The organism is Pseudooceanicola nanhaiensis DSM 18065 (genome assembly GCF_000688295.1).
Taxonomy (GTDB): domain Bacteria; phylum Pseudomonadota; class Alphaproteobacteria; order Rhodobacterales; family Rhodobacteraceae; genus Pseudooceanicola; species Pseudooceanicola nanhaiensis.
The window spans coordinates 112,132-168,204 of sequence record NZ_JHZF01000016.1 but is presented as its reverse complement, the minus strand read 5'-3'; the positions used below and the strand labels follow the sequence as shown (position 1 = coordinate 168,204).

Here is a 56,073-nt window from a genome sequence, read left to right as displayed (position 1 = left end):
ATGGGGCTCGGCTTCGTCATCCTGGCGATCGCCTCCCTGCGCCGTCCCCTGCCGCCGCCGGTCGCGCCTGCCCCGCCGCTGCCCGGCGCGGCGCCGGTCGGATTCTCGGCCGCGGGCGTGCTCGGTGCCTTCGTGCAGGGGATCGGGGCCGGCATCGCCGCGAGCGCCGCGATCCCGCGCCGGACCCCGCCGCCGCCTCCCCCGCCTCCCCCGCCGCGGTGAGCCGGGCGGAGTGCCGCGCCCCGCGGGCTCCATCCACAAAGGCCACATCCGTAAAGGATCCCGCCGCGCCCTTGGCTGAGGGCGCGGCGCTTGCATGATCGCCTCCGACACGCCCGCGGCAATGGCTGCGGCTGAAGGGAGGATGCCATGTCACGCACGCGCCATACGCATAAGGGGGGCAGAAGATGACCGCCGTCCCCTCCGCCTTCGCGCTCGACGGCCGGACCGCCGTCGTCACCGGCGCCGGGTCCCGGGCCGACGGGATCGGCAACGGGCGCGCCGCCTCGATCCTGATGGCGCGCCACGGCGCCAGGGTCGCGCTGATCGACGAGAACACGGACTGGGCCGAGGCCACGCTCCGCATGATCGAGGACGAGGGCGGCTCGGCGCGGGTCTACACCTGCAACGTGACCGACGAGGCCGCCTGCAAGGACACGATCGCCCGCGTCACCGAGGATCTGGGCGCGCCCGGGATCCTCGTGAACAATGTCGGCATCGGCGGGCCCGAGGGCACCGCGCTCGATGTCGACATGGAGGCCTGGGACGCCGCGATGGCGGTCAACGTCTCGTCCATGGTGCTCATGTCCCGGGCCTGCCTGCCCGGCATGATCGCCGCCGGGCGCGGCTCGATCGTCAACATCGCCTCGGTCGCGGGCATCCTCGGCGGCCATCCCAAGCTGCTCTATCCCACCACGAAGGGGGCCGTGGTGCAGATGACCCGCGCGATGGCCACCCACCACGGGCGCGACGGGGTCCGGGTGAACTGCATCTGCCCCGGGATGGTCCACACGCCGATGGTCTACGCCCGCGGCATGGACGACACGTTGCGGACCTCGCGGCGGAACCGTTCGCTCCTGCAGGTCGAGGGCGAAGGCTGGGACGTGGGCAACGCCGTTGCCTTCCTCGCCTCCGATGCGGCACGCTGGATCACCGGCGTCATCCTGCCGGTCGACGCGGGCGCGACGGCGGGGCGCCACAGGGAATGAAGGAAACGATCATGACGACAATGCAGGCCACCGTGCTGGGCGACACCGGACCCGAGACCCGTGAGGTCGCGATCCCCTCGCCCGGTCCGACCGAGCTGCTGGTGCGGGTCCGGACCGCCGCGCTGAACCGCGCGGACCTTCTGATGATGATGGGCGGAAGCCACGGCTTCGGCGGCAATTCCGGCCACCCGATCGGCATGGAATGGGCGGGCGAGGTGGTCGAGGCCGGGGCGCAGGCGGGCGGCTACAAGCCCGGCGACCGGGTGATGTGCTCGGGCATGGGCGGCTTCGCGGACTACGCCGTGGCCGACCACCGGCGCTGCTTCCCCGTGCCGCAGGCGATGAGCTGGACCGAGGCGACCTGCTACCCGGTGGCCCTGCGCACGATGGTGGACGCGGTGCTGATCAACGGCGCGATGCGGCCCGGCGCCCGGGTGATGATCTTCGGCGCCTCCTCGGGGGTCGGGCTGCTCGGGATGCAGATCGCGCGGAAATGCGGGGCCGAGATGGTGATCGGCACCTCGACCACGCCCGAGCGCCGCGACCGGCTGTGCGACTTCGGAGCGGATCACGCGATCGATCCGTCGCAGGAGGGCTGGTCGGACCGGGTGATGGAGCTGACCGGCGGCAAGGGCGTGGACCTGACCGTCGACATGCTCTCGGGCCCCTATGTCAACGGGCTGCTGGCCTGCACCGCGCTCGAGGGCCGGATCGTGAACGTCGGCCGGCTGGCCGGACAGGCGGGCGAGTTCAACTTCGACCTGCACGCCCTGCGGCGGGTGGCCTATATCGGCGTCACCTTCCGCACCCGCACGCTGGACGACGTGGAGGCGATCAACGCCCGTGTCCGCTCGGACGTCTGGGAGATGCTGGAGGCGGGCGAGTTCACCCTGCCGGTGGACCGGGAGATGCCGCTCCTGCAGGCCGGGGAGGCGCTGGAGGCGATGCGATCGAACAGCCATTTCGGCAAGATCGTCCTGCGGGCGGGGAACTGACACCCCGTCCCGCGGATCAGGGCGGAACGCAGCTCAGGCATCCTGCCGCCGCTCGCGCGCCCCGCGCCAGCGCTTCGGTGAGGCGCCGGGGCCGCGCTCGGCGGAAATCCGGCCGATCCGATTGCGGCGCGCGCCGCGAGGCCCTTCAATGCGGCAGGTCGCGCGGGGCAGGAGGTGGGGACGCATGGCAGAGGCGCCGGAGAGGCAGCGGTTCAACCTGGCGGCGGTGGTCCAGTCCGGCCGGCTGCAATACGAGGCCGTCCTCCTCGCCGCCTCGCTGCGCGACATGTCACCCGGCTTCACCGGACGCCTGCTGCTGCTCGAACCGCAGCCCGGTCCGCTCTGGCCGAACGATCCGACGGTCTCGAACAAGGCGACGCGCCGGCTGCTCGAGAGCCTCGGGGCCGAGTTCGTCCCCTTCGAGAGCCGGCATTTCGGCCACGCCTATCCCTACGGCAACAAGATCGAGGCGCTCGCCGCCCTGCCCGAGGGCGAGAACTTCCTCTTCCTCGACACCGACACGCTCATCACGGGCGAGCTGACAGAGGTGCCCTTCGATTTCGACCGCCCCACGGCCTCGCTCCGGCGCGAGGGGACCTGGCCCCGGCTCGAACTCTACGGCCCCGGCTACGGGGCGATCTGGAAATCGCTCTACGACCGGTTCGGGCTGGATTACGAAAGCTCGCTGGACCGGTCCCAGCCCGACGAATACTGGCAGCGTTACCTCTATTTCAACGCGGGGTTCTTCTTCTACCGCGACCCGCAGGCGTTCGGTGAGCTGTTCCTGCGCTACGCGCTCGCGATCCGCGACACCCCGCCCCGCGCGCTCGAGCTGCAATCGCTCGATCCCTGGCTCGACCAGGTGGCCCTGCCGCTCGTGATCCATGCGCTCGGGGGCGGGCGGGACACGCTGCCGCCCGGCCTGATGGATGGCGCGGTCACCTGCCACTACCGGGTCCTGCCGCTGCTCTACGCCCGCGAAGGCGACCGCGCCGTCGAGGTGCTCGAGCGTGTGGCCGCGCCGCAGCCCGTCAAGAAGGTGCTCAAGCAATACGAGCCGATGCTGCGGATGATTTACCAGGGCCGCGGCGCCAAGGTCCGGGCTATGTTCGACCGCGACAACCTGCCCCGCAAGGAACAGGCGATCCGCAACCGTCTGAAGCGCGAAGGCTTCTGGATGCGCTGACGGCCCGTCGCGCCGGCACCCGGCCGGGGCCGCCCGAGGACCGCAACGCTCGCGGGCGGCCTCGTCGCCGCCCTCCGCGCTCCGAAGCGGTTTGACCCGGTGGCGGCCGGCAGGCAGAACGGTCGGGAACACCGGAGCACGCCCATGTCCCTGCCCCTCGCCTATGTCCTCCTCGCCATCGCCATCACCTCCGAGGTGATCGCCACCACCGCGCTTGCGCTTTCCGACGGGCTGTCGAAGCCGCTGCCGGTGGTGATCTCGGCGCTCGGATACGCGCTGGCGCTCGGCCTGCTGGCGGTGGTCATGCGGGTGATGCCCACGGGCGTCGTCTACGCGATCTGGTCCGGGCTGGGCGTGGTCCTCATCACGCTGGTGGCCTGGGCGTGGCAGGGCCAGAGGCTCGACCTTCCGGCGGTGATCGGGATGGGCCTGATCGTGGCCGGGGTCATCGTCGTCAACGTCTTCTCGGGCAGCGTCGGGCACTGACGCCCCTCAGGCCCGCGGCTCCGTCAGCTCGACCACGCCGCCCAGGCAGAAGCCCCGCCGCTTGGGGATCGGGCGCGAGTCCGGGTGGTCGCGGAACAGGTCGTTCGTGACGATCACCGCCGACATCTCGGAGGCCAGCGCGATGATCCGCCGGTCGGCGACGGTCCCCGCCGGCACGATCTCGCAGCGCACGCGGCCGAGCGCGCGGCGCATGTCGGCCTTCCTCAGGTGCCGTCCGATGGTGCGGTGGCCGATGCTCGCGTCGAAGACGACCAGCGGCTCGACCCCTTCCGCGCGCAGGAAGTCCACGACGGCCCGGACCGGCTCCAGCCCCGGCGCGTCGCTGTTGCGCTCCCAGAAGGCGACGTTCGAGCCGTCCACCACCGCCCGCCTGCCGTCCCAGGCCGCGCGGGGCCCGTCCCCGCCCGGGGGCGCCGCATGGCAGGCGACGGCGGTCCATTCCGTCCGGGTGCGCGTCTTGTAATAGGGCTTGCCGCGCGGGCCCGTCCCGGCCCGGTAGCGCTGCTGGTATTCGCGTCCGCTGAGCCGGGTGAGCACGTTGGCCTCGGGATAGGTCTCGGCCGCGCGCATCTTCAGCGTCAGTTCCGCGGCGTTGCCGCTCCGATGCTCGCAGCGCACGACGCCCAGTTCCTCGAGCCGGTAGCCCGGAAGGCTGCGCGCCTCCGTCACCGCGAAGATCGCCCCGCGCAGGGCGAGCGCACGAGTCTGGGCGCGCGCCTTCTCGAGATCGTCGAGCGGCGCCGAGGGGCGCGCCGCCCCGCGCAGGGCCCGGCGGACCGCGCGGAAGAGCAGCCACAATCCGGCAAGGGCCGCGAGGGTCACCGCGAGTTGAATCATCGCCCCGACGCCCCGGCCCTCAGCGCGCGGACAGGACGGACCGGCCGTCCGGCGCCATCACCGCTGCGCCCCATTTCGGGTCATCGGGGCAGAGTGTGCGTGGCAGGGGCGGGTCATGGCGGTCTCCGGAAACTGGCAACGCCCGCAGGCTGACCGCATCGCGGCGGTAAGGCAAGCCGTTGCCCGCCCCCGCCGCTTCGCTTACCCATGGGCACCGGGACCTGAGAGGAGAACACCAGATGACCCTAGGCTTCGATACCCTGCAAGTGCACGCGGGCAGCCGGCCCGACCCGGCCACGGGCGCGCGCCAGACCCCGATCTACCAGACCACGGCCTACGTGTTCCGGGATGCCGACCATGCCGCCGCGCTCTTCAACCTGCAGGAGGTGGGCTACATCTATTCCCGCCTCACCAACCCGACCGTGGCCGCGCTGGCCGAGCGGGTCGCGACGCTGGAAGGCGGCCAGGGGGCGGTCTGCTGCTCCTCGGGCCATGCCGCGCAGATCATGGCGCTCTTCCCGCTGATGGGACCGGGGCGCAACGTCGTCGCCTCGACCCGGCTCTACGGTGGCACGGTCACGCAATTCTCCCAGACGATCAGGCGCTTCGGCTGGTCGGCGAAGTTCGTCGATTTCGACGACGTGGAGGCCGTGAAGGCCGCGATCGACGACGACACCCGCGCGGTGTTCTGCGAATCGATCGCCAACCCGGGCGGCTACATCACCGACCTCGACGCGATCTCCGAGGTGGCGAAGGCGGCGGGCGTGCCGCTGATCGTCGACAACACCTCGGCCACGCCCTACCTCTGCCGCCCGATCGAACACGGCGCGACGCTGGTCGTGCATTCGGCGACCAAGTACCTGACCGGCAACGGCACGGTCACCGGCGGCGTGGTGGTCGACAGCGGCACCTTCGACTGGTCGGCCAGCGACAAGTTCCCCTCGCTCTCGGCGCCCGAACCCGCCTATCACGGGCTGAAGTTCCACGAGACCTTCGGACCGCTCGCCTTCACCTTCCATTCCATCGCCATCGGGCTGCGCGACCTCGGCATGACGCTGAACCCGCAGGCGGCGCATTACACGCTGCTCGGGATCGAAACGCTGTCGCTGCGGATGGAGCGGCACTGCGCCAACGCCCTGAAGATCGCCGAATGGCTCGAGGGACACGAGGCGGTGGCCGAGGTGACCTATGCCGGGCTGCCCTCCTCGCCCTATGCCGACCGGGTCCCGCGGATCTGCCCCAAGGGGGCGGGCGGGCTCTTCACCTTCCGGCTCAAGGCGGGCTACGAGGCCTGCGTGAAGCTGGTGAACGCGCTCGAGCTTTTCAGCCATGTGGCGAATCTCGGGGACACGCGGTCGTTGATCATCCACTCGGCCTCGACCACTCACAGGCAATTGACCGAGGCGCAGCAGATCGCGGCCGGGGCGGGCCCCGACGTGGTCCGCCTGTCGATCGGGATCGAGGACCCCGCGGACCTGATTGCCGATCTGGAACAAGCACTTGCGAAGGCGACCGCCTGACCGGCGGCAGCTTGCCGACAGGACCGGCGCGCGGGGGCGCGCCGGTCTTTTCCTTTTCCTCGGTCGGATGCTGCGATAAGGTTCGGCCTCGCATGATGAGCCGCCGGGACCGGTAAAGACAGCAGGAACCGACCAGCCGAATGAAACCGCATTTCGCTCTGTCCCTTTCGATGGACGGGATCGCCCTCTTCCACAGGGCCCCCGCGGGATGGGACGTGGTCGGCGAGGTCCCGCTGGACAGCGCGAACCTTCCGGCCGAGCTTGCCCGGCTGCGGGGCATGGCCGAACGGCTGCGCCCCGGCCCCGCGCTCTGCAAGATCGTCGTGCCGAACGACCAGATCCGCTACATGCACATCGCGACCGGCTGGGCCGACAACGGCGAGCGGACCGCGATGGTGGAGGCCGCGCTCGACGGGGCCACGCCCTACGAGCTGGACGAGCTCTCCTATGTCTGCGCGATCAGCGGCGAGACGACCCATGTCGCCGCCGTGGCCCGCGAGACGCTGGACGAGGCCGAGGAATTCGCGACCAGCCACGGCTTCGCCCCGGTGAGCTTCGTCGCGATGCCCGAGAAGGGCGATTTCCTGGGCGAGCCCTTCTTCGGAGAGACCGCGGCCGCCCGGATGCTGCTTGCTACCGGCGAACGGGTCGAGCCCGACTACCTCGCCATCGCCGTTGTCGGCCGCGCCCGCGTCCCCGCGGCGCCGGAGGATGGCCGTGAGACGCACATGGCCGGCACGACGGACACCGCCGCCGCGTCCGGTCAGGCCGAGACGGGGACGCAGTCCGACGGCCCGGAGGCAGTCGCCGCGGCTGCCGATGCCGCGGCCGCCGCGGATCCGGACGCTTCGGCCCAGCCCGAGCAGGCCGCCGCGTCCTCCGCACCGATCAACACCCCCGAGGCAGGGACCGAGGCGTCTTCGATCGAGCCGACGCGCGCCGAAAGCGGCCCGTCCGATACGCCTGGCGAGGACGAGGCAGACAACGCCGGCACAGCGCCCGAGCCGGCGCCGTCCGAAGCGGTGAGTGCGAAGGCCCCGGCCGCACGGCCTCCGGCCGACGTGGCCTCGAAGCCCGCTGGACCGGTGACGCCGGGGACCGGAACGCCCGAAACAGCCCGGCCGGACGCAGCACCCGAGGTACGGACCGCGACACCGGTGCACCCGGACGGCACCGCGCCGGAGGAGGCTCCGGACGCCACCGCCTCCCCCGCGACCGCAGAGCCGGTCGACATCCCCGTCGATGTCGAACCGCTGGTCGCGGAGCACACCGATCCGGCCGCATCAGCGCCCGACGAAGACCCGCGCCCCGCGCCGGCCGGCCCGCTCGAAGGCGCGCGCGACGCCTCCGCCGACGCGAGCGGTCTCCGTGCCGCCTCCCCGTCCCCGGCCGACGCTCCGCTCCGGCCCTCTCCGGAACCCGCCGGCCCCGCGCCGCACCTGCCGGAGACCGACGGCCTGCCGGACCGCGCCGCGCTTCTCGCCACGGAGGCCCAGGACGAGGACAGCGCGCCGCTGCCGCTCTTCCGCCGCCCGGCGGAGCCCCCGCAGAGCCCCGGCGCCACGCCCTCGGGCCGGCCCCGGCCCTTCGACGCGCCCGAGCTGCCCTCGGCCCGGATCACCCCACTGGCCGCGCCCGAGACACCCGCGCCCGCCTTCACGAGCGTCCGCGCCCGCCGGGATGCGCCCGAGAGCGCCGCACCGCCGCTCGCGGGCGTGACCCGGGGCGCGGCGCCCGGCCCCGATGCCGCGCCGCGCGCCTCGGAAAAGACCGAACCGCCCGTCAAATCCGCGCAGCCCGCGAAAGCGGCACCGCCGGCGCCATCGGAACCGCCCGCCACGCCCGAGCCGCCGCTCTCGCGCGAGGCGCCTTCGACCGGGGCCCTGGCGGCCGCCGCGAGCCTGTCGCGCATGGCGCTTCCCGAGGACGAGGAGCCCGAGGAGCCCGCACCCGAATTCCTGTCGCGCAAACGCCCGCCCGAGCCGGTGCAGGCGCGCGCCGCCCGCGGCGGGCTGGGCGGGATGATCGCCCGGCTGAAACGCCCGGCCCGGCAGGAGCCCACGATCGCGGCCCCCGTGGCCACCGCCCCCGCCGCGCCGGAGCCCGCCGCGCCGCGCGCCACGCCGCTCGTCGCCTCGGCTGGACGCGAAGCGCGCGAGGCGGAAGCGGCGCGGATGACCGTCTTCGGCGCCCGGCCCTCGCAGGTGGTCGCCAAGCCGCGCTACCTCGGGCTGCTGCTGACCCTGATCCTCGTCCTCTTCATGATGGGCGTGGCGGCATGGGCCTCGATCTTCATGTCGGACGAGGTGTCGGATCTGCTCCGCCCCGACGCCCGCACCCAGATCGCCGGCAACGCGCCCGAGAGCCCGCCCGCCGACGCGATCTCCGGCCTCGCCACCGAGGAGGAACGCGCCGAGGAGACCGACGGGGACGCGACCGAGCTCGCCCTGGCCGAGACCGTGGAGCCGATGCCACGGCAGGAGGCCCTGCCACAGCCGAGCCTGCGCGAACCGGTGCGGCCCCGCGCGCCCTCAGAGCAGCCCCGCAGCGCCCCGCCGGTGGCCGAGGTGCCCGATGCCGAGGACGAGGCGCGCTATGCCGCGACCGGCGTCTGGGTCAGCGCCCCCTGGGTCGCGCCCGCCCCGATCCCCGGCACGACCGAGGACCTCTACATCGCCTCGATCGACCCGGATGTCCCGAACCTCGATGCCGTGGCCCTGCCGGTCCCCGAGGCCGAGCGCGGCGACATGGCCCCCGGCACCGTCTTCGACCCCGCGCCGCCGGGAACGACCTTCCGGATCGGCGAGGACGGCTTCGTCGTCCCCACCCCCGAGGGCGCGCTGACGCCCGACGGCGTGCTGGTGCGCGCCGGCCCGCCCGAGCGCGTGCCCGGCCCCCGCCCGGCCGAAACCCGGCTCGACGCGCCCGGCCTCACCGCCGCGGACCGGGTCGACATGGCGGTGGAACTGGCGGCCCTGCAGTCCAAGCGCCCCCGCCTGCGCCCCGGCGGGCTGGTCGAAGAGAACGAACGCGGCAAGCTCGGCGGCTTCTCCCGCCAGGAGCTCGCCGCCTACCGGCCCAAGGCGCGCCCCGCCCTGCCCGACGCGCGGCAGGAGGCCGAGGACGCCGCCGAGACCGAGATCGACACCGGCACCGCGCAGGCGGTCGGAACCTCGCGCCGCCCGCGCCCGCGGCCCTCGGAATTCGCGGTGACGGTCGCGGCGGCCCAGGCCGCGGCGATCAAGCCCGTGGCGGTCGTCGCCCCGAGCCAGCCCGTCGCGGTGCAGCCGCGCATCCCCTCGAACACCTCGGTCACCAAGACGGCGACGGTGCGCAACGCGATCAACCTGAACGCCATCAACCTGATCGGGGTCTACGGCCAGCCCTCGAGCCGCCGCGCGCTGGTGAGGATGTCGGACGGGCGCTACCGCAAGGTGAAGGTCGGCGACACCCTCGACGGCGGCCGGGTCTCGGCGATCGGGGACGGACAGCTGAGCTATACCAAGGGCGGACGCAACCACACGCTGGTGATGCCCAAGGGGTGACCGGGCGGCGGGCCCGGGCCCGCCCTGCCACGGCATCCCCACGATGTCTTTCGCCCCATGCCAGGACGCGGTCAGCCGCGCGCCGCCACCGCCTCCGCCGCGGTGACGAGGTCATGGACCAGCGTCCCGGCCATCGAGCGGAAGCACATCACCCGCAGATCCTCTGCCCCGGTCCGCGCGATGGCCGCCGGCATGTGGAAGAGTTCGGTCCGGATCACGCTGCCCTCGGCGAAGGCGCGCGGCCGCAGGTCCACCGGCACCAGCCGCGCCAGCACGTCCACGCCGGCCGCGCCCTGGACGATCACGCTCACCCAGGCGTCGGACTGGTCCGTCAGGGCCGCATGCGCCGCCAGGCCGTCGCCCGGCGCCGCGCCGATCAGCAGCCAGCGGTTGCGCCCGAACCAGAGCACTTCGATCCCGGCGCCCGAGAGCATCCGCCCGGGCCCCGGCAGCGCCAGGCCATGCGCGGCCTCCAGCGCGGCGGACACCTGCGCCACCTCGCCGGCATGGGGCGAGATCCCCGTCATCGGCGCAAACGGCGCCTCGGTCAGGGTCACGGCGCCGATGCGCTTCGGCAGCGCCGCCCCGGCGGGGCTCAATGCGATCAGCTCAGCCACGGGTCCGCTCTCCCTTCGGGTCGTAGGAACACAGGGGCCGGACGACGCACCAGGTCTCGACCCCGCGCAGGTGATCGACCATGCGCAGCGTCTCGCCCAGCCGTTCCGGGCCGGATTTCAGGAAGCCGAGCGCGATCGGGTGGCCCAGCGTCGGCGAATGGCAGGCCGAGGTGACATAGCCCTCGGCGGCCTCGCGCACCGCCGGCGCGTCATGCGCGAAGAGATGCGCCCCCGGCAGCAGCCGCTTCTCGATACCGACCGGGTGCAGCGCCACGAGCCGCTCGCGCTCCGGGTCCACGAGCCCCGGCCGCGCGGCCGCCGCGCGTCCGATGTAATCCTTCCTCGACGACATCAGCCCGCTGAGCCCGAGGTCGTGGCACGTCACGCGGCCATGCATCTCGGCATGGGTCAGCAGCCCCTTCTCGAGCCGGAGCACGTTCAGCGCCTCCATCCCGTAGGCGCCGCCACCCATCCCCTCGGCCCGTGTCACCAGCGCGCGGAAGAGCGCGTCGCCGTAGCGCGCGGGCACGGCGATCTCGTAGGCATGTTCGCCCGAGAAGGAGATCCGGAAGAGCCGCCCCTGCACCCCCATCACCGACACCTCGCCGCAGGCCATGAAGGGGAAATCCCCCTCGGCCATCGGCGCATCGAGCACCCCGTTCAGAAAGTCGCGCGATCCGGGCCCCGCGACGGCGAACTGCGCCCATTGCTCGGTCACGCTCACCATCTGCACGTCGAGCTCGGGCCTGAGCACCTGCGCCACGAATTCGAGATGCCGCATCACCGGCCCTGCGGCGGCGGTGGTCGTGGTCATCAGGTAATGCCCCTCGCCCAGGCAGGCGGTGGTGCCATCGTCCATCACGTGCCCGTCCTCGCGCAGCATGATCCCGTAGCGCACCCGCCCCGGCTTCAGCGTCGAGAAGGTGCCGGTGTAGACGAAGTCGAGGAAGGCCCCCGCGTCCGGCCCCTGGATGTCGATCTTGCCCAGCGTCGAGACATCCGTCACGCCGACCGCATTGCGGACCCAGCCGACCTCGCGGTCGCAGCTCTCGCGCCAGGTCCGCTCGCCCCCCTTCGGGAAATACGACGGGCGGTACCAGAGCCCCGCCTCGATCATCGGCGCGCCCCGCTTGCGGCTCGCCTGGTCCGAGGTCGTCCTGCGCTCGGGCGCGAAGCCCTTGCCCTGCGCGCCCGCCCCCATGGCGGCGATCGCCACGGGCGTATAGGGCGGGCGGTAGGTCGTCGTCCCGGTCTGCGCGATCCCGCGACCGGTCGCATCCGCCAGCACCGCCAGAGCGGCGAGGTTCGAGGTCTTGCCCTGGTCCGGCGCCATGCCCTGCGTGGTGTAGCGCTTCATGTGCTCGACCGAGCGGAAGTTCTCCTGCGCCGCGCCGCGCACGTCCTTCACCGTCACGTCGTTCTGCAGGTCGAGCCAGGCCCGCCTCTTCCCCGGCACCGCCCAGAGGGCCCGGATGCGATAGGGGGCATCCTCCGCCTCGGGCTGCGGCAGGTCCGGCGCGGTCAGGCCCAGCCCGCCGAGCGCCTCCGCGGCGGCGCGCGCGCCGTCCGCGAGGCATCCGGCGGTCGAGAACACGCCCGCCGCGGCGCCGCAGGGGATCAGCCCCGGCACCGCGCCCGGCGCGGGCACGAAGGCGGCGATCCCGTCGTCCCAGACGGGACGGCCGTTCAGGTGGCAGGTGAGGTGCACGTTCGGGTTCCACCCGCCCGAGACGGCGAGGCAGTCGGCCATCACGCCCTGGCTCCGGCCCCCCGCCTCGAACCGCACCGATTCAAGGCCCAGCCGGCCCTCGGCCCCGGTCACCACCCCGCCCGGGTAGAAGGGCACCGAAAGCGTGCTCCTGGCATCGGGCCGTGCGTCGATCAGGGCCGTCACGTGCACGCCCGCGGCGACGAGGTCGGCCGCCGTGCGATGCGCCTCGTCGGTATTGCCGAAGACCGCGACCCGCCGGCCCGGCGCCACGCCGTAACGGTTGAGGTAGGTGCGCACCGCGCCCGCCAGCATCACGCCCGGCCGGTCGTTCCCGGCAAAGGCGACGGGTCGCTCGATCGCGCCTGCGGCCAGCACCGCGCGCTTCGCCGCGATCCGCCAGAAGCATTCCAGCGGCAGGCCGCGCGGCCGGTCGTCGAGGTGGTGGCCCACCCGTTCCAGCGCCCCGAAGGTGCCCTGGTCGTAGACGCCCGTCACCGTGGTCCGCGCCATCACGCGCACGTTCGGCATGGCCCTCAGTCGCGCCACGGCCGCCGCGGCCCAGTCCGATCCCGCGCCCCCGTCGAGCGTCGCGCGCTCGCCGTTCAGCCGCCCGCCCGGCAGCGCATCCTCGTCGGCGAGGATCACGTCGGCACCCGCCTCGGCCGCGGTCAGCGCCGCCATCAGCCCGGCAGGCCCCGCCCCGATCACCAGCAGGTCGCAGTGGGCATAGGCCTTCTCGTAGCGGTCGGGGTTGTGTGCGCCCGACAGCGCCCCCAGCCCCGCCGCCCGGCGGATCGCGGGCTCGTAGACCCATTCCCAGAATTTCCGCGGCCACATGAAGGTCTTGTAGTAGAACCCCGCGCCGATGAAGCGCGATGCCCAATCGTTGACCTCGAGCAGATCCCAGTGCAGCGACGGCCAGCAGTTCTGCGGCCGCGCCTCGAGATCGGCGCGCAGTTCCTGCATCGTGGCGCGCACGTTGGGCTCCGCGCCCGCGCCGCGGCCGATGGTCACCAGCGCGTTCGGCTCCTCGCTCCCGGCCGAGAAGACGCCCCGCGGCCGGTGATACTTGAACGACCGCCCCACGACCCTGATGTCGTTGGCCAGCAGCGCCGAGGCGAGCGTATCGCCGCGGAACCCGGTGTAGTCATGCCCGTCGAAGCGGAACCGCAGCGCCGTGCCCCTGTCGATCAGCCCGCCCGTCTTCAGCCGCATCTACCTGCCCCCCGCCGCGAGGGTCACGCCGTGGATCTCGTGCGTCACCGTGTCCCGTTCCACCACCAGCCAGGCGGTGCAGCCGCTCTCGTGATACCAGAGCTCGCGCGACCGCCCCGCCGGGTTTTCCCGCAGGTGGAGGTATGCATCCCAGGCCGCCGCACCGGCCTCCGGCGCAGGCCGCTCCAGCGCCGCGCCGCCGTAATGGAACTCGCGCCGGTCCCGCTCGCCACAGATCGGACAGCTCAGCCTCATCTCGCGACCCTCATCTTCATCTTTCCAAAAATACTCCCGCCGGAGGCGTCCGCCCCCTCCGCAGCGCTCAGTGCAGGTTGTGCTGCGCCCCGGTGCCTTCCTCGTCCATCAGGCCCGCGCCCGTCCGGAACCGGTCCAGCCGGAACTTCGCCGCCGGGGCGTGGTGCCGCCCGGTGGCGATCAGGTGGGCGAAGGAATAGCCCGAGCCCGGCACCGCCTTGAACCCGCCGTAGCACCAGCCGCAATCGAGGAAGAGCCCCTCGGTCTCCGTCTTGTCGATGATCGGCGAGCCGTCGGGCGTCATGTCCATGATCCCGCCCCAGGAGCGCAGCACCTTCGCCTTGCCGATCATCGGCATCAGCGTCATCGCGGCCTCCATCACGTGTTCGGCCATCGGCAGGTTCCCCCGCTGGGCGTAGCTCGGGTAGAAATCCAGGTCTCCGCCGAACACGAGCCCGCCCTTGTCCGACTGGCTGATGTAGAAGTGCCCCATGCCGAAGCTGACGACATGGTTGATCGCGGGCTTCAGCCCCTCGGTCACGAAGGCCTGGAGCACGTGGCTTTCGATCGGCAGCCGCATCCCCGCCATTGCCGCCACCTGTCCCGAGCGCCCGGCCACCACGATCGCCACCTTCCTGGCCCGGATCGCGCCGCGCGTCGTCTGCACGCCGGTCACGCGGCCGTTCGCGATGTCGATCCCCGTCACCTCGCAGTTCTGGATCAGGTCGACACCGCGGTCCGAGGCGCCCCGCGCATAGCCCCAGGCCACCGCATCGTGCCGCGCGGTCCCGCCGCGCCGGTGCAGGAGCCCGCCGTAGACGGGAAAGCGGATGTTGTCGAAATCGAGATACGGCAGGTGCTTGCGGACGCCGTCGCGGTCGAGGAGTTCCGCGTCGTCGCCCTGGTTCACCATGGCGTTGCCGCGCCGGGCGAAGGCGTCGCGCTGGCCGTCCGAGTGGAACAGGTTGATGAGCCCGCGCTGCGAATGCATGACGTTGTAGTTCAGCTCCTGCTCCAGCCCTTCCCAGAGCTTCAGCGAATGGGAGTAGAACTCGGAATTGCCCGGCAGGAAATAGTTCGCCCGCACGATGGTCGTGTTGCGCCCCACGTTGCCGCCGCCGAGATAGCCCTTCTCCAGCACCGCTACATTGCGGAGGCCGTGCTCCCTGGCCAGGTAATAGGCGGTCGAGAGCCCGTGGCCCCCGCCGCCGATGATGACGATGTCGTATTCGGATTTCGGCTCGGGGTCGCGCCAATGCGGGCGCCAGCCCCTGTTGCCGGTCAGGCCTTCCGACAGGATCCGCAGGGCGGAAAAGCGCATGACTTACCTCCGATGGCACGGGCACGGGCGGTACTGAACCAAGATACCGCCAGTTTGTCCATGCGCGATCCGGGACGCCCTGCCAAGCGCGACAGGGCGCGGTCGCCGCGCGACGGCGGGCTGCCGCTCAGCAGGTTCCGAGGCCGAGCGAGACCATGATCGCGATGACGAGCACCCAGCCGACGACGTGCCCGGTGGCGTCGCGGCGGGCGAGTGCGGGCGCGTGCGGGCGCCTCGCGGGCCAAGGCCGCGGGATCGTCGAGCAGGCGGAGGCCGGGAGCGGAGCCCCTACAGCCCCTTCGCCCGGTAGCTCGCCGCGACCTTGCCGATCGACACGAGGTAGGCCGCCGTGCGCAGGTCGGTGACGTCGTCCCGCCCGTGCCAGACCTCGCGCATGGACTGGTAGGCCGTGCGCATCGTGTCATCGAGCCCCGAGCGCACGAGCTCCAGCTCGTCCGCCCCGCGCAGGTACTTCGTCTTGAAGTCGGGAGAGATCGACCAGGCGTTGCCGAGATACCGGTCGAGTCGCTCCAGCTCGCGCACGATCAGCTCGTGACGGGCCTCTTCCTGGCGGCGCTGCATCCGGCCGAAGCGGATGTGGCTCAGGTTCTTGACCCATTCGAAATAGGACACCGTCACACCGCCCGCATTGGCATACATGTCGGGGATGATCACCACGCCCTTCTCGCGCAGGATGTCGTCCGCCCCGGCGGTGATCGGGCCGTTCGCGGCCTCGATGATCAGCGGCGCGCGGATGCGGGGGGCGTTCTCCATCGTGATCACCCCCTCCATCGCGGCGGGGATGAGGATGTCGCATTCCTCCTCCAGCACGGCCGAGCCTTCCGCCGTGTGGCTCGCATCCGGGAAGCCCGTCACGCCGCCATGTTTCACGATCCAGTCGCGGACGGCCTCGACCTCGATGCCCTTCGGATTGAAGAGCGCGCCGTCCCGTTCGATGATCCCGGTGATGATCGCACCGTCCTCTTCCTGCAGGAACTTGGCCGCGTGGTAGCCCACGTTGCCGAGGCCCTGCACGATCACCCGCTTGCCCTCGAGCGTGCCCTCCATGCCGGCCTGCGCCATGTCCTCCGGATGCCGGAAGAACTCGCGCAGGGCGTATTGCACGCCGCGACCCGTCGCCTCGGTCCGGCCCTGGATGCCGCCGGCGTTGATCGGCTTGCCGGTCACGCAGGCGCGGGAGTTGATGTCGGTCGTGTTCATCCGGGCGTATTGGTCGGCGATCCAGGCCATCTCGCGCTCGCCCGTGCCCATGTCCGGGGCGGGGACGTTCTGGGCGGGGTGGATCATGTCGCGCTTGATCAGCTCGTAGGCGAAGCGCCGGGTGATCTGTTCCAGCTCGTGCTCTTCCCATTCGCGCGGGTCGATGCAGAGCCCGCCCTTGGAGCCGCCGAAGGGCGCCTCCACCAGCGCGCATTTGTAGGTCATCAGCGCCGCCAGCGCCTCGACCTCGTCCTGGTTCACGCTGGTGGCGTAGCGGATGCCGCCCTTGACCGGTTCCATGTGTTCGGAATGGACCGACCGGTAGCCGGTGAAGGTGTGGATCTGGCCGCGCAGACGCACGCCGAAGCGCACCGTGTAGGTGGAGTTGCAGACCCGGATCTTCTGTTCGAGCCCGGGCGCAAGGTCCATCAGCGCCACCGCGCGGTTGAACATCAGATCGACGCTTTCGCGGAACGTCGGCTCCTTGATGATGGGCATGCAACTCTCCTTTTCCGTTGCGACCAGACTCCACCTTTAGACCACATTTTCAACCAATCAGTGACCGGATGCCGAAGGAAATATTGCCAGACCGGGGGGTCGGCGGCGCCCGGCCGCCGACCCCCCGAAACCCCTTCGGATTGTCAGGGACACAGGCCCAATCCATGCCTCGCCATCGCCATCATTTCCCGAACCGCAACGGATCCCGCTTTGCACCGCCGAAATGCCGCATTTCAGCCACCTTCGGCGGGTATTTGTTTCAACAAACAAAAGAACCTGTCCGCAGGCCCCGCCTGACTGACTGCAAGGAATGGTAGAGATGCGTCGCAAGAACCTGATGGACCGGCTCCGCCGGTCGCGCAGGGATATCGAGGATCGGCTTGTCCGCTTCGCGGGCGAGGAGCACGGGGTGATGATCCCGGTGACGATCTTCTTCCTGCTCATCCTCCTGACCGTCTGCGGCATCGGCGTCGACATCATGCGGCAGGAGATGGTGCGCGCGAAGGTGCAGACGACGCTCGACCGCGCGATCCTCGCCGCCGCCGACCTCGACCAGGAGCTGGTGCCCGAGGACGTCGTGCGCGACTATTTCGACAAGTCGGGCATCCTCGACTACCTGACCGAGGTGACGGTGGACCAGGGCAGCACGCACCGCATCGTGACGGCGAGCGCCCAGACCCAGATGAAGACCCAGTTCCTGAGCTCGATCGGCTTTCCGAGCTTCCAGATCAACGCCTATGGCCGGGCCGAGGAAAGCCTCGGCGACGCCGAGATCTCGCTCGTCGTGGACATCTCCGGCTCGATGGGCAGCAACCAAAAGATCCAGCGCCTGCGGTCGGCGGCGAAGGAATTCGTCGACACCGTCATCCTCGACGAGAGCCGCGGCGCGGTGTCGATCAACCTGATCCCCTACACCGCGCAGGTGAATGCCGGGCCGGAGATCATGAACCGGCTGAACATCCCCCGCAAGCACGGCTATTCCAGCTGCGTCCTGTTCCCCGATTCCGCCTTCCGCACCACCGCGATCGACACGCAGACGGCATACGAACAGGCCGAGCATTTCGAGCTCTACGGCAACACCAGCGGCGACGATCCGATCCTCAACCCCTCCTGCCCGCAGAAGGATTACGAAGAGATCATGTCCTTCAGCCAGGACAAGCTGGCGCTGAAGCAGCGGATCAGCCAGCTGACCGACCGGGCCAACACCTCGATCCACATCGGGATGAAATGGGCCGTCGGCATGCTGGACCCGAACTTCCAGCCGGTGGTGAACTCGATGGTCGGCGCCGGCCTGATCGACAGCGATTTCCGCGGCCGCCCCACGGCCTGGACCGGCGGCTCGCTCAAGACGATCATCCTGATGACGGACGGCGAGAACGTGGACACCTACGGCATCACCCCGCAGGCCTATGGCTCTCCGTCGCAGCGCTATCACTGGGCCACCAAGGGCCTGGTCTCCTGGGTGGAGGCGAACGTGGACCGCAGCCGCCGGAGCGAATTCTACTTCCGCCGCTCGTCGGCCCGGAATTCCGACGCCCTGCTGGAGAGCGTCTGCAACGCCGCCAAGGACGCCGGGATCCTCGTCTGGTCGGTAGGCTTCGAGGTGGGCAACCACGGTGCGAACGTGATGCGCAACTGCGCCTCCTCGCCGAACCATTTCTTCCGCGTCGAGGGCGTCGAGATCACCGAGGCCTTCCGCTCCATCGCGCGCCAGCTCAACAAGCTGAAGCTCACCCAATGACCCGCGAGCCCGCCATGTCCCACCCCCTGCGCGGATACGTCCGCCGCTTCGCCCGCGACCAGCGCGGCACCGTCGCCGTGGTCGATTTCGCGATCCTCTTCCCGATCCTGCTGACGATGTTCCTCTCGGGCGTCGAGATGGGGATGATGACCGTCCGCCAGACCCTGATGGAGCACGCGCTCGACCGCGCCGTCCGCGACCTGCGGATCGGCACCGGCGAAGAGGTGACACACGAAAGCCTGCGCCGGCGGATCTGCGGCTACGCCGGCCTGCTGCCGCATTGCGAGACCTCGCTGAAGCTCGAGATGCGGCCGACCGACATGCGGACATTCTCGACCAAGCTGGGCGGCGCTGCGGATTGCATCAACCGGGCGGAAACCGTCAATCCGATCCGCGCCTTCAGCAACGGCCAGCGGAGCGAGCTGATGCTGCTCCGGGCCTGCTATGTCTTCAACCCGATCTTCCCGAACATCGGCTTCGGCTTCCAGGCCGCCAAGAACGAAGCCGGCGACATCCAGCTGATCGCGACCTCCGCCTTCGTGAACGAGCCCACCTGACATGAAACGCCTCGCATCCCGCATCGGCGCCCGGCTTTCCCGCTTCCGGGCCGAGACCTCCGGCAACGTCGCCATCGAGGCGCTGATCCTGCTGCCGCTGCTGTTCTGGGCCTATCTCGCGATGTTCTCGTATTTCGACATGCTGCGGCAACAATCGCTGAACCAGAAGGCGTCCTTCACACTGGCCGACATGCTCTCGCGCGAGACGCTCGAGATCAACGACCAGTACGTGACCAACGCGCATGACCTGTTCAAGTCGATGATCCGTTCGGACAGCAGCACCGCGATGCGCATCTCGGTGCTGAAGTGGAACGCCCCGTCGAACCGCTTCGACGTGATGTGGTCCGAGGCCCGCGGACCCGCGACCGCGATGAATGCGGGACAGGCGAACGGCATGACCGCGAAACTGCCCCTCATGCCGTCCGGGGAAGAGGTGATCCTCGTCGAGACCTGGACGACCTACGCCATCCCCTTCAAGATCGGCATGGACGATTTCGAGATGAACACCTTCACCTTCGTCCGCCCCCGCTTCACCAGCCAGCTCAAATGGGAAAACACCGACGTCTGAGCCGCCGGCCGGGGTCGTCCCCGGGGCCCGCGCTCAGCTGTCGGCGTCCGCGGCCTCGGCCACCTTGCGCTCCACCAGCATGATCGCGATCGCGTCGGCCATCGCCTTGGCCTGCGCGGCATGGGCCACGCCGCCGACCCCGACGCGCCGCCCGATCCGCCAGTAGAGCCCCGGCCGCCAGCGCCGCGCGCCGGGCACCGTCAGGCGCAGGAGGAACCCGTTGGAGGGCTTGAAGGCAAAGGCCCCCCGGTCGACCGAGGCGATCTGCCCGATCGGCGCAATCACCTCGCCCGCGCTGTCGCAGAGGCCCTCCTCCGTCAGGATCACCGCCAGCGCCGTGGCCCGCTGCATCGCCCGCGCGGCCCAGATCACCGCCGCCCCCGCGACAAGGATCAGCACCCGCAGCAGGACCGAGCCGCCGTCCTGGAACAGGCCCAGCCAGATCAGGATGAAGCCCAGCCCGATCAGCACGCCGATCCCGAAGACCCGCCGCCCGCCCGAGGCCTCGACCCGCGCCAGTTCCCTGCCCTGCTCACCCTGCATCCCGGCTCCCCCTGCCAATCCTGGCCAATCCTGCCGCGGCCATACCGCCCTCGCCGTCCCCGCGCCAGCGCCTGCCGCCGCCCCTGCTTCATCTTTCCGGAAATACTCCCGCCGGAGGCCATGGCTCCGAAGGGCTCGATGCCCTTCGGAGGCATTCCGCTGGCGACGTCCCGCGGAGGTCGCAGGACGCCGCGCCCCGGGCGCTACTCCGCCGCCGCCGACTCGAGCGCCGGACGGATGGTCGCCTCGATCACCCGCTCCGTGACCGGTCCGGCGAAGCGCGTCACGACCTTGCCCTCCCCGTCGATCACGAAGGTCTCGGGCACGCCGTAGAGCCCCCAGTCCAGCCCCGTCCGGCCGTCCGCGTCCTGCCCCACGGCCGCGTAGGGATTGCCCAGCTCCTCTAGGAATGCCAGCGCCTGCGGCGCCTTGTCCTTGTAGTTCACTCCGTAGATCGTCACCCCCTCTGCGGCCAGCGCCTCGAGATTGGGATGCTCGACCCGGCAGGGCGCGCACCAGCTCGCCCAGAAGTTCACCAGCTTCACCTCGCCATCGGCCAGCATGGACCCGTCGAAGGCCGGCAGGTCCCCAAGCGGCGTGACCACCAGGTCCGGCGCCGTCCGCCCGGCCAGCGCCGAGGGCAGCGCGTCAGGATCGTCGCGCTGCATCCCCACGAGGAACATCGCCGCAAGCCCGAGGAAGATCACCGGCGGCACCAGCATCAGGGGTCTAATCTTGGCCATTGCGTCGCGCCTCCACCTTCTCGAGGGCCGCCTTGACCCGTTTCGCCCGCCACAGGCTCCAGAGCACCAGCACCGCCAGCAGCGCCAGCGACACCGCATAGGCGCTCAGCACCGCGCCCGCGTATTTCCCGAGATCCGGCATCACGCCATCCGCTCCCGCGCCATCAGCGCCCGCATCCGCCGCGCCCGGATCTCGGTCCGGGTCCGCAGAAGCACGAGCGCGAGGAAGAACAGCACGAAGCCCGCGATGCACAGGAGCAGCGGGAAGTAGAAGACGTCGGCCACGTTCTCCTCCTTGTCGAGCGACAGCGAGGCGCCCTGGTGCAGCCCCTGGTTCCAGAAGTTCACCGCGTAGCGGCTGAGCAGCGCGAAGACCGAGCCCACGAGGCAGAGGACCGAGGTCAGGTCCGCCGCCGTGTCCCCGTCCTCGATCGCGGCCCAGAGGGCGATATAGCCGAGGTAGAAGAGGAACAGGATCAGGAACGAGGTCAGCCGCGGGTCCCAGGCCCACCAGGTGCCCCACATCGGCTGGCCCCAGATCGCACCGGTCAGAAGCGCGATCACCGTCATCACCGCGCCCACCGGGGCCGCGGCGCGCGCGGCCAGCGCGCTCACGTGGTGGCGCCGGACCAGCCAGACGAGCGAGGCGGCGAGCATCATCAGCCAGCCGTTGATCGCCATCAGCGCGGCGGGGACGTGCAGGTAGATGATCTTCACGGTCGAGCCCTGGCGGTAATCGTCGGGCGTCAGGAAGAACCCCCAGGCGAGGCCCGCGACCAGCGCGATCGCCGACAGCCCGGCGATCCACGGCAGGACCCTGTCCGTGACGGACATGAACTTGCGCGGGTTCGCATATTCCCAGATCGAGGCCATGAGGCTCCCATAAACTTCCGGCGCGCGGCACGCCAGTCACATCACCGCAGGTTGACCCGCAATACAGCAGCCGAGGCGAAAGGCAAAAGCGCGATCGTGCCGCAGGTCACCGCCCCCAGGAGCGCCAGCGGGGTCGCGACGGAGAGCCCCTCGGCCCCGCGCCGCGCGACCTCGGCGCCGAAGATCAGCACCGGCACGTAGAGCGGCAGGACAAGCAGCGACAGGAGCAGCCCGCCCCGCTTGATCCCCACCGTCAGCGCCGCGCCGAACGTGCCGATGACCGAAAGCGCGGGCGTGCCGATCGCCAGGCTGACGACAAGCCACCCGTAGCCCTCGCCGCGCAGGTTGAGGAGCACGCCCAGCACCGGCGCGGCGATGACCAGCGGCAGGCCCGTGGTCAGCCAATGCGCCAGCGCCTTGACCGAGACCGCCGCCTCCAGCGGCAGGGGCGCGGTGGCGATGAGGTCGAGCGAACCGTCCTCCCGGTCGAGCGCGAGGATACGGTCGAGCGACAGCAGGCAGGCCAGCAGCGCGCCGATCCAGAGGATCCCCGGCGCGATCCGGGTCAGCAGCGCCGTCTCGGGGCCGACGGCGAAGGGCACCAGCACCACGACGATCAGGAAGAACGCGAGGCCCAGCCCGAAACCGCCCCCGGCCCGGACCGCCAGTTTCAGATCGCGGACGAGCAGCGCCTTCACAGGAAGTCCTCGTCACCCGTCACCACACGCCGCGGGCGGAACCGCGCCACGTCCAGCACCTCGGCTTCCAGCCCCAGCTCGATATGGGTGGCGATCACGGCGAGCCCGCCACCCGCCAGATGCGCGCGCACGGCTCGGGCGAACATCCCGACAGCCTCCGCGTCGAGCGAGACGGTCGGTTCGTCCAGCACCCAGACCCGGCGCCCGGTGACCAGCAGCCGCGCCAGCCCGAGCCGCCGCTTCTGCCCGGCCGAAAGTGCGCCCGCCGGCCGGTCGGCCAGCGGGCCGAGCGCGAAGGCCTCGAGCGCGGCCCCGACCGCGTCCACACGGTAGAGATCGGCCCAGAACCGCAGGTTCTCCTCGACCGTCAGCACCGCCTTGATCCCGTCCGCATGCGCGGCATAGACCATCGCCTCCCGGTCGAGCGAAATCCGGCCCCCGCGCGGCGGCTGCAACCCGGCCAGTGTCCGCAGCAGCGTCGTCTTCCCCGCCCCGTTCGGCCCCCGCAGCACCAGCGCATGACCGCACGCCAGCCGGAAGCAGACCCCTTCCAGCACCGCCATGCCGCCGCGTGCGACGGACAGATCCTCGACAATCAGCTCCATGACGCCGGACCTAAAGGAAAACCCCGTGCCGGGAAAGAGTGTCCGCCTGCTTCCTCTTGCCATAAATATCCCCGCCGGAGGCATCGCCCGAAGCGGGCTCGATGCCCGCTTCGGGCGACCCCCCGGGCGGCGTCCGGAGGACGGCGCAACCCGGATTTGCGCCGCCGTTCCGGCGTCGCCCGGGTGAAGCTCCGAAACGGGCATCGAGCCCGTCTCGGAGCTTGCCTCCGGCGGGGATATTTATGGCAAGAGGAAGGCGGGCCCGATCAGACCGGGATCAGGGCAGCGGCGACGCGGCGGCCTTCCGAGAGCAGCACGTTGAAGGTGCGACAGGCGCTTGGCGATGCCATCGGCTCGACGCCGATCCCGGCCTCCTCGAGCGTCGCGCGCAGCGCGGCAGGGACCGGCGCGATCTCGGCCCCGGTGCCGAGGAAGAGGACGTCCACCTGGCGGGCGAGCGCGGTCAGTGTCGCGACGTCCTCGAACCCGCCCCAGCTCTCGACGGAATCGGCGGTCACGAGAAGCGGACCCGCGTGGACCTCGCCACCCACGCGGAAGAACCCCGGGCCGTAGCCGTCGATCGGGCGGGCGCGGCCGTAGTCGATTTCGCTCATGCGCATGGCCTGTGCTCCCTTCGCGACGTCAGGCCCCGGCCGCGGCGCGCCGCGCCGGGGCCGTCCCGTCAGGCATCGATATTGGCGAACTGGTTGCCTTCGGTGTTCGAGGGCTTCGTCCAGTCGCGCTTCACGCCCAGCCAGAGGACGATGTTCTTGGCGACGTAGACCGAGGAATAGGTCCCGACCACGATGCCCCAGGTGATCGCGAAGACGAAGCCCCGGATCACGTCGCCGCCCAGGACCAGCAGGGCGATCAGCGCAAGCAGGGTCGTGCCCGAGGTCATGATCGTCCGGCTGAGCGTCTCGTTGACCGAGAGGTTCATCACCTCCATCAGCGGCATGGTCTTGAACTTCCGCAGGTTCTCCCGCAGCCGGTCGAAGATCACCACCGTGTCGTTGATCGAGTAGCCGATGATCGTCAGCAGCGCCGCGATGGTCGCGAGGTCGAACCGGATCTGGAGCGCCGAGAAGATCCCGATGGTCAGGATGACGTCATGGAACAGCGCCGCGACGGCGCCGACCGAGAACTGCCATTCGAAGCGCAGCCAGATGTAGAAGAGGATCGCCGCCATCGCCAGCCCGACCGCGATGAAGGCGGTCTGGATCAGCTCGCCCGAGACCTTCGGCCCGACCGATTCCACCGAGGTGAACCGGATCGTCGGGTCGATCTCCTGCAGCGCGGCCAGCACCGTGTCGACGGTCTCGCCCGAGACGCTCTCCTGCCCCTCCTGGGCCTGGATGCGGATCATCGCGACATGGTGGTTCGCGTCGAAGGAGGGATCGAAGACCTCCGAGATCGAGACGTCGCCCAGTTGCAGCGGCGCGATGGCCTCGCGGTAGTCGCCGACCGTCACGGCGCTCTCGGACTGGGTCCGGATCGTCGTGCCGCCGCGGAAGTCGATGCCGAAGTTCAGCCCCATCACCGCCCAGCAGACGATCGAGAGGATCATCAGCACCACGGAGGCGCCGAAGGTGACGCGGCGCGCCTTGAAGAAGTCGATGTGGGTTTCGGCGGGAACAAGTCTCAAACGCATCTCACACCTCGATCGTCTTGGGCCGCGCCCGTTCGAACCACATCACGACGAAGAGCCGCGTCACCCAGATCGCCGTGAAGACCGAGGTCACGATACCGATCCCCAGCGTCACCGAGAAGCCCCGCACCGGACCCGAGCCCATCACGAAGAGGATCACCGCGACGATGAAGGTCGTGATGTTCGCGTCCACGATGGCCGAGAGCGCGCGTTCGTAGCCCAGCTCGATGGCGCGGGCCGGGCCGCGGGCGGTCTTCAGCTCCTCCCGGATGCGCTCGAAGACCAGCACGTTGGCGTCGACCGCCATGCCGATGGTCAGCACGATCCCGGCGATCCCCGGCAGGGTCAGCGTGGCCCCGATGGCCGAGAGCAGGCCGAAGATCAGCGCCACGTTCACCAGCAGCGCCACGTTGGCGAAGAAGCCGAAGAGGCCATAGCTCAGCCACATGAAGCCCAGCACCAGCACGAAGGCCACGGCGCAGGCGATCTTGCCGGCCTGGATCGAATCCGCCCCGAGTTCGGGCCCGATGGTCCGTTCCTCGAGGAAGTCGAGCCCTGCCGGCAGCGCGCCCGCGCGCAGCAGGACGGCGAGGTTGGTGCTTTCCTCGACCGAGAAGTTCCCGGTGATGATGCCCGACCCGCCCGGGATGTGGCTCTGGATCACCGGCGCCGAGATGACCTCGTCATCCAGCACGATCGCGAAGGGCGACCCGATGTTGGCCCCGGTGTAATCGCCGAACTTGCGCGCCCCTGCGGGGTTGAAGCGGAAGGTCACCGCGGGCCGACCGTTCTGGTCGAAGCTCGGCTGCGCGTCCACCAGTTCCTCGCCGGTGACGACGGGCGCCTCCTCGAGGATGTACCAGACGCCCTCCTCGTCCAGCGACGGCAGGACTTCCTGCCCCGGCTGCACCGCCTGATCGGCGCTGTTGGCACGGCCCGCGACGGGCTGGAAGGTCAGCTGGGCGGTGGTGCCGATGATGTCCTTCAGCTCGGAGGCCGATCCCAGCCCCGGCACCTGGATCAGGATCCGGTCCGAGCCCTGGCGCTGGATGGTGGGTTCACGGGTGCCGACCTCGTCGATCCGGCGGCGGATGATCTCGAGCGACTGGCGCACGGTGCGCTCGTCGGTCGCCTGCTTTTCGGCCTCCGAGAGGGTCACGACCAGCTGGTCGCCCTCGGCGCGGACCTCGATGTCGTTGGCGCCTGCCCCGCTGAGCGACGTCACCGGACGCGCGAGCCCCTGCACGAGGCGCACCGCCTCGTCCATGGCGTCGGCATTGGCGATGCTGATGCGCAGCTCGTCCGGGGCGCCGTCCTGCAGACGGATCGCGCCGACACTGTCGCGGGCATCGCGCAGCACGTCGCGAATCTCGGGCCAGAGGCCCTTCATCCGGCCTTCGTAGACGTCCTGCACCCGGACCTCGGCCAGCAGGTGCGCGCCGCCGCGCAGGTCGAGACCGAGGTTCACGAGGTTCGAGGGCAGGTAGTCCGCCCAGCCCTCCGCGGGCTGGCCCGCGGCCACGGCGTCATTGTAGCGTTCCACCCGCGGGTAGAAGGCGTTCGGCAGCGCCATGACCAGGCCGGCAACGATGACCAGCCAGATCAGGACGCGCTTCCAGGTTTCGATGTGAAGCATGTTGCGCGTCCCGTTCCGCTCAGGACTTCGCCGGTTCGGTCTTGCTCCGGACATGGGCGAGGGTCGACTTGATGACCCGGACCTTCACGCCCTCGGCGATCTCGATCTCGAGCTCCTCGTCCTCGCGCACCTTCACGACCTTGCCGACGATCCCGCCCTGGGTGACCACCTCGTCGCCGCGGCGAACGTTGTTCACCATCTGCTGGTGCTGCTTGAGCTTCTTCTGCTGCGGGCGAATGAGAAGGAAATACATGATCACGAAGATCAGGATAAGCGGCACGAATTGCGCGATGGCGTTCCCGTCCATGGGGCCTCCTTGAGGTTCGGCGGGGACCCCCCGCGAAAGTTTGGCGGAACCTATGTGTGGAAGGGGTGGAATGCAAGGCGGGAAGGGGCCTGCCGCGGGGAGAGGCAGGCGTGGCGGAGTGTCGCCTTCCGGGGGCGCGGACGGGCGGCCTCCCGGGTCTCCGGAGAGCTGCCCGCATGAGATCCCCGGGGCGGGCCCGAGGATGACGGCCCCCAGCCCGCACCCTCATGGTCCGGCCCGAGAGCACGACCGCCCGCCGCGCGCCGCTCGGCCCGGGCCCCGGGCTTTCCGCCCGCACCGTTTACCCCCTCCCCCTTTCCATGCATAACCGCCGCACGAATCCGACCCACGAGGGAGACAGAAGATGCACGACATTCGCCAGATCCGCGACAACCCGGCTGCCTTCGACGCCGCGCTTGCCCGCCGTGGAGCCTCGGCCCTGTCGTCGGACATCCTCGCCCTCGACGAGGCGCGCCGCGCGAAGATCCACGCGGCCGAGACCGCACAGGCCGCGCAGAACGCCGCCTCCAGGCAGGTCGGCGCCGCCAAGGCGAAGGGCGACGAGGCCGAGTTCGAACGGCTCCGCGCGCTGGTCGCCGACACCAAGGCGCAGGTCGCCGCGCTGAACGACGAGGCCAAGGCGCTCGACGCGCAGCTCACCGATCTTCTGATGGGCATTCCGAACCTGCCGCTGGACGACGTGCCGGACGGCGCGGACGAGGCCGACAACGTCGAGATCCACCGCCACGGCACGCCCCCCGCGCTCGAGTTCGCGCCGAAGGAGCATTACCAGCTGCCCGGCGTGATCCCCGGCATGGATTTCGAGGCCGCGGCCAAGCTCTCGGGCGCCCGCTTCGTGGTGCTGAAGGGCGCGGTGGCCCGCATCCACCGGGCGCTGGCGCAGTTCATGCTCGACACCCATGTCGACGAGAACGGCCTGACCGAGACCTGGACCCCCGTGCTGGTGCGCGAGGAGATGATGGTCGGCACCGGCCAGCTGCCGAAGTTCGGCGAGGACAGCTACCGGACCGAGGACGGCTGGTGGCTGGTCCCGACCGCCGAGGTGACGCTGACCAATCTCGTCAACGACGAGATCGTGGACGAGGCCTCCCTGCCCCGCCGGCATGTCGCGCACACCCAGTGCTTCCGCTCCGAAGCGGGCTCGGCGGGCCGCGACACGGCGGGCATGCTGCGCCAGCACCAGTTCGAGAAGGTCGAGATGGTCTCGATCACCCATCCCGACCAGTCGCTGGCCGAGCTCGACCGGATGACGGCCTGCGCGCAGGGCATCCTCGAGAAGCTGGGCCTCGCCTACCGCACCGTGGTGCTCTGCACCGGCGACATGGGCTTCGGCGCGCGCCGCACCCACGACATCGAGGTCTGGCTGCCCGGTCAGGACACCTACCGCGAGATCTCCTCGGTCTCGCTCTGCGGCGACTTCCAGGCGCGGCGGATGAACGCCCGCTTCCGTCCCGCGGGCGGCGGCAAGCCCGACTACGTCCACACGCTGAACGGCTCGGGCCTCGCCGTGGGGCGCTGCCTGATCGCGGTGCTCGAGAACGGCCAGCGCGCGGATGGCTCGGTCGTCCTGCCCGAGGTGCTGGGCCCCTATCTCGGCGGCAAGCTGACCCTGACGGCGGACGGCACGCTCGCTTGATCCGGACAGGCGTTCCGTGCGTTAACAAAGCATGGAACGCATGAAAGCCATCTTGGTCCTGACCGCCGCGATCGCGTTTGCCGTCGCGCCGCTCATCTCGCCGCCCTTCGCGGGCTACCGTCCCGACCAGTTCCCGGTCCCGCAGCCGGACCCGCTGATCCAGCCGCCCGGCTGGACCTTCTCGGTCTGGCTGGTGATCTACGCCTGGCTGATCGTCAGCGCCGTCTACGGGCTGACGCAGCGCGCCGAGGATGCGGGCTGGGACCGGACGCGCTGGCCGCTCTTCCTCAGCCTCTGCTTCGGCACCGCATGGCTGCCGGTGGCCACCGTGTCGCCCTTCTGGGCCACGGTGCTGATCTGGGCAATGCTGGCCTGCGCCCTGGCCGCCCTGCTCCGCGCGCCGCGCGATGAGAACATCTGGCTCGCCGCGCCGCTCGGGCTCTTCGCGGGCTGGCTGACGGCAGCCGCCTGCGTGTCGCTGGCGATCACGCTGACGGGCTTCGGCGCGGGCAGCCAGCCGCTCCTGCACCCGATCCTGCTGGGCGTCGCCATCGTGATCGGCGCCGTGACGCTGCTGCGCCGGGCCGAGCCATTCTACGCCCTCGGCCTCGGCTGGGCGCTGATCGGCGTCTTCGCGGCCAATATCGCGCCGCCGCAATGGGTGATGATGGGCCTCGCCACCCTCGGCCTCGTCCTGCTCGCCATCCTCACCTTCCCCGGCCGCCGCACCACCTGAGGCGGGCACACCGGAACAGGCGTCCCGAGGGGGCAGAGCCCTCCCTCGGGCGCCTCTCGGCGAAGATCGCGCGATCCCGGCCGCAACCACGCCCGAGGGGCGCGTCGCCTCACCGCTGGCAGATCAAGGCATGCGCGGCAGCGCGCAATTGGATCAGGCCCGTTCCCGGAGCAGGTCGGCCGCCTGCAGCGCGAGCGGCTTCAGCCCCGCGCCCCCGGCATCCACATGCGCGAGCAATGCCACCCGCATCCGCGGCTCCCAGAAATCCTTCAGATGCGCCGCCACGCGCTCCGCGCCGTCGTTGCCCGGCTGGGTCTCGAAGAAGGTGGCGATCTGGTTCGCCATCCGCACCAGTTTCTCAGGCGACATCGTCCCCTCCTGCAATCCGCTCCGCCCCGGACCAGAGCTCGAAGCCGCCGTCCCGCGCCACCGCCGCCAGCGTGAGGCCCGCGCCCGCCGCCACCTCGACCGCCAGCGTCGTCGGCGCCGAGACGGCCACGATCGCCGGGATCCCCGCCATCGCGCATTTCTGCACCATCTCGACCGAGACCCGGCTGGTCAGCACCGCCGCCCCCGCGCCCGGGTCCGCACCCTCCCGCGCCAGCGCCCCGATCAGCTTGTCGAGCGCATTGTGCCGCCCGACGTCCTCGCGCGCCGCGACGATCCCCCGCCCCGGCACGAGGAACCCCGCCGCATGGACCGCCCGGGCACGGTCGTGCATCGGCTGGAGCGCGCGCATCGCCTCGGGCGCGCCCGCGATCTCGTCCGCCGCAAAGACCGGCCCCGGCCCGACCGCAGGCACCGCCCGCAGCGCCTGATCGAGACTGTCGATCCCGCACATGCCGCAGCCCACGGGCCCCGCCATGAAGCGCCGCCGCGCCGCCAGCGCCTCGGCCCGGTCGGGGGCGAGCCAGAGCCGCAGCTCGGTCCCGCGATCCTGCTCCGCGATCTCCAGGCTCTCGATCTGGCCTAGGTCCGTGACGATCCCCTCCGTCAGGCAGAACCCGACCGCGAAATCCTCGAGGTCCGCCGGCGAGCACATCATCACCGCCACCGACGATTGCTGGGCCACGATGGCGACGGGCCGTTCCTCCGGCAGCACCCGCGTCGCGCCGAGCACCCGCCCGCCGCGCCACGCTTTCATCGAGGACGAAGCGACCCCCTTCATTCCGCCGCCGGGAGGATCCGCCGGGCCATCTCGGCCTGCGCGGCGTAATCCTCCTGCCATTCCGAAGGCCCGTTCGATTGCGAGACCTGCACCGCCGTCACCTTGTATTCCGGGCAGTTCGTCGCCCAGTCCGAGTAATCGGTGGTGATCACGTTGGCCTGCGTGTCCGGGTGGTGGAAGGTGGTGTAGACCACGCCCGGCGACACACGGTCCGTCACCAGAGCGCGGAGCGTCGTCTCGCCCGAGCGCGAGGCGATCTTCACCCAATCGCCGGTCTTCAGACCCCGGTTCTCGGCATCGTGCGGATGGATCTCCAGCTCGTCCTGGCCGTGCCAGACCACGTTCGCCGTCCGCCGGGTCTGGGCGCCGACGTTGTACTGCGACAGGATCCGCCCCGTCGTCAGCAGGAGCGGGAAGCGCGGCCCGGTCTTCTCGTCCGTCGCCACGTATTCGGTGACGATGAACCGCCCCTTGCCCCGGACGAAGCCGTCCACGTGCATCAGCGGGGTGCCCTCGGGATGCGCCGCGTTGCAGGGCCACTGGACCGAGCCCTTCTCCTCCAGCAGCGCGTAATCGACACCGGCGAAGGAGGGCGTCGTCTCCGCGATCTCCTCCATGATCTGCGCCGGGTGGGTATAGTGCCACTCCGCGCCCATGGCATTGGCCAGCGCCTGCGTCACCTCCCAGTCCTCGTAGCCGTTCCGGGGGGCCATCACCTTGCGCACCCGGTTGATCCGGCGCTCGGCATTGGTGAAGGTCCCGTCCTTTTCCAGGAAGCTCGAGCCCGGCAGGAAGACATGCGCGTAATTGGCCGTCTCGTTCAGGAAGAGGTCATGCACGATGACGCAATCCATCGCCGCGAGTCCGGCGGCGACATGTTTCGTGTCCGGGTCCGACTGCAGGATATCCTCGCCCTGGCAATAGAGCCCGCGGAAGGTCCCGTCGACGGCCGCGTCCAGCATGTTGGGGATGCGCAGCCCCGGCTCGGGGTCGATCTCCACGCCCCACAGGCTCTCGAAGATCTCGCGCACGTCGGCGTTCTTCACATGGCGATAGCCCGGCAGCTCGTGCGGGAAGCTGCCCATGTCGCAGGAGCCCTGCACGTTGTTCTGCCCGCGGAGCGGGTTCACCCCGACCCCCGGCCGGCCGATGTTGCCGGTCAGCATCGCGAGGTTGGCGATCCCCATCACGGTGGTGGAGCCCTGCGAATGTTCGGTGACGCCCAGCCCGTAGTAGATCGCCCCGTTTCCGCCCGTCGCGAAGGTCCGGGCGGCGGCGCGCAGCTCGGCCGAGGGGACGCCCGTGAGCATCTCGTTCGCCTCGGGCGCATGGCGCGGGTCCTTCACGAATTCCGCATAGGCGAGGAATTCGTCCCAGTCGCAGCGCTCGCGGATGAAGGCCTCGTCGAAGAGCCCCTCGGTCACGATCACATGCGCCAGCGCCGTCACCACGGCCACGTTGGTCCCGGGCCGCAGCGGCAGGTGATGCGCCGCCTGCACATGCGGGGATTTCACGAGGTCGATCCGCCGCGGGTCGATGACGATCAGCTTCGCCCCCTGCCGCAGCCGCTTCTTCAGCCGCGAGGCGAAGACCGGATGCCCGTCCGTCGGGTTGGCGCCGATGACGATGACCACGTCGGTGTGCTCGACCGAGTCGAAATCCTGTGTCCCGGCGGACGTGCCGAAGGTCTGGCCGAGGCCATAGCCGGTCGGGCTGTGACAGACCCGGGCGCAGGTGTCGGTGTTGTTGTTGCCGAAGACCGCGCGGGCGAGCTTCTGGACGAGGAAGGTCTCCTCGTTGGTGCAGCGCGACGAGGTGATGACCCCGATCGACTTCTTGCCATGGGCGTCCTGGATCCCGCGCATCTTCGTCGCGGCGAAAGAGAGCGCCTCCTCCCAGGAAACCTCCCGCCAGGGATCCTCGATCCGCTCCCGGATCATCGGGTTCAGGATGCGGTCCTTGTGCGCGGCGTAGCCATAGGCGAACCGGCCCTTCACGCAGGAATGGCCCCGGTTGGCCTTGCCGTGACGATAGGGGGTCATGCGCACCAGCTCGTCGCCGTTCAGCTCGGCCTTGAAGGAGCAGCCCACCCCGCAATAGGCGCAGGTGGTGATGACGGAGCGGTCGGGCGTGCCGAGCTCGGCCACCGATTTCTCCTGCAACGTCGCCGTCGGGCAGGCCTGCACGCAGGCCCCGCAGGAGACGCAGTCCGAGGTCAGGAAATCGTCCCCGGCGGCGCCGGCCGAGACCCGGCTCTCGAAGCCGCGGCCTTCGATCGTCAGGGCGAAGGTGCCCTGAACCTCCTCGCAGGCGCGGACGCAGCGGGAGCAGACGATGCATTTCGACGGGTCGTAGGTGAAATAGGGGTTGCTGTCGTCCTTCGGGATGTAGCGCGGGTTCGCCTCGCCCTCGGGCGCGCGCGCCCGGCGGTCGCCCTGCGCGAGGGTCCCGGAGGTGCGGGCGTAATGGTTCTCTCCCGCCGCGTAGCGCACGTCGCGCAGGCCCACCATGCCGGCCATGTCCTGCAGCTCGCAATCCCCGTTGGCCGAGCAGGTCAGGCAGTCGAGCGGATGGTCGGAGACGTAGAGCTCCATGACGCCGCGGCGGATCTTCTTCACCCGGGAGGACTGGGTGTGCACCACCATCCCCTCGGCCACCGGCGTGGTGCAGGAGGCGGGCGTGCCCCGCCGGCCCTCGATCTCCACCACGCAGAGACGGCAGGAGCCGAAGGCCTCGATATTGTCGCTGGCGCAGAGCTTCGGGATCCGCAGACCCATCTCGGCCGCGGCCCGCATGACCGAGGTGCCCTCGGGGACGGTGACCGCGAAACCGTCGATGGTGAGGCTGACGGGCGCGCCGGTCTTCAGCGGCGTGCCCATGTCCCAGTCCTTGGGCGGGAGGATGAAGTCTTTCATGGGTGGGCCTCCGGAAGGGTGGCGGGCGTGTACGGGGGTTCTGCCCCCGTCGCGATGCGCGACAGATCAAGGGTGTACGGGGGCTCTGCCCCCGTCGCGATGCGCGACAGATCTAGGGTGTACGGGGGCTCTGCCCCCGTCGCGGCAGAGCCGCGACTCCCCCGGGATACATGGACCAGAGGAAGGTGGGGACGCGGCGCGACAGGGCGGCGGTGGCGCATCACCCGTTCTTCCGCCGGGCGAGTTCGTGGGCGACAAGCGCATTCGCGTGGCCATGGCCGAGGCCGTGGTCCGACTTGAGCCAGGCGACGATCTCCATGTGGCGCTGGTCGTCCGCGCGTTCGCGGATCAGGGCGAGCCAGTGCTCGACCGGCTGGCCGTATTTCTTCTCGATCGAGGGGAAGTAGGAGGCGGGACCTTTGACCTTGTCGTTCATGACAGCATTCCGGGCCGGGAAACGGGATGGCGGGCGGGGCGATGTCCCCGCAGGGGACGAGCGGCGCGCGTCATTCCGCGGCCTCCCGTTCGGGGGCGAAATCCTCGGGCGCGAGGCGGAGGGCGGAGAGCACCGGGTAGGGGGTGAACCCGCCGAGCGCGCAGAGCGAGCCGTCGCGCATCGTCTCGCAGAGGTCCTCGAGCAGCGGGATCGCCGCGGCGTCGCCCGCGCGGATGCGGTCGATGGTCTCGACGCCGCGCACCGCGCCGATCCGGCAGGGGGTGCATTTGCCGCAGCTTTCCACCGCGCAGAACTCCATCGCGAAGCGGGCCAACTGTCCCATGTCCGCGCTGTCGTCGAAGACGACGAGGCCCGCGTGGCCGATCAGCCCGCCCTGCCCGTCGAATTCCTCGTAGCCGAAGGGGGTGTCGAACCGGTCCGGCCCGAAATAGGCGCCGAGCGGGCCGCCGACCTGCACCGCCTTGACCGGGCGCCCGGACCGCGTGCCGCCGCCGATCTCTTCGACGATCTCGCCGAGCGGCATGCCGAAGGCGGTTTCGAAGAGGCCGCCGCGGGCGACGTTGCCCGCGATCTGGAGCGGGATCGTCCCCCGCGACCGGCCAAGGCCGAAATCGCGGTAATGCGCGGCGCCGCGTTCGAAGATCACCGGGACGGTTGCCAGCGAGATGACGTTGTTCACCACGGTGGGCCTGCCGAAGGCGCCTTCGAGCGCGGGCAGCGGCGGCTTGGCGCGGACCACGCCGCGCCTGCCTTCGAGCGAGTTCAGCAGCGAGGTCTCCTCGCCGCAGACATAGGCACCGGCGCCCACCCGGATCTCCATGTCGAAGGCGCGGCCGGAGCCGAGGACGTCGCCGCCCAGGATCCCCGCGCCGCGGGCGATCTCCACCGCGCGGGTCATCACGGCGATGGCGTCGGGATATTCCGAGCGGAGGTAGACGAAGCCCGTCTCCGCCCCGGTCCCGAGCCCGGCGATCGCCATGCCCTCGATCAGCGAGAAGGGATCGCCCTCCATCAGCATCCGGTCGGCGAAGGTGCCGCTGTCGCCCTCGTCGGCGTTGCAGACGATGTACTTGCGGGGGCCTCCGGCCTTGCGGACCGTGTCCCACTTGATGCCGGTCGGGAAGCCCGCGCCGCCACGGCCGCGCAGCCCGCTTTCCGTCACCTCGGCGACGATCTCCTCGCCGGTCATCCCGAGCGCGCGGCGGAGGCCGGCAAGGCCGCCATCGGCGCCGTATTCCACGAGCGAGAGCGGATCGATCCGGCCGCAGCGGGCGAAGGTCAGGCGGGTCTGTTTGGCGAACCAGGGGATCTCCTCGACAAGGCCGAGGGCCTTCGGATGGTCCCCGAACCCGACGTCGAAAAGGGCCGCAACCTCGCCCGGCAGCAGCGGGCCGAAGCCCTTGCGGCCCTCGGGCGTCTCGACCTCCAGGAGCGGCTCCAGCCAGATCATGCCGCGGGTGCCGGTGCGGGTCAGCTCGACCTCGATCCCGCGGGCGGCGGCCTCGCGCAGCACGGCCGCGGCGACGGCCTCGGCGCCGAGCGCCTTCGCGGCAGCGTCGGCGGGGAGCCTGAGCCGGAGCCTCATGCCGCGCCCTCCGCCAGGAGCGCGTCGAGCCGGGCGGCGTCCACCCGACCGTGCAGCGTGCCGTCGAGCTGGACCGCGGGCCCGCAGGCACAGAGACCGAGGCAATAGACCGGCTCGAGCGTCACCCTGCCGTCGCCCGAGGTCTCGCCCCAGCCGAGACCGGTGAGCCGCTGCGCCGCCGCCTCGAGCGCGGCCCCGCCCTGCGCCTGGCAGGCTTCGGCGCGGCAGATGCGCAGGGTGCGGGCGCCCGCGGGGGCCTTGCGGAAATCGTGGTAGAAGGAGATCACGCCATGCACCTCGGCCCGGCCGAGGTTCAGCGCCTCGGCGATCCGGGTGACGGAGGCTTCGGGAATGTGGCCGAACGCCGCCTGCAGGGCATGCAGGATGGGCAGCATCGGCCCTTCGAGATGGACATGCGCGGCGATGATGCGGTCGATCTCGGCGGTGTCGGGGGAATGTACTGGCATGGCGGCCTCGGACGAGGTGGCTGGTTCGCCCCCCTTCTGCGCCGCATCACGCGGTGAATCAATATCGCAATTCCGTCAGTTGATAGATAATATCTATCAAACCGCCAGCCGCCCGCCCGCCTCGATCAGCGCCTCGAGCACCGGCGTATGGGGTTCGCGCCACGGCGCGATCAGCCCCACGGCATGCGCCCCCCTGCCCCGGATCGGCACCGAGGTCACCCGGCGCCCGGCGGCCAGGAACTCCGCCATCTCGCGCGGCAGGATGGTGGACCAGCCGCCGGTCGCCACGTGGCTCATCAGCACGACGGTGGAGTTCGATTCCACCCGGACCTCGGGCACGACACCCGCCTCGAAGAGCCGCTGGTTCACGATCCGGCGGTTCTGCATGTCCGGGGTCAGCAGGCAGAGGGGCAGGCCCGCCAGATCGCCCCACTCCACCGCGGCGCGCCCGGCCAGCGGCGCATCCGACGGGCAGACGAGGTGATATTCCTCGCGGTAGAGCGGCACGCTGACCATCCGCCCGAGGGGTTCGTTGTCGAGATAGGTCACACCGGCATCCGCCTCGAGGTTCTCGATCATCGACACGATCTCGACCGAGGAGCGCGACAGGATCGAGACATGCACCCCCGGATGCGCCGCACAGAAGCTCGAGGTCAGCCGGGCCGCGACGGTGAGCGCGGTCGGCACGACGGCGATCCGCAGCGTGCCGGCCAGCCCCTCGTGGACCGCGCGCATCTCTTCGCGGAGCGTGCGGGCGTCGCCGACGATGCGGCGCGCCCAGTCGAGCGCGCGGGCGCCTTCGGGTGTGAGCCCGCCGTAGCGCGAGCCGCGCCAGACGAGCTGGACGCCGAGCTGGGATTCGAGCTGCTTGATGCCGGCCGAGAGCGTGGGCTGGGTGATGCCGAGGCTTTCGGCCGCGCGCCCGAAATGCTGCTCGCGCGCGAGGGCGATGAGCATTTCGAGCTTGTCGATCATGGGTGCGCGCCGGGGTGGAGAGGTGGCAGGGGGGCCAGCCCCCCGCCGGCCTGCGGCCGACTCCCCCCGGGATATTTCCGGCAAGAGGAAGCGGGCGACCGGCGGGTCATCTCAGCCGCGGGACCCGTGCGCCGGCTTGCCGAGGTGCTTGCGCAGGCGCGAGGGGGTCGATTTCTTCCTGCCCTTGTAGGGGTTGGCGGCGCCCTGCCCGCGCAGCGTCAGGCGGATCGGCGTGCCGGGCATGTCGAACGTGTCGCGCAGGCCGTTCACCAGGTAGCGTGTGTAGCTGGCGGGCATCTTGTCGGGATGCGAGCACATCACCACGAAGCCCGGCGGCCGGGTCTTGGCCTGGGTCATGTAGCGAAGCTTGATGCGGCGGCCCTGCGGCGCGGGCGGCGGGTGCTGTTCCAGCATCCCCGTCAGCCAGCGGTTGAGCTGCCCGGTGGTGACCCGGCGGTTCCAGGTCTCGTGCGCCTTGACGATGGCCTTGTGCAGCCGGTCGAGGCCGCGCCCGGTCTTGGCGGAGACGGTGACGAGGGGCGCGCCGCGCAGCTGCGGGAGCAGGCGGTCGAACGCCTCCTTCAGGCCGGCGAGCTTGGCCTGGCGATCCTCCTCGAGGTCCCATTTGTTCACGGCCACCACCACGGCGCGGCCCTCGCGTTCGGCGAGGTCGGCGATGCGGAGGTCCTGCTGTTCGAAGGGGATGGCGGCGTCGAGCAGGACGACGACCACCTCGGCGAATTTCACCGCGCGGAGGCCGTCGGAGACCGAGAGCTTCTCGAGCTTCTCCTGCACCTTGGCCTTCTTGCGCATGCCCGCGGTGTCGAAGATCCGCATCGGCACGCCCTCCCAGTCGATCGGGAGCGAGATGGAATCGCGGGTGATCCCGGCCTCGGGACCGGTCAGCAGGCGGTCCTCGCCGATGATCCGGTTGATCAGCGTCGACTTGCCCGCGTTCGGACGGCCCACCACGGCGACCTGCAGGGGGCGCCGCGCGGAGGGGCGCCAGGCTTCCTCCGCCTCGCGGGCCGCCTCGGCGGAGAGCTCTTCGGCCTCGTCCTCCTCGACGGTGATGTCGGTGCGGGGGGCCTCTTCCTCGGCCGCGGCGGCTTTCTCGGCGAAGCCGTCGGCGATCGGCATCAGCGCGGCGTAGAGATCGGCCATGCCCTCGCCATGTTCGGCCGACAGGCGCACCGGCTCGCCGAGACCCAGACCGTAGGCCTCGAGCACGCCCGCATCGGCCGCGGACCCCTCGCCCTTGTTGGCCCCGAGCACCACGCGGGGGGCGCGCTTGCGGAGGATCTCGGCGAAGACCTCGTCCGTGGGGGTCACCCCGGCACGGGCGTCGATCAGGAAGAGGCAGACGTCGGCCATGTCCACCGCCCGCTCGGTCAGCTTGCGCATCCGGCCCTGCAGGCTCTCGTCCGTGGCCTCCTCGAGCCCCGCGGTGTCGATCACGGTGAACTTCAGGTCACCCAGCCGGGCCTCGCCCTCGCGCAGGTCGCGGGTCACGCCGGGCTGGTCGTCGACCAGCGCCAGCTTCTTCCCGACCAGCCGGTTGAAGAGCGTCGATTTGCCGACGTTGGGACGGCCAACGATGGCGAGGGTGAAGGACATGGCTCAGACTCCGCTTCTGCCGAAGCGCCCCGATACACCATTCGCCCGGCCGCGGAAAGCGCTCAGCGATAGGCCAGCAGCTTGCCGTCGGCCGATACCACATAGAGCGTGCCGCCCGCGACCACCGGATCGGAGGTCGCGCCGCCGGGGATCTCGATGCTGCGGACCAGCGCGCCGTTGGTCGGATCGAAGAACCGCAGCTGGCCGTCGTTCGAGGCGACGATCACCCGTCCGCCCGCGACGACCGGCCCGTAGTGACCGAAGATCTCGGCCTGCTTGCGGGGCCGCGCGCGGGTGAAGAAGGGCAGTTCCGTGCCCCAGATCCGCTCGCCGGTCGCGGCGTCGAGGCGCACGAGCTCGTTGCGGTCCGAGATCAGGAAGACCGAGCCGCCGATCACGGTCACCGGCGAGAGCGGGCCCTCTCCGGCGGTCCATGCGGGTTCGCCGTTGCCGAGCCCGATCGCGGCGAGCCGCCCCGACAGGGTGCCCGCGTAGACCGTGTCGCCGACCACGACCGGATCGCCCGAGACGGCGTTGACGTTGGCGCGGGCGACGCCGGGGCGGCGGCCCGCGACGACGTTGTCCCAGCGGCGCAGGCCGCCCTCGCGGAAGGCCGCGGTGATCTCGCCCGAGGCATAGGGGAAGATGACGAAGGTGTCGGTGACCGCCGGGGCCGAACCGCCGACCAGCGCGTTGATCGTGGGCGCCGAGGCAAGCTGCCAGCGGATGCGGCCGTTGCCCGCGTCCACCGCCCAGCCGGTGCCGTCCCCGCCGACGAGGTAGACCACGCCGTTCATGTAGGTCGGCGCGCCGTTGCCGACCGAGTCGAGCTTCTGCTGCCAGAGGATCGCGCCGGTCGCGGCATCCATCGCGGTCAGTTCACCGAAGCCCGAGGTCGCGAAGAGCTTGCCGCCGCCGAGCGCCAGCCCGCCGCCGACCGCGTCGGTCGCCCCGTCGCGCGCCGGCACGAGGCTGCGGGACCAGAGCGTCTGGCCCCCGGTCGAGGTCGCGGTGACCTGGCTTTCGGAATCCATCGCGTAGATGCGGCCGCCCGAGACCACCGGATCGGCGGTGATGCGCTGGCGGCGCCCGTCACCGGCCCCGATCGGCGCGGACCAGATCAGCTGCGGTGCGGCCGAGAGCGCGGGGTGCGTGTTGCGCGTCGCGGGCGTGCCCGGCCCCTGCAGCCACGCGGCGTTCACGGAGGGTGCCGGCAGGCGGATCGGGACGGCACGGTTCGGCGCCTGCGCCTCGTCCGGGCCCTCGGTCTGCAGGACGGCGCGGGGATCTTCCCGCTTGCCGGGCAGCAGAACCTCGTTCTCGCCGCAGCCGGCGAGCAGGATCAGCGAGCCCACGAGCCCCGCCCTGAGCCCGAACCGCAGGTGCGCGCCAAGCGGCGCGCGCGAAAGTACCCCTGCCTCAGCCATGTATCGCGGCCCCTCTTTAGTCATTGACCGGTTCGGCCGTATCCTCGGCCGCCGGGTCCTCGCCGAGCGCCACCATCAACTGAGACACGCGCTGACGCAAGCCCGAGGTCACCTCGGCGTCGCTGCGCACGGACTCGAGCACCTCGACCGCCTGTTCCGTGTCGCCTTCCGCCACGTAGGTCAGCGCAACCTGCTCCAGCGCGAGCAGCCGCAGGGGCGCGCCGGGGGCGGCGAGCGCCTCGTAGCCGGCGCGAAGCTCGGCGGGCTCCATCGCGGCGGCGTTCATGCCGAGCGCCTTGAACCGGGCGAGGTCGCGGTAGATGCGCGGCAGGTCCTCGCGCTCTGCGACCGCCATCAGACGGTCGGACGCCTTGGCGGGATCGCCCGCGCTGGCCGCTTCCGAAGCCTCCAGCAGCGCCACGACGGCCTCCTGCCCGGCGCTGTCGGTCTCGACCGCGTTCAGCGCCGCGACGCGTTCCTCGGCGCTGTCCTGATCCAGAGCGTTGAGCAGCGCATCGCCGAGCGCCTCGGCCGAGGCGCGCTCCTGCGACTTGCGGTATTCGTTGTAGGCCGCACCACCGACGATGAGCAGCACGAGGACGATGGCGATCCAGCCGAACCGCTTCATGGTCGCGAACAGGCGGTCGCGGCGGACTTCCTCGGTGACTTCCTCGATGAAGCTGTCAGACTGGCTCACGCGGCGTTCTCCCCTGATTTCGGGCCTCTCTTAACCTGTTGACCCGGCCCTGCCAATACCTGCCCAGAGGGCGCCCGCCCGATGCGCACGGCCTTGCGCGGCGTTGCAGAAATGTCTAATCTGAACAGAATGGTTTAGAAATGCCCCGGCCCGGCCTTGCGCCGCGTCATCCACCTCATATTTCGGGCCGTAATACGTCCTGGCTCCTCGATAACTCCGGATTAGCACATGCGCCTGCTCCCTGTCCTTACGGCCATCGTGGTCGCAGCGGCCCTTGCGGTTGCAATCCTCTACCGCGACGCGCTGGTGGCCTTCGCAAACGGGGCGAGCTTCGAGGAAGCGGTCGAGATCGCCGAGGGCAGCACGCCGCCGCCCGCGGAAACCGAACAGCCCGCCACGCAGGACGCCGCCGCGGCGCCCGCGGAAACCGAGACCCCGGAGGCGGCCGCGGAGACGCAGAAGCCCGTGGGCGTGGTGGCGATCCGCTCTGCCGCACGCGAGATCGACGGCGCCGTCGTGCTGCGCGGCCAGACCGAGGCCGCACGCCAGGTCGAGGTCCGGGCCGAGACCTCCGGCCGGGTGGTCTCGGACCCGCGCCGCAAGGGCTCCGAGGTCGCCGCGGGCGACGTGCTCTGCGAGCTCGACCCCGGCACCCGTGAGGCCTCTCTCTCCGAGGCGCAGGCGCGGCTGTCCGAGGCGCGCGCCTCGGTTCCGACCTCGAAGGCCCGCGTCGAAGAGGCGAAGGCCGGGCTGGATGAAGCGCGCATCAACCTGAACGCCGCGCAGAAGCTGTCCGAGGGCGGCTATGCCTCCGAGACCCGCGTCGCCTCGGCCACCGCGGCGGTGCGCTCTGCAGAGGCCGGACTGGCCTCGGCCGAATCCGGGCTTTCGACCGTGACCTCCGCGATCCAGGCCGCCGAGGCCGGCGTGGCATCGGCCGAGCGCGAGATCGACCGGCTGACGATGGAGGCGCCCTTCGGGGGGCTCCTGGAATCGGATACCGCCGAGATCGGCTCGCTGCTGCAGACCGGCGGCCTCTGCGCCACGGTCATCCAGCTCGATCCGATCAAGCTCGTGGGCTACATCCCCGAGACCGAGGTCGACCGCGTGACGCCCGGCGCCCGCGCCGGCGCGCGGCTTGCGGCGGGCGGCCGCGAGGTCATCGGCGAGGTCACCTTCCTCTCCCGTTCGGCCGATCCGCAGACCCGCACCTTCCGGGTCGAGATCACGGTCCCGAACGGCGACCTCTCGATCCGCGACGGCCAGACGGTCGAGATCGGGATCGAGGCCGCGGGCGCCAAGGCGCACCTGCTGCCGCAATCGGCCCTGACGCTCGACGACGACGGCACGCTCGGCGTGCGCATCGTGGGCGCGGAGAACATGGCGGAATTCGTTCCCGTCGACGTGATGCGCGACACCGCGCAGGGCATCTGGCTGACCGGCCTGCCCGACCAGGCCGACGTCATCATCATCGGACAGGAATACGTGGTCACCGGCGTCCCCGTGGCACCGACCTATCAGGAGCCGACCCAATGACCGGAATCGTCGACTGGGCCGCTTCGCGCGCCCGCATGATCCTGGCCTTCATCGTGCTCTCGCTCGCCGCGGGAGCCTATTCGTATGTGAACCTGCCCAAGGAGGGCGAGCCCGACATCGAGATCCCGGCGCTCTTCATCTCGGTCCCCTTCCCCGGCATCTCGGCCGAGGATGCCGAGACGCTGCTGGTCAAGCCGATGGAGACCGAGCTCGCCGATCTCGACGGGCTCGACAAGATGACCTCCACCGCCGCCGAGGGCTATGCCGGGGTCGCGCTGGAATTCGAGTTCGGCTGGGACAAGACCAAGACCATGGCCGACGTGCGCGACGCCATGTCGACGGCGGAGTCGAAGTTCCCGGCCGGCTTCGACAAGTACTCGGTCAACGAGATCAACTTCTCCGAATTCCCGATCATCATCGTGAACCTGACCGGCAAGGTGCCGGAACGCACGATGACGAACGTCGCCAAGGCGCTGCAGGAAAAGGTCGAGGCGCTCGACGCGGTGCTCGAGGCCGGGATCGCCGGCAACCGCGAGGAGATGGTCGAGGTCATCATCGACCCGCTGCGGCTGGAATCCTACAACGTCACCGCGGACGAGCTGATCTCGGTCGTGACCAACAACAACCAGCTCATCGCCGCGGGCGAGATCGAGAGCGAGGGCGGCACCTTCTCGGTCAAGATCCCCGGAAGCTTCGACGAACCCCGCGACATCTATGCGCTGCCGGTGAAGCGCAACGGCGACCGCACCGTCACTCTGGGCGAGCTGGCCGACATCCGCCTGACCTTCGAGGACCGCAAGGGCACCGCCCGGTTCGACGGGGAACCGACGGTCGCGCTGCAGGTCGTCAAGCGCAAGGGCTACAACCTGATCGATACCGTGAACGAGGTGAAGCAGGTCGTCCGCGACGCCTCCGCCGACTGGCCCGAGGAGCTGCGATCCGCCGTCAACGTCGGCACGTCCAACGACCAGAGCCGGGTGGTGGGCTCCATGGTCCAGCAGCTCGAAGGCTCGGTCCTGACCGCCATCGCGCTGGTGATGATCGTCGTGCTGGCCGCCCTCGGGCCGCGCCCCGCCCTGCTTGTCGGCTTCGCGATCCCGACCTCCTTCCTGCTCTGCTTCGTCCTGCTCGGGATCATGGGCATCACGATCTCGAACATCGTCATGTTCGGCCTGATCCTCGCCGTCGGCATGCTGGTCGACGGCGCGATCGTCGTCACCGAATACGCCGACACCCGCATCGCCGCGGGCACCGGCCCGATGCACGCCTATGTCGAGGCCGCCAAGCGGATGTTCTGGCCGGTGATCTCGTCCACCGCGACCACGCTCTGCGCCTTCCTGCCGATGCTCTTCTGGCCCGGCGTCGTGGGCGAGTTCATGGGGATGCTCCCCGTGACGCTGATCTTCGTGCTCTGCGCCTCGCTGATCGTCGTGATGATCTACCTGCCGGTCGTCGGCGGCGTCTCGGGCCGGATCTCGCGCGCCTTCGGCCGGGCCTCGGCCTGGATGCAGCGCCGCCTGCCCTGGCTCGTCCGCGCCGCGCTCGTGCCGGTGGCGATCTACGCGATGTTCCTCGGCGCGATGCTCTCGATCAACCCGGGCTACCTGACCGGCACCGACGAGATCTCGCAGGGCCCGCTCGCGCACCTGCCCGGCCTCGTGCTCTTCCTCGCCGCCTGCGCCTTCGCCTCGATCACGCTCGGGTCGGCCAAGCTCCACTGGCGCCGGTCCCGGATCCGTGCGGGCCACCGCCGGACCCCCTTCGGCTGGTTCATCAAGGCGCTCACCGCCAACCCGGTGATGCCGCTGGTGACCATCGCGGCCGTCGTCGCCTTCGTGGTGATGACCTTCACCACCTACGGGGCCAACAGCAAGGGCGTCGAATTCTTCACCGAGAGCGAGCCCGAACAGGCCATCGTCTATGTCCGCGCCCGCGGCAACCTCTCGCTCGCCCAGAAGGACGCGCTGGTGCAGCAGGCCGAGGCGATGGTGCTCGACCATCCCGGCGTCCTTTCGGCCTTCGCCTTTGCCGGCGAGGGCGGGCTCGACACCAACACCGGCGGCGCGCAACCGCCGCTCGACACCGTGGGCCAGATCCAGCTCGAGATCGTGCCGTGGGAGGACCGCAAGGACCGCTCCGAGCTCGACGGCGACGTCGTCCTGGCCGAGCTCACCGAGCGTCTCGAGACGATCCCCGGCATCAAGGTCGAGATCCTGAACGCCGCCATGGGCCCGGCCTCGGCCAAGCCGCTGCACCTGCGGGTGAAGGGCGACAACTGGGACGAGCTGATCGCCGCCACCCAGAAGGTCCGCGCGAAGTTCGACGAGACCCGCGGCCTGACCCTGGTCGAGGACACGCTGCCCCTGCCCGGCATCGATTGGCAGATCGACGTCGATGTCGAGAAGGCCGGCCGCTACGGCGCGAACGTGGCCGTCGTCGGCGCCATGGTCCAGCTCGTGACCCGGGGCCTGCTGCTCGACACGATGTCGGTGGACAGCTCCGACGAGGAGGTCGAGATCCGCGTCCGCCTGCCCGAACAGGACCGGGTCCTGGCCACCCTCGACAGCCTCAAGGTGCGCACGCAGGACGGCCTCGTGCCGCTGTCGAACTTCATCACCCGCGAACCCGTCGCGAAGCTCGCCCAGATCAAGCGCATCGGCCAGAAACGGTTCTTCGACATCAAGGCCGGCGTCGCGCCCGGCCTGACGGTCGAGGGGCCCGGCGGGAACGAGGCGCCGATGACCCCGGCCGAACGGATCGAGACCCTCTCCACCTGGCTCGAGACCGAGGCGGACCTGCCCGCGGGGATCGAGTGGGAATGGACCGGCGACATGGAGAACCAGGCCGAATCCGAACAGTTCCTGATGACCGCCTTCTCCGCCGCGCTGGCGCTGATGTTCATCATCCTGCTGGCGCAGTTCAACTCGTTCTACAATTCGGTGCTGGTGCTGCTGGCGGTGGTGCTCTCCACCGCCGGGGTGCTGATCGGGATGCTGGTGATGGACCAGGCCTTCTCGATCATCATGACCGGGACGGGGATCGTCGCGCTGGCCGGCATCGTGGTGAACAACAACATCGTGCTGATCGACACCTACCAGGAATATTCCGGCTACATGCCCCGGATCGAGGCGATCATCCGCACCGCCGAAGACCGGCTCCGCCCGGTGCTGCTGACCACGATCACCACGATGGCGGGCCTCGCCCCGATGATGCTGGGCCTCAGCCTCGACTTCTTCGGCGGCGGCTATTCGATCGACAGCCCGACCGCGCTCTGGTGGAAGCAGCTGGCCACGGCCGTCGTCTTCGGCCTCGGCATCGCGACGGTGCTGACGCTGGTCTTCACGCCCTCGATGCTCGCGCTGCGGGTCTGGGCCGGCACCTACCTCCGCTGGATGGCGCGCCTGCTCGCCCGCCTCTCCTTCGGCCGCGGCAGCCGCGCCGCCGAGGATTGGGCGCTCCGCCGCGCCGCCCGCCGGGTCAGATCGCCCGAGATCATCTGGGACGACGACGGCCCCGAGGCCCGGATCGTCGCCCAGGGCACGGGCCGGCTGAAGGCCGCCGAGTGAGAACCCCGGCGCCGCGCCCGGAACAGGCGTGGCGTCCCCTGCTTCCTCTTGCCATAAATATCCCCGCCGGAGGCCGGCGCGGGCCGGGCTCGATGCCCGGGCCGCGCCGCGCGAGGAGGAGACCGCCATGCCCGCCCCGAACCAATCCGAACGCGACTTCTGGAACGCCGCCCCGGGGCGGCTCTGGGCCGACCGTCAGGCGCTGCTCGACCGCCTCCAGTCCAATGTCCTCGCACGCCTGATGGACGCCGCCCGCCCCGCCCCCGGCGAGGCCGTGCTCGACATCGGCTGCGGCGCGGGCGCGACCACCCTCGCCGCGGCCCGCGCCGTCGGGCCCCGGGGCCGCGTCCTCGGCCTCGACATTTCCGAACCGCTCGCCGCCCGTGCCCGCGAGACGCTCGCCGGCACCCCGAACGCCGGAATAGCCCTCCTCGACATCCAGTCCGAACGGCCCGAAGCCCCGCCCTTCGACCTCTGCCTCTCGCGCTTCGGCGTGATGTTCTTCGACGATCCCGTGACGGCCTTCGCCAATATCCGTGCCGCCCTCCGCCCCGGCGGCCGCCTCGCCTGCGCCACCTGGGCCGAGGCCGCGCGGAACCCCTGGTTCGCCCTGCCCCGCGCCGCCGCCACGGACCGCCTCGGCACGCCGCCGCAGGGCGATCCCGACGCCCCAGGCCCGCTCGCCTTCCGCGACCCGGCCCGCGTGCGCCGCATCCTCGGGGCCGCCGGCTGGACAGGCGTCTCGGTGACACCAGAGGACACCACCCTCCCCCTCGCGGATCTCGACGAGGCCATCGCGCTCGCCGCCGGGATCGGCCCGATCCCCGGCATGATGCGCGCGATGGACGGCACCGACACGGACCGCGCCGCGATCCTCGACACCCTGCGCGCGGCTCTCGGCCCCTACGTCGGCCCGGACGGCCTGCGGATCCCCGCCACGATCAACATCGTCACCGCCACCGCCTGAAGGCGCCACGGGACGGCGGGCGGGGCGAGGCTCCCGGAGGGAGCGAGCGCCGCGCACCGGCCCCGGTCAGGCCGCCTCGTCCTCGGCCTGCTGGCGGGACCAGAGCCCGGCATAGCGGCCCTGCTGCGACAGCAGTTCGGCATGCGTTCCCTCCTCGACGATCCGCCCGGCCTCGAGCACCACGATCCGGTCGGCATCCGCCACGGTCGAGAGCCGGTGCGCGATGGTCAGCACCGTCCGCCCCTGCCCGGCCCGCGCCAGCGCCGTCTGGATGCCCCGCTCGGTCTCGGTGTCCAGCGCCGAGGTCGCCTCGTCCAGCAGCAGGATCGGCGGATCCTTGAGCAACGTCCGGGCGATGCCCACGCGCTGCTTCTCCCCGCCCGAGAGCTTCAGCCCCCGTTCGCCCACGACCGTGTCGTAGCCCTCGGGCAGCGTCTCGATGAACTCGTGGATCTGCGCCGCCCGGGCCGCCGCCTGGACCTCCTCGAAGGAGGCGCCCTCGCGCCCGTAGGCAATGTTGTACCGGATCGTGTCGTTGAAGAGCACCGTGTCCTGCGGCACCACGCCGATCGCGTCGTGCAGGCTCTCCTGCGTCACCTCGCGCACGTCCTGCCCGTCGATCTTCAGCGCCCCGCCGGTCACGTCGTAGAACCGGAACAGAAGCCGCCCGATGGTCGACTTGCCCGACCCCGAGGGACCGACGATCGCCACCTTCTCTCCCGGCCGCGCCCGGATCGTGATCCCCTTCAGGATCTCGCGCTCCGGCTCGTAGGCGAAGCGCACGTCCTCCAGCGTCACCTCGCCGCCCGAAACCTGCAGCGCCGGCGCGCCCGGCCTGTCCCGGATCTCGGCCGGCCGGTCGAGCAGGCCGAACATCTCGCCCATGTCGACCAGCGCCTGCCGGATCTCGCGGTAGACGGTGCCGAGGAAGTTCAGCGGCATGGTGATCTGGAGCATGTAGGCGTTGACCATGACGAAATCGCCCACGGTCAGCTCGCCCGACTGCACCCCGATCGCCGCCATCGCCATCACGCCGACAAGCCCGCCGGTGATCAGCACCGATTGTCCCGCGTTCAGGAACGCCAGCGAATAGGCCGTCTTCAGCGCCGCCACCTGGTAGCGCTCCATCGCGACGTCGTAGCGCGCGGCCTCGCGCCGCTCGGCGCCGAAATACTTCACCGTCTCGAAGTTCAGCAGCGAATCGATCGCCTTCTGGTTCGCGTCGGTATCCTGGTCGTTCATCTCCTTGCGGAGCTTCACCCGCCATTCCGTCACCTTGAAGGTGAAGAGGACATAGGCCGCGACCACGCCCGCCACGACCAGCAGGTAGCGGATGTCGAAGACCAACCAGAGGATGATCGCCACGAGGAACAGCTCGAGGATCAGCGGCCCCATCGACAGCAGCATGAAGCGGAGCAGGAAATCGACCCCCTTGACCCCGCGCTCGATGATCCGGCTCAGCCCCCCGGTCCGCCGGGTGATGTGATACCGCATCGAGAGCGCGTGGATATGCTCGAAGGTCTCGAGCGCCAGCTTCCGCAAGGCCCGCTGCCCCACCTTGGCGAAGATCACGTCGCGCAGCTGCTGGAACACCACGTTCAGCGCCCGCGCGCCCCCGTAGGCCACCGTCAGCCCGACGGCGCCGAGCGTGATGATCCACTCGGCGCTGCCCCCCTCGCCCGCGAGCGCGTCCACCGCGCCCTTGAAGAACACCGGGGTTGCGATGGCGATCAGCTTCGCCGCCAGCAGGGCGACCAGCGACCAGACCACCCGGTGCTTCACCCAGGGCTCGTCCTCGGGCCAGAGATAGGGACCGACCCGCCGGATGATCGCCCAGCCGTTCTCGGGCATGTCGGTCGTGGTGATGGTGGATCGTCCCTTGCGCATGGCCTGTCCGCTTTGCCACCCCGCTCTTGCCGGACGGAATGATCCGGGGTATCACGAGGGTAATTTCAACGTTTCATGAGTAGTTGAACAATGGAACGGAGTCCAGCCCTCGCCGCCCTCTCGGCGCTCGCGCACGAGACGCGGCTCGACATCGTCCGCTTCCTCGTCCCGCACCGCGCCGAGGGCGCGCCGGCGGGCGAGATCGCCCGGGCGGTCAAGGTCTCGGCCTCGGGCCTGTCCTTCCACCTCAAGCTCCTGGAACAGGCCGGGCTGGTGGCGGCGCGCCGTGAAGGCCGTCAGGTCATCTATCACCTGGACCGGCACCGGATGGGCACGCTCTTCCACTACCTGCTGCACGATTGCTGCGGCGGCGACCCCGAGATCCGCGACTGCTGCTTCGCCCGCCGCGCTCACGAGGGCCACCGCACCTCCGCCCTGGTCCTGCCACCGCGGGAGTGAGGGCGGCGGCGGGGTGGCCGGGCTGAAACGACCCTCGACCCCCCTACGGTGCGCGCGCGACGGCCGCCTCGGCGTCGCCCCTCCGCGCTTCATTTCCCCGCAAAAGCGCCTCCCCTCGGAGAGCCGGATCCGGCGCCCCTCCCGGCACCGCGCATTACTCCGTCGCCTGCCCCGGCACCTCGAAGATCTGGCCCGGATAGATCAGGTCCGGATCGCGGATCCGGTCGCGGTTCGCCTCGAAGACCTGCACATATTGCACCCCGTCGCCGTAATTCTCGCGCGCGATGGCCCAGAGCGTGAAACCCGGCTGGACGGTCACCTGCATCACCCCGTTGCGCATCTGCGCGAGCAGCGCGCTGCGCACCTCCGCCTCGCTCTCCCGTTCGAAGGGCGTCTCGGCGCGCGAACGGACCTTGCCCTCGGCGTCGATCTCGTCGACCCGCAGCGCATAGAGCCCCTGGTCCACGTCGGGCAGCTCGGTCCGCCATGTGCCGTCCTCGTCGATCCGCCCGTCGATGACGGCCCGGTTGTCGAGGTAGACGCGGAGATTGCCCTCGGGACGGCCGCGGCCCGACAGCTCGACCGCGCCCGCCTCGGTGTAGGAGATGGTGTCGATCGCCACCTCGTCCATCACCGCGGGCGGCGCCTCCGGGTCCTGCAGGACCCGCGTGCCAGCCTCGCCCGCAAGGATCACCTTGGGGGCAGTCGGCGCCTCCGGCGCCTCGAGGTCCGGGCCGGGCACACCGGCCTGCGCGGAGACCTCTGCCGAGGGCGCGCCCCCCGATGCAGCCGGGGCCCCCGGCGCCGTCGCCGCTCCGGCTCCTTCCGCAGTGCCGGTTTCGACCGCGGCCACCACATCGGACCCCGCCGCAGGCACCGCACCGTCGCCCGAGGCGCCAGCCGTGCCCCCCGTTGCCTCGCTTGCCGCGACGCCGCCTGCCGGGCCCTCGGCCCGGGCCGTTTCGCCGGTTCCGTCCGGGCCGGTCGCCGCCGTCCCGGTTCCGGCGCGCGCCGTTTCGATCTCTGCCGCCGCGGCCTCCGGTGCCGAGCCCGCGGTCTCTTTCCCTGCCGCCTCTGTCCCTGCCGGGTCCGTCTCCGGTCCCGCAGCCTTCGTATCGATCTCCGCCGCTGCAGCCTCCTGCGTCACGGACGCACTCCCCCTCGCCGCCGCAGCTTTCTCCGTATCCGCCGCGACCGTCTCGCGGCCACCCGCCGCGGCCTCCGCGGCCTCCGCCATGGCGTCCGACCCTGCCGGCTCTCCCGCCTCGGGCGCCGTCTCGCCGCCCCCTGCCGCAGCGCCCGGCGCCGCCCCCGCAGGCTCCAGAGCGGCCACGACCGTCACGCCCCCGTCGCCGGAGCGCTCCCCGCCGCGCCCCGCCGCCACCTCCGGCACCGCGTCCGTCGGCTGCGCCCCCGGAGGGTCCGAGATCGCCACGTCCACCGGCGCATCCTGCCCGGACGCTTCCGGCGCATCGGTCCCGGCGACCCGGGCCCGCGGCGACAGGATGACCCGGTCGGTCGAGGCCACCGGCCCCTGTCCCTCCGGCCCGTACATCGCCAGGGTCAGCACCTGCGGCTGATCGGCCAGACCCAGCCGGACGAAGGCCACGAAGGCCCCCTGCCCGTTCACCGTCTCGCGGCTGACCTCGTCCCCGTCGAGCTCGACCGCGATCTTCCAGTTGGGCTCCGCATAGCCGGCGACGAGGGCCGAGCCGTCGGCCTCCACCCGCACCACGTCGAAGCGCGGGGGCTCGGGAAGATCGGGAAGACCGGCCTTCGTGTCGCCCCCTTCGGGCGCGGCGGGCCCGGCGGGCCCCGCCCCGGCCTCGGGACCGGCCTCCGCCGCGGGACCGCGCGCCGCCGTCTCCGGCGGCTCGGGCGCCAGCACCGCGGCCCCCGGATCCACCGCAGGGTCCTCCCCCGCGCTCGCCACGTCGGCCGGCTCACCCGGCGCAGACGGGTCCGCCCCGGACTCCCCGGGCTCCGCAGGCAGCGCCGCCCGCATCCCGGGCGCCTTCGCCCCGGCATCGGCCGCCTCGTGCAGGTCGCGCTGCGGATAGAACGCCACGACGGCAATGACCGCCGCCGCGACCACCCCGGCCGCAACGGCCACAGGCCATCTCCCCTGCCCGGGCTCTTTGCTCATCCATGTTCCCCTGCTGGCGGCCCGTCCCCGGGGTCCGCGGTTGAGCACCTATATCAACAAGGCTATCAGGGGTCAAAACCCTGTTACCTTGCAGGCCCCCTCCCGGCGAAGGAAAACTCCCGAATGGCAACGACTTCCATCTGTGTCTTCTGCGGCGCGCGCGCCGGTGCGAACCCCGCCTATGCGGCCGCGGCCGAGGATCTCGGCCGGGCGATCGCCGACACCGGCTGGCGGCTGGTCTACGGCGCCGGCGATGTCGGGCTCATGGGATTGACCGCCCGCGCCGCGCAGACGGCGGGCGGCGAGACCTTCGGCGTGATCCCGGTGCACCTGATGGAGATGGAGGTCGGCAAGCGCGACCTCTCGCAGTTCATCGTGACGGAGACGATGCACGAACGGAAGAAGGTGATGTTCATGAACTCGGACGCTATCGTCGTGCTGCCCGGCGGCGCGGGCTCGCTCGACGAATTCTTCGAGGTCCTGACATGGCGCCAGCTCGGCCTGCACGGAAAACCGATCGTGCTTCTGGACACCGAAGGCTACTGGGCGCCGCTGAACGCGCTGCTCGACCACGTGGTCGATGAAGGCTTCGCCGCGCCCTCCCTGCGCGACATGGTCGACACCGTCCCCGACGTCCCCGCCCTCATGAGCCTGCTGGCCGAGCGCCTCTGACCCCTTCCTCTGGTCACGTATCCTCGGGGGGTCCCGGGGGGCAGACAGCCCCCCGACATCCGGGCCGGGCTCGATGCCCGGCCCGGATGTCCCTGGTGCCGCGGCCGGATCAGGCCGCGGCGAGTTCGTCCTTCAGGATCGCCTCGATCTTGTCGAGCGTGTGATTGGTGAGCAGCTTCGGCACCTCGCCCACCACCTTCGCGCTCACCTCCTTGTGCAGGTCAGGCCGCAGGGCGCCCAGAACCTGCGGCGCGCAGGCCAGCACGATGCGGTCGAAATCGCCGCGATGCGCCTTGCGATAGAGGATGTCGGCCAGATCGGCCGCGAAGCGCTCCTTCGCCAGCTGGTGCCAGTCCGTGTCTGCGAGCGCCGAGCGCTGGCCGACGCCGGTGTCCTGCACGCGCCCGGGGCGGTTCGCGCTCTGCTCGCGGTCGGAGGGGTTCTCCTGGCTCTCCTCGCTGCGCACCACGAGATGCGGGTCCTCGCCGTCGGCGATGTTCTCCAGGAAGAGCGCCTTCTCGCTGTCGGCCACCAGCACCCAGGTGCCTGTCTTGAGCTCGGTCATGTCAGTCCTCCTTCCCGGTGCCGTGAAGCCCGCCGAGGTTGCCTTCGCCTTCCTCGTCGGACTTGGTCACGCGGGTCGTGCCCGGGTTGCTCTTCTCGGCACGCTTCTTCTCGTCCCTCGTGCCGACGTCACGCTCCAGGTTGCCCTGCGCGCGACCGCCGTGGGACGGGGTTTCCAGGTCGTCATCCACGAAATCGTCGGTCTCGCGGCTGTGATCTTCCGAACGGTGTCTCTCGGCCATGATGATGCTCCTTTTTCCTTCAAGAGGGAAACGGTCGCGGTCCGTCCGGGGTTCCGTCCCCGGACCGGGGGAAAGCGCCCCCGCGCCGATCCGAACGCAAATGCGAACAGAAACGAACACGATGCCCGACTCATCTTGAGAAAACGATCACGAACGGGCAGGCTCGCCCCGCAAACTCAGGGAGGAGCCCAGATGAACAGGATACTCGCCGCCGCCACCGCCGCGGCCCTTGTGACGACACCGCTGATGGCCGAGAACCGGATCGACCTGCAACGCCCCGACGCCCCCGAACTCGCCGCGCCCGGCGACCACGTGATCGGCGTCCGCACGATGACCTTCACCGACGCGGGCCGCCCCGATGTCGTCAATGCCACGGCCGAGGGCGAGGTCCCCACCCATGACCGCGAGATCACGGTCGAGGTCTGGTATCCCGCCGCCGAGGGCACGACGCCGGGCGGCACCTACGACAATGTCTTCCTGCGCGACGGCGTCACGCAGGTCTCGCTGACCGGGCAGGCCGCCCGCGACGCCGCCCCGGCCGAGGGCAGCTTCCCGCTGATCCTGATCTCGCACGGCTACCCGGGCAACCGGTTCCTGATGAGCCATCTCGGCGAGAACCTCGCCACCAAGGGCTATGTGGTGGTCTCCGCCGATCATCCGGACAGCACCTATGACGACCAGAACAAGTTCACCTCGACCTTGGTGAACCGCCCGCTCGACCAGGCCTTCATCATCGAGAGCATGGCCGGGCTCGACGACGAGATCGGCGCGATCACGGATGTCGAATCGACCGGCGTCATCGGCTATTCGATGGGCGGCTATGGCGCGCTGATCTTCGGCGGCGGCGGGCTCGGCCAGGAGGCCGTGACCCGCGAGGGGCCCGAGGCCTTCGTGCCGCCGCAGGACCTGCTCGACCGCAATGCCACGGGCAGCGCGGAGCTGTCCGAGCTGGTCGATCCCCGGGTGAAGGCCATCGTCGCCATCGGCCCCTGGGGCCGCAATCGCGACTTCTTCGACGCCGAAAGCCTGAAGGGACTCGAGAAGCCGCTGCTGCTGGTCGCCGGCAGCCAGGACGACGTCTCCCGATACGACGCGATCCGGCAGATCTTCGAAGAGACGACCGGCACCGACCGAATCCTGCTGACCTTCGAAGGCGCCAACCACAACGCCGCCGCGCCGATGCCGGCGCCCGCCGAAAGCTACGCCGTCTCGGAAAAGCTGGGCTACGCGCCCTTCGACCATTACGCGGACGCGGTCTGGGACACGACGCGGATGAACAACGTCCTGCAGCATTTCGCCACCGCCTTCATGGACCAGCACCTGAAGGGCGAGGCTGAAAAGGCCGCCTATTTCGACCTCGTGGAGAACGCCGAGGACGGGGTCTGGTCGGTGGACGAGTCGGGCCAGCCCAAGGAGGACAACACCTACTGGAAGGGCTTCGGCGACCGGACCGCCAAGGCCCTCCGCCTCGAGAAGCGGAGCGCCGAATAGGCTGCCGGGACCACGGCGTAACCGCAGAAAGGGAAGGCCGCGGATGCGAAAGCACCGCGGCCTTTCACGTTGGTGCCCGCGCGGCCTGTCCCGACCCCGGGAGCAAGCGCCGGGCCTGCCTCAGCCCGCTTCCTTCGCGAAGCGCATGGCAAGCCCCTCGAGCAGGATCTCGGACGAGCCATCGACCAGCCCCGAGATCTTCGCGCCCAGCATGTGGCGTCCGAACGGATAACGCGCGCTCAGCCCCTCGGCCCCCATGAGCTGGCCGAGCGCGGGCAGGTGTCGCTCCGCCATCCGGGTGGCGAAGATCTTCGCCCGCGCGGCCTCGTGCCGGGCCTCGGCGCCGGCATCCACCCGCGCCTCGGCGGCCCGGACCAGCGCGCGCGCCGCGGCGAGGTCCACATCGGCATCGCCGAGCGCCCATCTCCAGCCCTGATGCTCGACCAGCCGCCGGCCGAAGGTCTCGCGCCGCCTGCCGTAGGCGCTCGCGATCTTCAGGGCGGCCTCCACCATCCCGCAGCACATCGCGGCCACGTAGGTCCGGGCGCCGTTGATGTCGTTCAGCGCGTAGCGGAAGGCCTGCCCCGGCGCCTGCACCATCTCGTCCGCCGCCGCGCGGTAGCCCTGCAGCTCGAAGCCGCCCACCCCGATCGAATGCTGCCCGCTCAGCGCAAAGGGCGCGCGCCTAAGGAACCCCGCGCGCTGCCCGTCGATCAGGAACGCCGCGATGCCCGCCCCGCGGCTGCCCGGCTCGGTCTGCGCATAGGCAAGGATCACGTCGGAGGCGGCGGCGTTGATGATCCACGCCTTGCCGCCGTCCAGCACCCAGCTCTCCCCGTCGCGCGTGGCGGTGGTGACGATGGCGCCGAAATCGGTGCCCGCCCCCGGCTCGGTCAGCGCGGTGCTGGCCAGCCGCCGGCCGCTCAGCAGGTCCGGCAGGTAGCGCTCGGCCAGATGCGGCGCGTCGCGGGCCAGCTTGTAGCCGATGTTCATGGTGTTCACGAGCGAGAGCGCAAAGCCGAAATCCGCGCCCGCGAGGATCTCGACCAGCTGCGACTTGGCCGAGAACGGCAAGCCCATCCCGCCCCTGTCGCGCGGAACCTGAAGGCCGAACCAGCCAAGCGCCGCAGCCTCGCGCAGGGTGTCCGTGTCGAAGGCGTTCTCGCGGTCCCAGCCTTCCGCCCGCGGCGCGATCACCCTGTCGGCGAAATCCCGTGCCTCGCGCAGCAGGTCCCGGACCTGCGCCTCCTGCCCAGACCCCTCTGTCGTCGCATCCATCACATCCCTCCTCGTCCCGTGACTGACGGTCAGACTAGGGAGCGCGGCGGCCGGTTCCAACAGCGCGCGCGCCTTTTGCGGGGATGCGTCAGCGGCGCCGTTTCAGCGGCGTCTTGGCGCCGAGCCGCCTGGCATTGGCGCGTGTCGCCGTGCGGTAGGGGGCCAGCGCGGCCTCTGCCACCGCGGCAGGACCGCGGTTCGCGGCCGCGGCGCGCGCCGCGCCTTCGGTGGAGCGCATGAAGGTCGAGGGCTTCTCGAGCATCATGCGGGTCGCCTCTTCCGGCTTCATGGTGCCGAGCGCCATCTGCATCATCCGCGCCTGCATGACGCTCGCGGCCGCGATGCCGATCTGCGCCGCGCTCACGCTCGCCGCCTGCCATTGCATCGCGACCTGAAAGAAATTGCCGTACATCCGACTGCCCTCGCCTCGCCGCCGGTCCGCCCGACCCGAGTCAATCCGGTGGCGCCGCGGCGGTTCCCCCGGCCCGCGCGAATTCCGGCAGGCGGCGTCGCTTTTGCGCCCCTGCCCGGGACGAGAGGCCCGCGCGATCAGCCCTCGACCTGGATGCTCTCCAGATAGGCCAGCAGCCCGGCCAGTTCCCGCGGCGTCGGCGTCAGGATGCCGTCGATCTCGACCGGGACGAGGTCCTCGGCCATCACGGGGCCGAATTCGGGCATCACCCGCGCGAGGTGGCTGTCGCCCGGATCGCCGTAGATGAAGCTCAGCGCGCGTGCTGCCGGGAAGGTGCCGCCATTGCCTGCGCTGAGCGTGGTCAGGTCCGTGGGTTTCGGGGTCAGCTCCGCGGCCAGGGGGCCGTCTCCACGCCCCTCCGCCCCGTGGCACGAGACGCAGTTCTCGGCGAAGAACGCCGCCCCGTCGGTGCGGTCGGGCATCCTGTCCTGCGTGCAGGCCGCCAGGGCCAGGGCGGCCGCGCCCGCCAGAGCCGTCGAGGTGAATGCGTTCATGGGATGCCCTCCTGCCGTGTGTTTTGGCCGATGATACACATCC

The 56,073-nt window shown here is 70.6% G+C and carries 51 protein-coding genes (1 of these 51 only partly in view); 18 read left to right on the top strand and 33 right to left on the bottom strand.

What is annotated here, in order from left to right; genetic code table 11:
• The 5 genes from Q344_RS24560 to Q344_RS0120065 form a co-directional block, all read left to right on the top strand.
• On the top strand, positions 1-222 hold the 3' portion of the coding sequence (locus tag Q344_RS24560) for a hypothetical protein (protein ID WP_051630901.1). Its footprint begins 174 nt before the window's first position; the window shows 222 of its 396 coding nt (coding positions 175-396); its start codon lies beyond the left edge, outside the window; it ends in the stop codon at positions 220-222.
• 185 nt (positions 223-407) lie between these two features.
• Positions 408-1,208: an SDR family NAD(P)-dependent oxidoreductase gene (locus tag Q344_RS0120080; protein ID WP_028288362.1), complete on the top strand. Its 801-nt coding sequence runs from the start codon at positions 408-410 to the stop codon at positions 1,206-1,208.
• An 11-nt stretch (positions 1,209-1,219) separates the two neighbouring features.
• The gene (locus tag Q344_RS0120075; protein WP_229669234.1) at positions 1,220-2,203 is read left to right on the top strand and encodes a quinone oxidoreductase family protein; all 984 of its coding nucleotides are present in this window, start codon (positions 1,220-1,222) and stop codon (positions 2,201-2,203) included.
• A gap of 184 nt (positions 2,204-2,387) precedes the next feature.
• On the top strand, positions 2,388-3,389 hold the full coding sequence (locus Q344_RS0120070) for a hypothetical protein (RefSeq protein ID WP_028288360.1): 1,002 nt from the start codon (positions 2,388-2,390) through the stop codon (positions 3,387-3,389).
• Between the two features lie 144 nt (positions 3,390-3,533).
• Positions 3,534-3,875 (top strand): SMR family transporter, encoded by a 342-nt coding sequence (locus Q344_RS0120065; protein ID WP_028288359.1) that lies wholly within the window; start codon positions 3,534-3,536, stop codon positions 3,873-3,875.
• Positions 3,876-3,881: 6 nt separating this feature from the next.
• Here the strand turns inward: Q344_RS0120065 and Q344_RS25275 are convergent, their stop codons facing one another.
• Positions 3,882-4,733: an NYN domain-containing protein gene (locus tag Q344_RS25275; RefSeq protein WP_084178511.1), complete on the bottom strand. Its 852-nt coding sequence runs from the start codon at positions 4,731-4,733 to the stop codon at positions 3,882-3,884.
• A 239-nt stretch (positions 4,734-4,972) separates the two neighbouring features.
• On the opposite strand from Q344_RS25275, the gene Q344_RS0120055 reads away from it, so the two are divergent.
• Entirely contained in the window at positions 4,973-6,253 is a 1,281-nt protein-coding gene (locus tag Q344_RS0120055) for an O-acetylhomoserine aminocarboxypropyltransferase/cysteine synthase family protein (protein ID WP_028288358.1), read from the top strand.
• Between the two features lie 140 nt (positions 6,254-6,393).
• Complete coding sequence (locus Q344_RS0120050) at positions 6,394-9,798, top strand: hypothetical protein (protein ID WP_028288357.1); 3,405 nt, start codon at positions 6,394-6,396, stop codon at positions 9,796-9,798.
• A gap of 71 nt (positions 9,799-9,869) precedes the next feature.
• Here Q344_RS0120050 and Q344_RS0120045 read toward each other — a convergent pair whose 3' ends face one another.
• The 5 genes from Q344_RS0120045 to Q344_RS0120025 form a co-directional block, all read right to left on the bottom strand.
• A complete protein-coding gene (locus Q344_RS0120045; protein WP_028288356.1) occupies positions 9,870-10,415 on the bottom strand; it encodes a sarcosine oxidase subunit gamma in 546 nt (181 codons plus the stop codon).
• Positions 10,408-13,341, bottom strand: a complete 2,934-nt coding sequence (locus Q344_RS0120040) for a sarcosine oxidase subunit alpha family protein (protein ID WP_028288355.1) — start codon at positions 13,339-13,341, stop codon at positions 10,408-10,410. Before Q344_RS0120040 ends, Q344_RS0120045 begins: the two co-directional genes overlap by 8 nt.
• Complete coding sequence (locus tag Q344_RS0120035) at positions 13,342-13,596, bottom strand: sarcosine oxidase subunit delta (RefSeq protein ID WP_028288354.1); 255 nt, start codon at positions 13,594-13,596, stop codon at positions 13,342-13,344. It lies immediately after the preceding gene.
• 67 nt (positions 13,597-13,663) lie between these two features.
• Complete coding sequence (locus Q344_RS0120030) at positions 13,664-14,917, bottom strand: sarcosine oxidase subunit beta family protein (RefSeq protein ID WP_028288353.1); 1,254 nt, start codon at positions 14,915-14,917, stop codon at positions 13,664-13,666.
• Positions 14,918-15,205: 288 nt separating this feature from the next.
• Positions 15,206-16,636: a Glu/Leu/Phe/Val family dehydrogenase gene (locus Q344_RS0120025; protein WP_028288352.1), complete on the bottom strand. Its 1,431-nt coding sequence runs from the start codon at positions 16,634-16,636 to the stop codon at positions 15,206-15,208.
• 319 nt (positions 16,637-16,955) lie between these two features.
• Here Q344_RS0120025 and Q344_RS0120020 point away from each other — a divergent pair, with 319 nt between their 5' ends.
• From Q344_RS0120020 to Q344_RS24550, 3 genes are read left to right on the top strand one after another with little or no spacing between them, the layout of a single operon-like run.
• The gene (locus Q344_RS0120020) at positions 16,956-18,377 is read left to right on the top strand and encodes a TadE/TadG family type IV pilus assembly protein (protein ID WP_028288351.1); all 1,422 of its coding nucleotides are present in this window, start codon (positions 16,956-16,958) and stop codon (positions 18,375-18,377) included.
• On the top strand, positions 18,374-18,934 hold the full coding sequence (locus tag Q344_RS0120015; RefSeq protein ID WP_244881794.1) for a TadE/TadG family type IV pilus assembly protein: 561 nt from the start codon (positions 18,374-18,376) through the stop codon (positions 18,932-18,934). The genes Q344_RS0120020 and Q344_RS0120015 overlap by 4 nt, the downstream gene beginning before the upstream one ends.
• Before the next feature lies 1 nt (position 18,935).
• Entirely contained in the window at positions 18,936-19,502 is a 567-nt protein-coding gene (locus Q344_RS24550; protein WP_051630897.1) for a TadE/TadG family type IV pilus assembly protein, read from the top strand.
• A 33-nt stretch (positions 19,503-19,535) separates the two neighbouring features.
• Here Q344_RS24550 and Q344_RS0120005 read toward each other — a convergent pair whose 3' ends face one another.
• The 10 genes from Q344_RS0120005 to yajC all read right to left on the bottom strand — a co-directional run bounded on the left by Q344_RS0120005 (position 19,536) and on the right by yajC (position 26,555).
• Complete coding sequence (locus Q344_RS0120005) at positions 19,536-20,045, bottom strand: hypothetical protein (RefSeq protein WP_028288349.1); 510 nt, start codon at positions 20,043-20,045, stop codon at positions 19,536-19,538.
• A 203-nt stretch (positions 20,046-20,248) separates the two neighbouring features.
• On the bottom strand, positions 20,249-20,788 hold the full coding sequence (locus Q344_RS0120000) for a DsbE family thiol:disulfide interchange protein (protein ID WP_028288348.1): 540 nt from the start codon (positions 20,786-20,788) through the stop codon (positions 20,249-20,251).
• Complete coding sequence (gene ccmD, locus Q344_RS0119995) at positions 20,775-20,930, bottom strand: heme exporter protein CcmD (RefSeq protein WP_409372506.1); 156 nt, start codon at positions 20,928-20,930, stop codon at positions 20,775-20,777. The genes Q344_RS0120000 and ccmD overlap by 14 nt, the downstream gene beginning before the upstream one ends.
• Positions 20,930-21,661: a heme ABC transporter permease gene (locus Q344_RS0119990; RefSeq protein ID WP_028288346.1), complete on the bottom strand. Its 732-nt coding sequence runs from the start codon at positions 21,659-21,661 to the stop codon at positions 20,930-20,932. Before Q344_RS0119990 ends, ccmD begins: the two co-directional genes overlap by 1 nt.
• Positions 21,662-21,702: 41 nt before the next feature.
• Complete coding sequence (gene ccmB / locus Q344_RS0119985; protein ID WP_028288345.1) at positions 21,703-22,359, bottom strand: heme exporter protein CcmB; 657 nt, start codon at positions 22,357-22,359, stop codon at positions 21,703-21,705.
• The gene (ccmA, locus tag Q344_RS0119980; RefSeq protein ID WP_028288344.1) at positions 22,356-22,964 is read right to left on the bottom strand and encodes a heme ABC exporter ATP-binding protein CcmA; all 609 of its coding nucleotides are present in this window, start codon (positions 22,962-22,964) and stop codon (positions 22,356-22,358) included. The genes ccmB and ccmA overlap by 4 nt, the downstream gene beginning before the upstream one ends.
• A gap of 266 nt (positions 22,965-23,230) precedes the next feature.
• Complete coding sequence (locus tag Q344_RS0119975) at positions 23,231-23,584, bottom strand: Mth938-like domain-containing protein (protein ID WP_028288343.1); 354 nt, start codon at positions 23,582-23,584, stop codon at positions 23,231-23,233.
• Positions 23,585-23,646: 62 nt separating this feature from the next.
• Complete coding sequence (secF, locus tag Q344_RS0119970) at positions 23,647-24,615, bottom strand: protein translocase subunit SecF (protein ID WP_028288342.1); 969 nt, start codon at positions 24,613-24,615, stop codon at positions 23,647-23,649.
• Between the two features lies 1 nt (position 24,616).
• Positions 24,617-26,248, bottom strand: a complete 1,632-nt coding sequence (gene secD / locus Q344_RS0119965; RefSeq protein WP_028288341.1) for a protein translocase subunit SecD — start codon at positions 26,246-26,248, stop codon at positions 24,617-24,619.
• Between the two features lie 19 nt (positions 26,249-26,267).
• Complete coding sequence (gene yajC / locus Q344_RS0119960) at positions 26,268-26,555, bottom strand: preprotein translocase subunit YajC (RefSeq protein ID WP_028288340.1); 288 nt, start codon at positions 26,553-26,555, stop codon at positions 26,268-26,270.
• A gap of 364 nt (positions 26,556-26,919) precedes the next feature.
• Here yajC and serS point away from each other — a divergent pair, with 364 nt between their 5' ends.
• On the top strand, positions 26,920-28,212 hold the full coding sequence (serS, locus tag Q344_RS0119955; RefSeq protein WP_028288339.1) for a serine--tRNA ligase: 1,293 nt from the start codon (positions 26,920-26,922) through the stop codon (positions 28,210-28,212).
• Positions 28,213-28,252: 40 nt separating this feature from the next.
• Positions 28,253-28,948 carry a hypothetical protein gene (locus Q344_RS0119950; protein WP_229669233.1) on the top strand — a complete coding sequence of 232 codons (696 nt, stop codon included), beginning with the start codon at positions 28,253-28,255 and terminating at the stop codon, positions 28,946-28,948.
• A gap of 153 nt (positions 28,949-29,101) precedes the next feature.
• On the opposite strand, the gene Q344_RS0119945 is transcribed toward Q344_RS0119950, so the two are convergent.
• The 10 genes from Q344_RS0119945 to Q344_RS0119900 form a co-directional block, all read right to left on the bottom strand.
• A complete protein-coding gene (locus tag Q344_RS0119945) occupies positions 29,102-29,317 on the bottom strand; it encodes a formate dehydrogenase subunit delta (RefSeq protein WP_028288337.1) in 216 nt (71 codons plus the stop codon).
• On the bottom strand, positions 29,307-30,116 hold the full coding sequence (fdhD, locus tag Q344_RS0119940) for a formate dehydrogenase accessory sulfurtransferase FdhD (protein ID WP_036540102.1): 810 nt from the start codon (positions 30,114-30,116) through the stop codon (positions 29,307-29,309). The genes Q344_RS0119945 and fdhD overlap by 11 nt, the downstream gene beginning before the upstream one ends.
• Positions 30,113-33,031 (bottom strand): formate dehydrogenase subunit alpha, encoded by a 2,919-nt coding sequence (gene fdhF / locus Q344_RS0119935; protein ID WP_028288335.1) that lies wholly within the window; start codon positions 33,029-33,031, stop codon positions 30,113-30,115. Before fdhF ends, fdhD begins: the two co-directional genes overlap by 4 nt.
• 220 nt (positions 33,032-33,251) lie before the next feature.
• Positions 33,252-33,467, bottom strand: coding sequence for a DUF4287 domain-containing protein (locus Q344_RS0119930; RefSeq protein ID WP_028288334.1), 216 nt, complete (start codon positions 33,465-33,467; stop codon positions 33,252-33,254).
• A gap of 70 nt (positions 33,468-33,537) precedes the next feature.
• On the bottom strand, positions 33,538-35,073 hold the full coding sequence (locus Q344_RS0119925) for an NADH-ubiquinone oxidoreductase-F iron-sulfur binding region domain-containing protein (RefSeq protein ID WP_028288333.1): 1,536 nt from the start codon (positions 35,071-35,073) through the stop codon (positions 33,538-33,540).
• Positions 35,070-35,540, bottom strand: a complete 471-nt coding sequence (locus tag Q344_RS0119920) for a formate dehydrogenase subunit gamma (protein WP_028288332.1) — start codon at positions 35,538-35,540, stop codon at positions 35,070-35,072. The genes Q344_RS0119925 and Q344_RS0119920 overlap by 4 nt, the downstream gene beginning before the upstream one ends.
• Before the next feature lie 96 nt (positions 35,541-35,636).
• Entirely contained in the window at positions 35,637-36,515 is an 879-nt protein-coding gene (locus Q344_RS0119915) for a LysR family transcriptional regulator (protein WP_028288331.1), read from the bottom strand.
• A gap of 111 nt (positions 36,516-36,626) precedes the next feature.
• Positions 36,627-38,132: a ribosome biogenesis GTPase Der gene (der, locus tag Q344_RS0119910; RefSeq protein ID WP_028288330.1), complete on the bottom strand. Its 1,506-nt coding sequence runs from the start codon at positions 38,130-38,132 to the stop codon at positions 36,627-36,629.
• A 62-nt stretch (positions 38,133-38,194) separates the two neighbouring features.
• Positions 38,195-39,559 (bottom strand): outer membrane protein assembly factor BamB family protein, encoded by a 1,365-nt coding sequence (locus Q344_RS0119905; RefSeq protein WP_084178509.1) that lies wholly within the window; start codon positions 39,557-39,559, stop codon positions 38,195-38,197.
• Positions 39,560-39,575: 16 nt separating this feature from the next.
• Complete coding sequence (locus Q344_RS0119900; protein ID WP_028288328.1) at positions 39,576-40,256, bottom strand: tetratricopeptide repeat protein; 681 nt, start codon at positions 40,254-40,256, stop codon at positions 39,576-39,578.
• Positions 40,257-40,484: 228 nt separating this feature from the next.
• Between Q344_RS0119900 and Q344_RS0119895 the strand changes: the two genes are divergently transcribed.
• From Q344_RS0119895 to Q344_RS0119885, 3 genes are all read left to right on the top strand, one after another.
• Positions 40,485-41,792 (top strand): efflux RND transporter periplasmic adaptor subunit, encoded by a 1,308-nt coding sequence (locus tag Q344_RS0119895; protein ID WP_028288327.1) that lies wholly within the window; start codon positions 40,485-40,487, stop codon positions 41,790-41,792.
• Positions 41,789-45,358: an efflux RND transporter permease subunit gene (locus Q344_RS0119890; RefSeq protein WP_028288326.1), complete on the top strand. Its 3,570-nt coding sequence runs from the start codon at positions 41,789-41,791 to the stop codon at positions 45,356-45,358. The genes Q344_RS0119895 and Q344_RS0119890 overlap by 4 nt, the downstream gene beginning before the upstream one ends.
• Positions 45,359-45,485: 127 nt before the next feature.
• Positions 45,486-46,325, top strand: a complete 840-nt coding sequence (locus Q344_RS0119885) for a class I SAM-dependent methyltransferase (protein WP_028288325.1) — start codon at positions 45,486-45,488, stop codon at positions 46,323-46,325.
• Between the two features lie 66 nt (positions 46,326-46,391).
• On the opposite strand, the gene Q344_RS0119880 is transcribed toward Q344_RS0119885, so the two are convergent.
• Positions 46,392-48,212, bottom strand: a complete 1,821-nt coding sequence (locus Q344_RS0119880) for an ABCB family ABC transporter ATP-binding protein/permease (RefSeq protein WP_028288324.1) — start codon at positions 48,210-48,212, stop codon at positions 46,392-46,394.
• Positions 48,213-48,302: 90 nt separating this feature from the next.
• Here Q344_RS0119880 and Q344_RS24545 point away from each other — a divergent pair, with 90 nt between their 5' ends.
• On the top strand, positions 48,303-48,671 hold the full coding sequence (locus Q344_RS24545; protein WP_051630895.1) for an ArsR/SmtB family transcription factor: 369 nt from the start codon (positions 48,303-48,305) through the stop codon (positions 48,669-48,671).
• 154 nt (positions 48,672-48,825) lie between these two features.
• Here Q344_RS24545 and Q344_RS25270 read toward each other — a convergent pair whose 3' ends face one another.
• Complete coding sequence (locus Q344_RS25270; RefSeq protein ID WP_084178508.1) at positions 48,826-50,817, bottom strand: LysM peptidoglycan-binding domain-containing protein; 1,992 nt, start codon at positions 50,815-50,817, stop codon at positions 48,826-48,828.
• 123 nt (positions 50,818-50,940) lie between these two features.
• On the opposite strand from Q344_RS25270, the gene Q344_RS0119865 reads away from it, so the two are divergent.
• Positions 50,941-51,489 carry an LOG family protein gene (locus tag Q344_RS0119865; protein WP_028288323.1) on the top strand — a complete coding sequence of 183 codons (549 nt, stop codon included), beginning with the start codon at positions 50,941-50,943 and terminating at the stop codon, positions 51,487-51,489.
• A gap of 109 nt (positions 51,490-51,598) precedes the next feature.
• Here the strand turns inward: Q344_RS0119865 and Q344_RS0119860 are convergent, their stop codons facing one another.
• The gene (locus tag Q344_RS0119860; protein ID WP_028288322.1) at positions 51,599-52,054 is read right to left on the bottom strand and encodes a host attachment family protein; all 456 of its coding nucleotides are present in this window, start codon (positions 52,052-52,054) and stop codon (positions 51,599-51,601) included.
• A 1-nt stretch (position 52,055) separates the two neighbouring features.
• Positions 52,056-52,295: a hypothetical protein gene (locus Q344_RS0119855; protein ID WP_028288321.1), complete on the bottom strand. Its 240-nt coding sequence runs from the start codon at positions 52,293-52,295 to the stop codon at positions 52,056-52,058.
• Between the two features lie 192 nt (positions 52,296-52,487).
• Between Q344_RS0119855 and Q344_RS0119850 the strand changes: the two genes are divergently transcribed.
• Complete coding sequence (locus Q344_RS0119850; RefSeq protein ID WP_028288320.1) at positions 52,488-53,786, top strand: alpha/beta hydrolase family protein; 1,299 nt, start codon at positions 52,488-52,490, stop codon at positions 53,784-53,786.
• A 120-nt stretch (positions 53,787-53,906) separates the two neighbouring features.
• On the opposite strand, the gene Q344_RS0119845 is transcribed toward Q344_RS0119850, so the two are convergent.
• The 3 genes from Q344_RS0119845 to Q344_RS24535 all read right to left on the bottom strand — a co-directional run bounded on the left by Q344_RS0119845 (position 53,907) and on the right by Q344_RS24535 (position 56,030).
• Complete coding sequence (locus tag Q344_RS0119845) at positions 53,907-55,064, bottom strand: acyl-CoA dehydrogenase family protein (RefSeq protein ID WP_051630892.1); 1,158 nt, start codon at positions 55,062-55,064, stop codon at positions 53,907-53,909.
• Between the two features lie 88 nt (positions 55,065-55,152).
• Positions 55,153-55,476 (bottom strand): hypothetical protein, encoded by a 324-nt coding sequence (locus Q344_RS0119840; protein WP_028288318.1) that lies wholly within the window; start codon positions 55,474-55,476, stop codon positions 55,153-55,155.
• Between the two features lie 137 nt (positions 55,477-55,613).
• A complete protein-coding gene (locus Q344_RS24535) occupies positions 55,614-56,030 on the bottom strand; it encodes a c-type cytochrome (protein WP_229669232.1) in 417 nt (138 codons plus the stop codon).
• Positions 56,031-56,073 lie beyond the last annotated feature (43 nt).

Coding starts and splice junctions, on each gene's coding strand:
- Q344_RS0119845 (WP_051630892.1), bottom strand. CDS start 55,064: ATGGATGCGACGACAGAGGGGTCTGGGCAGGAGGCGCAGGTCCGGGAC.
- Q344_RS0119930 (WP_028288334.1), bottom strand. CDS start 33,467: ATGAACGACAAGGTCAAAGGTCCCGCCTCCTACTTCCCCTCGATCGAG.
- Q344_RS0119885 (WP_028288325.1), top strand. CDS start 45,486: ATGCCCGCCCCGAACCAATCCGAACGCGACTTCTGGAACGCCGCCCCG.
- secD (WP_028288341.1), bottom strand. CDS start 26,248: ATGCTTCACATCGAAACCTGGAAGCGCGTCCTGATCTGGCTGGTCATC.
- Q344_RS0119840 (WP_028288318.1), bottom strand. CDS start 55,476: ATGTACGGCAATTTCTTTCAGGTCGCGATGCAATGGCAGGCGGCGAGC.
- Q344_RS0119865 (WP_028288323.1), top strand. CDS start 50,941: ATGGCAACGACTTCCATCTGTGTCTTCTGCGGCGCGCGCGCCGGTGCG.
- fdhF (WP_028288335.1), bottom strand. CDS start 33,031: ATGAAAGACTTCATCCTCCCGCCCAAGGACTGGGACATGGGCACGCCG.
- Q344_RS25270 (WP_084178508.1), bottom strand. CDS start 50,817: ATGAGCAAAGAGCCCGGGCAGGGGAGATGGCCTGTGGCCGTTGCGGCC.
- ccmD (WP_409372506.1), bottom strand. CDS start 20,930: ATGCCGGATCTCGGGAAATACGCGGGCGCGGTGCTGAGCGCCTATGCG.
- secF (WP_028288342.1), bottom strand. CDS start 24,615: ATGCGTTTGAGACTTGTTCCCGCCGAAACCCACATCGACTTCTTCAAG.
- Q344_RS0119925 (WP_028288333.1), bottom strand. CDS start 35,073: ATGAGGCTCCGGCTCAGGCTCCCCGCCGACGCTGCCGCGAAGGCGCTC.
- Q344_RS0119905 (WP_084178509.1), bottom strand. CDS start 39,559: ATGGCTGAGGCAGGGGTACTTTCGCGCGCGCCGCTTGGCGCGCACCTG.
- Q344_RS0119895 (WP_028288327.1), top strand. CDS start 40,485: ATGCGCCTGCTCCCTGTCCTTACGGCCATCGTGGTCGCAGCGGCCCTT.
- Q344_RS0120080 (WP_028288362.1), top strand. CDS start 408: ATGACCGCCGTCCCCTCCGCCTTCGCGCTCGACGGCCGGACCGCCGTC.
- Q344_RS0119855 (WP_028288321.1), bottom strand. CDS start 52,295: ATGGCCGAGAGACACCGTTCGGAAGATCACAGCCGCGAGACCGACGAT.
- Q344_RS0119990 (WP_028288346.1), bottom strand. CDS start 21,661: ATGGCCTCGATCTGGGAATATGCGAACCCGCGCAAGTTCATGTCCGTC.
- ccmA (WP_028288344.1), bottom strand. CDS start 22,964: ATGGAGCTGATTGTCGAGGATCTGTCCGTCGCACGCGGCGGCATGGCG.
- Q344_RS0119860 (WP_028288322.1), bottom strand. CDS start 52,054: ATGACCGAGCTCAAGACAGGCACCTGGGTGCTGGTGGCCGACAGCGAG.
- Q344_RS0119945 (WP_028288337.1), bottom strand. CDS start 29,317: ATGTCGCCTGAGAAACTGGTGCGGATGGCGAACCAGATCGCCACCTTC.
- Q344_RS0119880 (WP_028288324.1), bottom strand. CDS start 48,212: ATGCGCAAGGGACGATCCACCATCACCACGACCGACATGCCCGAGAAC.
- Q344_RS0119950 (WP_229669233.1), top strand. CDS start 28,253: ATGAAAGCCATCTTGGTCCTGACCGCCGCGATCGCGTTTGCCGTCGCG.
- Q344_RS0120005 (WP_028288349.1), bottom strand. CDS start 20,045: ATGCAGGGTGAGCAGGGCAGGGAACTGGCGCGGGTCGAGGCCTCGGGC.
- yajC (WP_028288340.1), bottom strand. CDS start 26,555: ATGGACGGGAACGCCATCGCGCAATTCGTGCCGCTTATCCTGATCTTC.
- Q344_RS0120040 (WP_028288355.1), bottom strand. CDS start 13,341: ATGCGGCTGAAGACGGGCGGGCTGATCGACAGGGGCACGGCGCTGCGG.
- Q344_RS0120035 (WP_028288354.1), bottom strand. CDS start 13,596: ATGAGGCTGAGCTGTCCGATCTGTGGCGAGCGGGACCGGCGCGAGTTC.
- Q344_RS0119920 (WP_028288332.1), bottom strand. CDS start 35,540: ATGCCAGTACATTCCCCCGACACCGCCGAGATCGACCGCATCATCGCC.
- Q344_RS24545 (WP_051630895.1), top strand. CDS start 48,303: ATGGAACGGAGTCCAGCCCTCGCCGCCCTCTCGGCGCTCGCGCACGAG.
- Q344_RS0120025 (WP_028288352.1), bottom strand. CDS start 16,636: ATGCCCATCATCAAGGAGCCGACGTTCCGCGAAAGCGTCGATCTGATG.
- Q344_RS24535 (WP_229669232.1), bottom strand. CDS start 56,030: ATGAACGCATTCACCTCGACGGCTCTGGCGGGCGCGGCCGCCCTGGCC.
- Q344_RS0120065 (WP_028288359.1), top strand. CDS start 3,534: ATGTCCCTGCCCCTCGCCTATGTCCTCCTCGCCATCGCCATCACCTCC.
- Q344_RS0120050 (WP_028288357.1), top strand. CDS start 6,394: ATGAAACCGCATTTCGCTCTGTCCCTTTCGATGGACGGGATCGCCCTC.
- Q344_RS0120000 (WP_028288348.1), bottom strand. CDS start 20,788: ATGGCCAAGATTAGACCCCTGATGCTGGTGCCGCCGGTGATCTTCCTC.
- der (WP_028288330.1), bottom strand. CDS start 38,132: ATGTCCTTCACCCTCGCCATCGTTGGCCGTCCCAACGTCGGCAAATCG.
- fdhD (WP_036540102.1), bottom strand. CDS start 30,116: ATGAAGGGGGTCGCTTCGTCCTCGATGAAAGCGTGGCGCGGCGGGCGG.
- Q344_RS0120070 (WP_028288360.1), top strand. CDS start 2,388: ATGGCAGAGGCGCCGGAGAGGCAGCGGTTCAACCTGGCGGCGGTGGTC.
- Q344_RS25275 (WP_084178511.1), bottom strand. CDS start 4,733: ATGATTCAACTCGCGGTGACCCTCGCGGCCCTTGCCGGATTGTGGCTG.
- Q344_RS0120055 (WP_028288358.1), top strand. CDS start 4,973: ATGACCCTAGGCTTCGATACCCTGCAAGTGCACGCGGGCAGCCGGCCC.
- Q344_RS0120075 (WP_229669234.1), top strand. CDS start 1,220: ATGACGACAATGCAGGCCACCGTGCTGGGCGACACCGGACCCGAGACC.
- Q344_RS0119850 (WP_028288320.1), top strand. CDS start 52,488: ATGAACAGGATACTCGCCGCCGCCACCGCCGCGGCCCTTGTGACGACA.
- Q344_RS0119975 (WP_028288343.1), bottom strand. CDS start 23,584: ATGCGCATGAGCGAAATCGACTACGGCCGCGCCCGCCCGATCGACGGC.
- Q344_RS0120015 (WP_244881794.1), top strand. CDS start 18,374: ATGACCCGCGAGCCCGCCATGTCCCACCCCCTGCGCGGATACGTCCGC.
- Q344_RS0119915 (WP_028288331.1), bottom strand. CDS start 36,515: ATGATCGACAAGCTCGAAATGCTCATCGCCCTCGCGCGCGAGCAGCAT.
- Q344_RS24550 (WP_051630897.1), top strand. CDS start 18,936: ATGAAACGCCTCGCATCCCGCATCGGCGCCCGGCTTTCCCGCTTCCGG.
- Q344_RS0119890 (WP_028288326.1), top strand. CDS start 41,789: ATGACCGGAATCGTCGACTGGGCCGCTTCGCGCGCCCGCATGATCCTG.
- serS (WP_028288339.1), top strand. CDS start 26,920: ATGCACGACATTCGCCAGATCCGCGACAACCCGGCTGCCTTCGACGCC.
- Q344_RS0120020 (WP_028288351.1), top strand. CDS start 16,956: ATGCGTCGCAAGAACCTGATGGACCGGCTCCGCCGGTCGCGCAGGGAT.
- Q344_RS0120030 (WP_028288353.1), bottom strand. CDS start 14,917: ATGCGCTTTTCCGCCCTGCGGATCCTGTCGGAAGGCCTGACCGGCAAC.